The organism is uncultured Collinsella sp., assembly GCF_959026545.1.
Lineage (GTDB): Bacteria > Actinomycetota > Coriobacteriia > Coriobacteriales > Coriobacteriaceae > Collinsella.
On sequence record NZ_CAUFLV010000010.1, the window covers coordinates 1 to 57,671 of the forward strand.

Genomic DNA, 57,671 nt, shown 5'->3' on the forward strand with positions numbered 1-57,671 from the left:
TCGGAGCCTGGGACTTGCAGCGTAGGGAACGGTCCAACTTTTCCGCCGCAGCCCCGAATGGGCAGTAAAATCTGAGCAGGGCGCGCACGGAATGTGCGCACCATTTTTGAGCAGCCCGCCCTACATGAGTGCGTGGCGTACGCGGTACGACTCTCCTTTGAACTGCACGAGCCTGCCGTGATGCACGATGCGGTCGATGACCGCAGCCGCCATCTGGTCGTCCCCGAAGACCGATCCCCAGCGGGAGAACTCCAGGTTCGTCGTGATCACCACCGACTGGCGCTCGTAGGCGTCGGCGAAGACCTGGAACACGAGCCGCGCCCCGTCGGCATCGAGCGGCAGGAAGCCGAGTTCGTCGATGACGAGCAGGGCCGCGCGGCCGATCTGCGCGGCCTCGCGGTCGAGCCTTCCTTCGTCGCGGGCGCGGCGAAGGCGCATCACCAGCGACGACGCGGTGAAGAAACGGGGCTCCAGGCGCCTGTCGCAGGCCAGCTGGCACAGGGCGCTCGCCATGTGGGTCTTACCCGTGCCGACGTCTCCCATGAGCACGAGGTCCTCCCGGCGCTCGAGAAACGAGAGCGAAAGCAGGTCCTCTCGGCCGAGGCCGTCGGGCCACGACACCGCCGTCCAGTCGTAGCCGTCGAAGGTCTTGGGCGCCGGGAGCCCGCAGCGCCTGAGCAGCTGGGCGCGCCTGGAGGCGTCGCGGCTGTCGCGCTCCGCCTCGAGGTAGCCCGCCAGGTACTCGACCTGCTTGGGCGTGCCCCGTCGCGCCCATTCCTCGAGCACCGAGGTGGTGAGCGAGCAGCGCCTGCCCGCATCGACCACCCTGCGCGCGAGTCCGTCGCTAGCCGGCATGGCGCGCGCCTCCCCTCAGGAACCCGTCGTAGACGCCGAGGTCGGCGCCGCCCTCGGCTTCCGCGCCGCCGGCGGCGATCCTCCTGGCGAGCACGTTCACGGTCGCGTCGTCCGGCGCCCGGCCGCCCTCGACGACGCGCAGCGCCGCCCCGCAGGCGGCCTCGAAGCCGGATGCCTCCGCGGCGCGGGATATCGAGCGCAGCGTCTGGCGGCGCCCCGCCGCGTCCATGCGGTCGACGGCCTCGACGAGGCCCGAGGGCATGTCGCGCCTGATGGTCGACTTGAATCTGAATCTACCCCGATTCCATTTACACTTCCTCACGCCGCGACGGCGGCGCCTTTCCGGTTCCTCGCCTCGAACTCCTCGGGGCTGAGGTAGCCGAGCGCGGAGTGCGTCCGCACCCGGTCGTAGAGGCACTCTATGAACTCGAATGTCTCCGGCGCCGCCTGCTCGCGGCTCTCGACGGTGCGCGCGTGCGCGCTCCGCCTTGACGGGGCCCATCGGCGACTCCATCGCGGCGTCGTCCCACGGCGGGGAGATCGCCCCCGTCGAGGGCCTGATGCCGTTCTCCCTCATGGTGCGGCCGAGCCGCAGCGACGCGTACCGCGACCCGTGGTCCGAGTGGCGTGTGCAGCCGGCGGGCGGCCTCCTGCGGGCGATCGCCGTCTTGAGCGCGTCGTCGGCCGGCCCGGCGTCCATGCGGTCGGACATCGACCAGCCGACGGCCCTCCCGGGCCATATGTCCATCACGAGCGCCGGGCAGGGCCACCCGCGGCGGGTGCGCACGTAGGTGATGTCGGCGAACCGGGCCTTGTCGGGGCCGTCGGCGGTGAAGTCGCGCCCCACCAGGTCGGGGGCGGCCCCGGCCTGCGGCGCGGCTGCCTTCGGAGTCCCCTTCGGCCTCCTCGCGCAGCCGCGCGTGGTGCCGGGCCGGCCGTTGTCGCGCATGAGGCGCGCCACGCGCTTGCGCGACGTGCGCACCCCGCGGCGCAGCAGCTCCATGTGCACCTTCGGGGCGCCGTAGATGCCCCTGCTCGACTCGCAGGCCTCCGGGATCAGCCGCGCGGGCCCGGCGTCCCCGAGATCGCGGGCGCTCGGCCCCCTGCGCCTCCACGCGCAGTGGCCCTGCCCGGCCGCCCCGAGCGCCGGGCACATGTCCGAGACCCTCCGGGAGCCCTCGTTGGCCGATATGGACGCGAACCTGGCCCTCTTCGCGGCCGCGCCTACAGCTGACGGCTGGCGAAGAAGGCGCTGGCTTTTAAAAGTATCTCGTTCTCGGTCCCCAGGCGGTCGTTCTCGCGCCTCGGCCCGCGCGGCTCCTCGGCCATCTGGAAGGGGTTCCGGTCGGGGGCGGCCCCCGAGGCGTCGGCCCTCCTGACCCAGTCCGATATGCTGCCGGCGTCGCAGCCGAGCTCGCGGGCGAGCTCGGCGTACGTGCAGCCGCGCTCGCGGTAGAGCTCCACCGCCCGCTGCTTGAACTCGGCGGTGTACTTGGGTGACGGGTGTCCCATCTCTCCCTCCGTTCCCCGTTTGGCACATCATGCCGAAACGGAACTCGACGTGTCAACGGAAACGGGGGTGATTCACCGAGCTGCTGCCCGACGAGCGGAAGGGCACCTGCGCGGCGTTCATGCGGCGGGCCCTGCGCTTCTACGCAGGCCTCGGCCTGACGGTGGAGCGCGTCATGACCGACAACGGCCCGGGCTACCGCAGCGGCGAGTTCAACGAGCTGCTCGCCGCCGCCGGCGTCCGGCACGTCTACACGAGGCCCTACAGCCCGTGGCAGAACGGCAAGGTGGAGCGGATGAACCGCACTATCGCGCAGGAGTGGCAGTACGGAAGGGCATGGGAGAGCGAGGCCGGGAGGGCGGACGCCCTCCCGGCCTTCATCGAGCGCTACAATTGGGAGCGTCCGCACAGCGCGTGCGGGGGCCTGCCGCCCATGTCGCGCATTGTGGGTGTAAACAACCTATTGGCACACAACAGCTAAAGACGCTCGGCTCGCTGCCGGTATCGAAGACGAACTCGCCGGGCTCCAGCGCGACTTCGATGATCTTGCCGTTTTGCACCACGAGCATGCCCTGGCCGTCGTTGACGGCGATGACGGAGCCGTTGGAGATGACGTTGTCCTCGCCATGCGTGTTGGAGCTGCGGCCGCCGGTGCGCTTAACGCCCTTGCAGGCCAAGACGTCAGCGGGCACCGATTCGCAGTAGATAAATTCCTTCCACTGATCGGCCATGACGCCGCCGGCAGCTCCCAATCCAGCTTTCAAGAGTCCCATGGTGATCTTCCTTTCTCGTCAAAGTCCGGGTGGTATTGGTCGGATTGCTTAGTCGTCCTTGTCGTCCTTCATGACAACGGTGGTCTCGGTGTGGCTGAAGGTGTCGTGCTTTTCGACAAGGTCGAGCTCGCCGCAGTACTCGTCGGCGTGGGTCGCTTCGTTGGCTGTCTTGAGCTGGCCTACCAGCAGCACGTCTCCGATGATCACGATGATCAGCGGCGCGACAATGTTGATGAGGATGCCCTCGATATCAAAAGTGAGGTAATCCGGATCGAAGGCGTATTCGCCCATAAAGAGAATCTGGGAGAGGATAAATCCGATCACAAAGAACAGCAGCGAGGCGATGATGAGCTTGGGCTTGGAGCAGGGGAGCTCACCGACCATGCGGCCGGTCTGGCCGTTCATGGCAAACAGGTAGCTCTTGCCGTTCCACGAGGTGGAGAGCATCCAGACGGGGAACAAGGCGTAGTCGCTGTCTTCCCAGGTGTAGTCGAGCTGCTTGCTCTCGACTGAGGCATCGTCGTACTCATCGATAACGGTCTCGCGCAGGGCCGAGATCGTGCTCTCTTCCATGCGGCGCTCGGCACGGGCCTTGCAGGTTTCGCAGTCCTCGTCGTAGCGGTTGGCGATGTATCCGGGCATGTAGGCGACCGAGAACGGGCGCAGCGCGTCGTAGTCAAACGGCTCGATGGCATCCATGTGGCCGTCGGGCATCTTGGACGATCCGTCGACGGGCACGCGCTCAAACGAGATATTGCCTTTGCGGTAGGCATCGTAGTGGTCGGTGGTCGTGACGGTACGGTCGGATTCCTCGGTCACGGTCTCGTTGGTCGCGTCAAAGTACACTTCGCCGTCCACGCGGGCGCCGTAGAGCCAAAACGGCACGTAGACGCCTTGGACTTCGTCGATGTGGTTGCCGGTGACAAAGCTCTTGGGCAGCAGGATCTTGCCCTTGTAGTGCTCCTTGAGCGCGGCCAAGACATCGTCGCGCCCGAGCTTAAACGGAATCACCAGGTCGGGGGAGAAGTCGCCCGAGAGCTGACCGGGTGCCACGGCGGGGTTGCCACAGTACGGGCAGGTGGAGACGGCGACTGTGCCGTCCGAGATCAGCTCGGCGCCGCACGACGAGCAGATATAGCCGGCGTTTTGGGCCAGTTCCTGCACCGCATCGTCGGATGCGGGCTTGGATGTTGCGGCCGCCGTATCGGCTTTGGCATCTGCCTTGTCCTGGCGCTCGCGATAGAGAGCCTCGACTTCTTCGACTTCAAAGCGCGAGTCGCAGTAGTCGCAGACAAGCTTTTGCTCGGCGCTGGCAAAATGCAGCGGGCCGCCACACGCGGGGCACTGATAGTTAACGCTTTCGAAGGCCATGATCGGTCCTTTCCGTGCCGGGGGCTATGCGCCGATGGCGCCGCCGCAGTATTCGCAGCGCCCGCTGGCATCGGGGATGGTGGTGGCTCCGCAGAAGGGGCAGGTCACCACGGTCTTGGGGGCCTTGGCGGCAACAACGCTGTCGCGCGTCTCCTGACGCAGCTGCACCAGCGCGTCGCGGACTTCGGTTGCCTGACGCTTGGCCTCGCGGTACTCGATGGATCCGCGCTGCTCGATGGTGGAGTCGTTCACGCGCAGGTCGATCTCGGTAAAGTACGGCGTGTTGACGTGGATGGTCAGATTGAAGTCGTAATCCAGGTCGTAGCGCGGCGGGTCATAACTCTCACGCTCGCCGTCCTTGGTCTCGCGATAGATCTCGGTGCGGTGCTCGTCGATATCCATATCGCAGCCGAGCACCTGCGAAAACTCGATGATGTCGGGGTTGGCGTCGCGCCAGCGCGTCTGCGAGGTAATGATCAGCAGGCCCGCGTCCTCATCGAGCATAATATTGGTGCGCCCGGCCGAGAGCGTGCGCGTGGGGTTGAACGATGCCAGGCGCTCGGCATTGGCCTCGCGATAGGCGAGCTGCTCGCGAATGTCGTCCGCGGTGCTAGAGCGATAGCCTCCAAAGAAGGGAGAGAGCTTGACGACGCATTCTTTGCACAGGTAGCCTTCATTGATCTTGGTCTTACCTAGAAGTCCCAGCTCGGTACCGCAAATCGCGCACTCTTTCTTCTCGAACATCTTGTCAAAGAAGCCCATGATTGCCTCCCATCAACAGGTAGCGTGTGTCACTTTTGATGATGGGGGAGCGCGCGATCTTTCACGATACCCAGACGGCTCAAGAGGTCTCCACAACTGGGACACATGGCCCATTTTTCATTCCCAACTAAGTTGCGGTGAAATAGTTCCTAAATGGGGGCCTTAGAAGGCCAAACAGGAACTATTCCACCGCAACTTTTGGGTAGTCATTGGGGACGTACTTAAATGGGTAGCAGTTGGAGACACTCCATGCCGAATGTGGGGGCCGCCGCTTGCTACGCGATGGTGATGGCGACCTGGGCGTAGCGGGTGCAGGGGCGCTCGGCGCGGGTTTTAACGCTGAGGGTGAGCATGAAGCGGTCACCGGGCTGCGCGTCGGCGGGTACGGTGAACGTGGCGTCCGTCGCGCATTTCTGCCACAGCGACAGGTCTTGAGCGCCTGCATAGCGCGACGGCTCCACGGCGACATCCCAGTGCGCGTCGAAGCCCCTGCCATCGGGGTCGACGATGGTCGCTGCAAGAGCAACGCGCTCGCCGGCCGCGGCGCTCATGTCGCCCGTGACCTCGGCAACGTATGCCGGATGCGAACAGACCGCGGGCTCATGGGCACACCACTGCGCGCGGACTGCGAAGTCCTCCTGGTAGGCGCGCAGATAGGGATTAGGATTGCCATCGACGGGCGTACCTATGGCAGCAAAACCGGCAGGCGCATCTGAGTCGGGATGCCCGTCCAAAAACATACGGCCGAGCAACGTGTCAAAGTCGCGGTTATCGATGCCGCGCAGGCCAAACGGCAGCAGCGGAATATAGGTCATCGAGTCGCCCTCGGCCATAAAATCGCCGCGCTCAAATTGCATCGCGGGCATGCCTTCTAAGCCCCAATCCAAGCGGGCATGCTTGCCAAACTGGAACCTCTCGGGCTCGTTTTCGTACACCTTGCCATCGCCATAGAGCATATAGCGCGCCATAAGGGGACCGTTGCCCTGCGTGAGATTTTGCTCGGGCCAGGGAGCCTGGAACAGCGGCAGCGTATCGGGTTGAGCCATCTTGGCATCGACATAGCCGCCATACATATAGGGCACACACCAAAACGTGAGCTCGGGGAAGAGCTCATGCCCATGGTCGAGCCAAGAATTGTCCTGCCCCACGCCATCGGCAACGCCCATCACGCGCACCTTCTGATAGACACGCTGCTGCACGGAAGGCCGCTCGGGCGTATCGCGATAGCGCTCGGCAATACTCATGAGCGCACGAACAATGGTATTCATGCCGCCCCAGCTGAGCAGCCAAAGCGTACGCGGGTCATCATCCAAGATTGCCTGAGCAATCACGCGCGAACCCTCAGTCTCCTCACGCACGTCGCCCTCAAAGGCAACGTTGCCCACAAAGGTACGCTCAATCATCTGAGCCGGCGAAGGAAACGGCGGCTCACCGGCAGCGGCCGCATTAGCCTGCAGCTGAGGCCAAGCCTGGGCATATTCATTGCTCCAGAGGCTCTCGATCCAATGCTCAGGAAACGGTCGATACTCACGAAGCTCCCCAGCCGTGGGATCAGGTTCATGTGGCACAACATTCCACTCATAAGAGCGACGCCCTTTAGTCCGCCAATGCGGATTCACCTCGCCGAGCGTATGGACGCCATCCCCAAGAAAGTGATACTGCGAAGCCGTATACACCACAGCCTCAACATCAAGCAAATTAAGATACAGAGCCAAATGAACGAGCGAGTTCATATCGTCGACTTCCATATCGGTGGTAACAATCACCCGAGTCAACTTCTGGGACATAAGAACAGCTCCAATCAAGATCATTTCAGCCAGTTACGCGCAAGACAAGACGGGACCCACGCCCCCATCGCCCGCGACCCGGCGGCCCGCCGGAAGCGGCCGACTAGCGTTTCGAACAACGTTAACTTAGGGGGCCCTGACCTTTAGTTTTGTAAACATTCCGCAGCGCGGGTCCCGCTTATCCGATGCTCCGAAGGAGCAGGATAAGCGGGGCTCATGCGCGAGGACGTTTACAAAACTAAAGGTCAGGGCCCCCGATGGGATGGTTACCTCGAAACTCTGGCCGACCACTCCCAGCAGCCCACCGGCTCGCCGTCGATGAGTACGTTGCCCCCGTCGAAGTCTTGATAACACAGGTCGTTGAATTGGTGGATCCACACGCCATGGTTGAACGTCTTCTTGGGCGAGCCGTCGGCCTCGCGGTAGCGCCCGGTCAGGTCCTCGACATGGCTAAAGTACGTGAGGTGCACGTTGGCGCCGACAGCGCGCAGGCGAGCCGTGAGCGGCAGCACGGTCTCCTGCGGGATCACGAGCTCATCGCCCTTGGAGTGCGTAAACCACAGCGGCGTCTTGGCAAGGGCGGTCACGTCCTCGTCCGTGGCGTTGTACCACGGCGCGCAGCAGGGAAGGCCCGCCGCGAAGAAATCGGGGTAGTCGGCGCACAGGCGCAGCGTCATAAAGCCGCCGTTGGAAAGGCCAGCGACCACGATGCGGTCGGTGTCGATGCGGTCGGCATGCTCGGCGACAAACTCGTCGATGAGCGCCTTAATGACGGGGGAGTAGATGCTCTGGTTGGAGTGGCCGAGCTGCTCAGTGCCGTTGTCCATCCAAAACGTGGGCGACTGCGGCACGAGCACCCAGGCAAAGCCGCCAAAGTAGCGTTGGATCTGCGCCTGGCTGATGGCCGTCACGCGGTTGCCGATATAAGCGCGCGTGGCGCCCTCGCCTTGCGTAGCGCCCTTGCCCTCGCCAGCGCCGTGCAGGTACACCACGAGCGGGGCCTTCTGGGGCACGACTGTCGTCTCGGGCGCGAAGGGGTTGAAGCAGGCGGAGTCCTCGGCCTTAAAGCTGGGCTCAAAGAAGCCGTACTCGAGCGCGATGCCGTTGACGACGGTCTTTTGCGTGGCATTGCTCCAGCCCTTGAGCGCGGGGCAGATGTCGCCGCTGCAGGTGTCAAAGACCAGGCCGCAGGTGGGGTCATCGCCGTCGTTGCCGGGAAGGGCCTCGAGCTGCACGATGCGCAGCTGGTTATCGAGCAAGCGCGAGCCCATCACGCTGCTCTCGATCTTCTTGGTCAGGCGCTGCTCGGCGATCTCGAGCGCCACATGGGTGCCAAAGGCGAGCTTGCGTCCGCACTCATCGCACGGATAGGCGGCAAGTACCTCGACATAGCCTACGGAAGGTGCGGCGTGGTCGGCGCCGCGCTCTTTGCGCATGAGGACCTCGCCCGTGCGCTCGTGGCGCTCTACATATATATGGAAGGTGCGCGCATCGATATCGTTGGCGCGAACGGTGCACGGCAGGTCGAGCACAACCTTGCTAATCCAGGGGCCAAAGTCGCCCAAGGTGGTGACGGTTGCGTAGGTACACGATTTGAGTTCCATGAGCTATCTCCTTTGCGCCGAGAGTGGTAAACATCTGCGGCAATACAATCTAAACATGTTTAGTGTAATGCAGAATTACAGAACAAGCAGATGAACTCGGTAAACGGTCTAAATGAACACTCAACAAACTACTAAACAATCGTTTAACACTATCTATCAGGGCTTTTGTTGATGAGTAAACATAGTGCAGAGGCGTCAATCAAAGTAAAAGACCACGTAAATAGCCATATAGCGATAAAGCGACAAATAGGCAATCCCCTGCCATTCAATTTCGTTCACCCCCGATTTCCTACCGTTCACCGGACTATAGACGGCAAAATTGCCACAAATTAGGGTCTCCGTGTAAACTAAAGCCTGCAAACGTTTAGTAAACACATTGTTTACGACAGCGTATCCAAGGGTTCGGTGGCCGTAAGGGGTTATAGTCGCCGAGCCAAAGGCGTGCCTACGCCCAAACGAGTAGGCACACGATGATATGGGGAGGGGTCCCATGGCAGTAGATAACAAGCAGATTGCCACCGATGTCCTCGAGCTCGTGGGCGGTGCGGAGAATGTTTCCGTCGCCACCAACTGCATGACGCGTCTGCGTCTGACGCTCAAGGACAACAACAAGGCCGACGTGGAGAAGATCAAGAAGGTCAAGGGTGTTCTGGGTTGCCAGTTCGCCGGCAGCCAGCTCCAGGTCATCATCGGCCAGAACGTGCCCAAGGTGCTCGCCGAGTTCGTCGCCATGTCCGGCGTCAAGCAGGGTGCCGCGGTCGACGAGAACCTCGATGCTCCCAAGGAGAAGTTCGAGCTCAAGAATCTGCCGAACATCATCCTCGACTATCTGTCGGGCTCCATGACCCAGCTGATTCCGCTGCTCATGGCCGGCGGTCTGTTCCGCACCATCGCTGCGGTTCTCGGCCCCACCATGATCGGCGTCCTTTCCGACACCGATCCGACCTACACGTTCCTCTACACCACCCTGTACGAGGCTACGTTTACCTTTATCCCCATCTACCTGGGCTATGCCGCCGCTAAGAAGCTCGGCGCCTCCCCAGTTCTGGGTATGCTCCTCGGTGGCGCCCTCATGGCCCCGTCCGTCGTGAGCGTCGCGACCCAGGATGGCGGCGGAATCATCTCCGTCTACGGGATCCAGATCGCCGCTGCCAACTATCAGCAGTCCGTCCTGCCGATCATCCTTTCGGTGCCTGTCCTCTACTTCGTCGAGAAGTTCTTTAAGAAGGTCATGCCCGACGTGCTCTCCACGGTCTTCACGCCGTTCTGCACCATGATCGTCACCATCCCCATCGCCTTCATCGTCCTCGCCCCGCTCGGCAACGAGATCGGCAGCCTCATCGCCAATGCCCTCTTTGGTCTTGCTGACATGGGTGGCGTCGGCATCCTGCTCGTCATGGCCGTCCTCGGCGCCTTCTGGCAGCTCTTCGTGGTCTGCGGCATGCACATGCCCGTCATCCTGCTCGCTCAGGTTCAGATCATCGCCGCCGGCTACGATCCGTTCGTCTTCGTGTCCACCAACTGCGCCATGGCCGCCGTCTGGGGCTGCGCCTTCGGTGCCTTCCTCAAGATGAAGAACCCCGACGAGAAGGGTCTTGCCCTGGGCTACGTCATCTCCGCCATCGCCGGCGGCGTCACCGAGCCCGCACTCTTCGGTATCCTCATGCGCTTCCGTCGCACCATGTTCGGTATGTTCATCGGCGGTGCCATCGGCGCTGTGTTCTCCGGCCTCATGGGCGTTACCTATTACCTCGCTGGCGGTGCCTCCAACTTCCTGGTCTTCACCAACTACCTGCAGGGTGGCCAGATGAACACCGTCTGGGCTATCGTCGGTATGGCAATCTCCTTTGTCATCGCCGCTGCCGTCGTCTTCGTCGCCGGCTTCTCCAAGGAGGAGCTCGCCGAGATGGACGAGGAAGAGGCTCCGGCTCTCGCCTAGCGTGTAACGCGCATATCTGAGTAGGCTGAGATGGCCCCCACCGCTCGCCTACATTGACTCAGGGCCCCGCTCGGCATCCGCCCGGCGGGGCTTTCGTTATCGAATCTGCTATCCGATAATTCGACTACGGGTACGGGTGCGGGTACGGGTCGAGAAGAGAAGGGAATCGCATGGAACTTGGCAAGCTCGCGGTGAATGACCGCAAGGACGGATTCACGCTCGACGGGAAGCCATGGTTTTGGCTGGCGGATACGTGCTGGAGCGCCTTCACCAGCATCGAGCCGTCCGATTGGGAGTACTACCTCGCGCGTCGCGCTGAGCAGGGCATCAACGTGCTGCAGATCAATACGCTTCCGCAGTGGGATCGCTGCCGCCCGGACCTCGGCATCTACCCGTACTCCAGCGAGGACGGGACGGTGTTCGACTGGTCTGTCCCCAACGAGGCGTATTGGGAGCGCGCCCGAGAGATGTGCCGGATGGCGGTCGAGCATGGTATCCGCCCGGCGCTCGTCTTGCTGTGGTGCAACTACATCCCGGGTACGTGGGGGTCGATGATCGCGCAGAAGCTCGGCGCGCCCGTCATGCCGCTCGACGAGATCCGCCCCCATATCGAGTGCGTCGTGAGGCATCTTGGCGAGTTCGATCCCGTCTACGTGGTCACGGGAGACACGGATTTCAAGTCGGACGAGGCGATTCGCTATTACGAGGAGGGCCTTTCCGCCGTGTGCGAGCTGGCGCCGAACGCCCTTCGGTGCATGCACATCAACCGTGCCAACCGCACGATTCCCGAGCGGTTCATCGATCGTTTGGACTTCTACATGTATCAGCCCGGCCATAATTACGAGGGCCAGAACGAGGCATGGAAGCTTCCCGAGGATTTCCGTGCGACCTATCCCCAAAAGCCCCTGCTGAATTCAGAGCCCTGCTACGAGCAGATGGGCGCGAGCCGCAACGTGTACTGGCGCTTCACGGCCCAGGATTGTCGCGCAAGTGCCTGGTCGGGCATCCTCTCGGGCGCCGCGGCGGGTCTGACGTACGGCGCGCACGGCGTATGGAACTGGCAGACGGCACAGAGCAGAGGGTCGGTGCTGGGCGAGGGCTTCGACATGCCGTTCCGTTGGCAGGAGTGCCTGCAGTTCCCCGGCGTGTGGGACTATGGCATGGTGCCCCACGTGCTCAATTCCTTAACTGAGGGCGGCCGTCACGCGGTCGTGCCCGCCCAGGAGCTGCTGGACGATGCCCGCGAGGCCATCCGCGTTGCGCGCGTGGGCGATCGCGTGGTCGCCTACCTGCCGCGTACGACGGCGCTCAAGCTCCATGGGCCGTTTGCCGATATGGAGGCGATCGCATTCGATCTCGAGGACAAGCGCGTGGCGCATCTGCCCATGCGCGTGGACGCCCAGACGGGGACGACGCGCGTCGAGCAGCATCCCTTCGGCCACGACGCGCTGGTGATCCTCAAGCCGGCCGCGCATTAGGCGGTTTGCTTGTCTGACAGTTGTCTATGCCGCAACGAAGTAATGAAGCCCCAGTGCCAAGTGCGCTGGGGCTTCTTGCCGTGCGGGTCAATCATTTCGCGAACTGAGCGCGTTCGTGACTGACGTGCCTCGAAAATTCAGAAATAATGGCTCGATTTTTCAGAAAAATAGGCTCGAAAATTCGATAAAAGTCGCTCGAAAATTATTTATACTAAATTCATTGCCCGTTCACGCGGAGGTGATATGTATGGGTCTTAAGCCTTCCGGATATTTGCCTCGACTGACAGATTCGATTATCGAACGGAGGATGAAGGCATTCGGCGCCGTGGAGGTTGCCGGTCCGAAGTTCTGCGGGAAAACATGGTCGAGCATGGCACAGGCGGCGAGCATAGCTCATTTGGACGATGCGGGCACTCGTCGTATGGCGGAGCTTGACGTATCTCTAACACTCGAAGGGCAGCTCCCCCATGTGATTGATGAATGGCAGGACGTTCCGACAGTTTGGGACGCGGTGCGGCGAAGCGTAGACGAGCATGGCAACAAGCGTGGCATGTATCTGTTGACGGGTTCCTCGACGGTCGATAAGAGTAAAGTCTCGCACAGCGGTGCAGGGAGGATAGCGACGGTCCCCATGCGCACCATGAGTTTATTCGAGAGCGGGGAGTCAACGGGGGCGGTCTCTCTTCGTGGATTGTTCGAAGGCCAGTTTGTTGGCGGTGTGGCATCGACTGATGTACGCAAGCTTGCCTATGCGATTTGCCGAGGTGGATGGCCCGCGGCGCTCGAGGGCGATGATGAACTGGTCGGAGATATCGCGGCGCAATACCTGGATGCACTATTTTCTGTGAGCGCGGTAAAGGCCGGACTTGATTCGCGCATGGCTCGGAGATGCGCATCGTCGCTGGCGCGAAACATGGGGACGTCCCTGACGTATCGCACGATGTACGCCGATTTGCATGAGGGAGTTGTGCCATCGGGTGTCGCAGCATCGTATTTTCAAAGTGAGCTGGAACCCTACGTCTCGTTTTTCGAGGACCAGTATTTTATAGAAAACCAGGTTGGCTGGGACGCTCCTATCAAATCTAAGTCCAGGATTCGCTCAAAGCCAAAACGCACGTTTACGGATCCCTCACTGCCCGCTTCGTTGCTGGGAATGTCTCCCGAGCGCTTGTTACGCGAGACGCAGACATTCGGTACGTTATTCGAGGAGCTGTGCCTTCGTGACGTTCGCGTGTACAGCACCGCATTGGGCACAATGCCGAATCCCATCGTTTCCTATTACGGCGACGCTGACGGGCTTGAGGTGGATATTGTTGTCGAACTGCCTGATGGGAGGTGGGGGGCATTCGAGGTCAAGTTGAGCGAAGAAAAGGTGCCCGCAGCGGAGGCGAACTTGCTACGCTTGAGGGATAAAATCGCTCGCAACCCAGCGGCGCGCAATGCAGACCCTTCGTTTTTGGCGGTGCTCGTCGGCAAGGCATCATATACGTGGAAAATGCCGAGTGGCGTCTATGTCATACCCATCACGGAGCTTGGAGCGTAGAGTTAACTCAATTTCTGCCGATTTCGATGTTGCGAAAAGTTACCGCGCCGTTATCGATAACCCTCCCATAAGGGGAGGGGGAAGAGAACGTCCTCGAATTTGGCCCATTCTGCGGGATAGTCGATTTCATCCGGACGGGCAACCCAGCGCCCCTCAAGGCCGTACATCGCCGCCATGGCGCAGGAGAACGTGTCGTGCGCGTTGACCCCCTCCGGCACGCTCCATGCAATCTTCTGCTCCGGGTCGGTGATGTTCTTCGAGCGCTTATTGAAGTAGTCGTGCATTGGGCTCGCCGTGCTCATGCCCTCGGTGTTAAGCGTTTGGAACAGCATGACGAGTTCCGGCTGGTTGTTGTTCTCGGCAACGACGAGGCGGCAGTACTCGGGGATTTTCGGCTGCTGTCCCTCGAGGGCCCCGCCGGGTGCAAAGAGCGAAACATAGTCATCGGCCGATGAGCAGCGATCGTAGTAGTGTCGGATCACTTCTAGGAGCAGTCCGTGCTTGCTGCCCACGTAATGCAAGACGCCGGGCTGGCTAATGCCTACGGCATCGGCGACCGCCTGGAGGGACATGCCGGTGTAGCCGCGCTCGTTGATAAGGCGGACGGCAGCCTGGACGATTTGGTCGAGGCGTTCCTGTGCGGCGACGCTGCGCTTCGCTGCGGTGCGCACAGATTTTTTGGGGGATGCTTCGGTCATTCGTGGTTCTCCTCAAGTGGGCGCGGGTGGGAATATGCCCGCGCCCTCCCAATGCTAGCTGAAATTCGTGCGAATGGTTGACGCCGCACTCTGCTTTCGTGGAGAGCATATGCCGTTCACCTAGGGATTCATACCGCTTGCATAGATAAGTACTTACTGAGTATTAAGTAACCTTACTATGCAGATAGTAAGTTACTTAGTACTCAGTAAGTAACGTGCTGGCGCATCCCAGATCGCAACCTCTCTCCCGATCGTCCTCGAATCCAAGGCAGAACCCCTCCTTGTGGCTTCGAGGGTGCGCCTCCTTTTGCGCATCACCACTTCGAAGGGAGCCAATCTCATGGCCCAGCAGACAGCAACAGCGACGTTTGACGAGAATGTCATTGCCCCCGACACGGGAAAGCCCATGCCGAAAACGGAGACATGGCGCTTCATGATCGGTTTCATCATCTTCGGCGTCATGTGGATGATGTCCGGCACAATCGGCTCGAACGTATTGTTCCCCGAGCGCTTTAACGGTTTGGGAATCGGTCAGCCCGAGGCGATTCTGGCGACCATGAACTCCGTCGGTTCCGTGTTCGCGCTCGTGTCGAACCTCGTGTTCGGCGCCCTTTCCGACCACTGCCACTCTCGCTTTGGCAAGCGCACGCCGTTCATCGTGGTGGGCGGCTTCATCTGCGGTGCCGCGTTCTGGAGCACTTCGGTTGCCACCACACTTCCCATGATCGTCGCGTCGTGGTGCGTCCTCCAGATCGGTCTGAACTGCATGCTTGCGCCCGCCGTGGCGGTGCTGTCCGACCGCATCCCGCTCAATAAGCGCGGCACGCTCTCGGCGTTTTACGGCGGCGGTGCCACCGCCGGTCAGTCCGTCGGTACCATCATCGGCACGCAGTTCCTCTCCAACCCGGTCCCCGGTTTTGTGGTCGGCACGGTCTCCTGGTTGCTCACCGGCATCCTCGCCATCATCATCTGGCCTCGTGAGAAGTCTGCCGCGCTGGCGGATGGCGAGAAGAAGAAGGAGGAGCTGAACCTCGTCTCGCTCCTCAAGATGTTCGTTCCGCCCACCAAGAACTGCCGCAACTTCTACCTTGCCCTGGTCGGTCGTCTGCTCCTCATCTTTGGCTACTTCTGCGTCAATGGCTACCAGCTCTACATTCTCGAGAAGTACATCGGCTTGCCCGTTGCCGAGGCGGGAGCGGTCCTGTCTTCCATGTCCGTTGTGATCATGGTGGTCTCCCTCATCTCCTCACTGACATCGGGCGCCATATCCGACAAGATCGGCGCGCGTAAGCCCATCATCGCGGTCGCCACCTTGCTTATCGCCGTTGGCATCGCCGCGCCGTGGATCCTCAAGTCCGTCATGGGCATGTACGGTTTCGCACTGCTCGCCGGTCTGGGCTACGGCATCTACTCCTCCGTTGACCAAGCGCTGAACGTTGACGTTCTCCCAAGCAAGGAAGAAGCTGGCAAGGACCTCGGCATCCTGAACATCGCCAACACCATCGGCCAGATTCTTGGACCCATTGTCACATCGTCCATCGTGGTCGCCACCGGCTCCTACTTCATGGCCTTCCCCGTCGCGATCGTTCTTGTCGTGGTTGGCTTCGTCTTCATCGCGCTCATCAAGGGCGTCAAGTAAATCCTGGAGATACGCCCGGGGAGCTCAAGGTAGCCCCGGGCGCCTGTAGATTGATCATTCCAAAATGGGAGGAAACCATGAAGTCTGTAGAGCAATATAAGGTCTTCAGCGTGGAGCTTGAGGGCACCGCTGAAGGCAATCCATATGTCGACGTGACGTTTGGCGCTCGTTTCGAACGCGCTGACGGCGGGGATGCCGTGGACGTGCCCGGATTCTACAAGGGTGATGGCACTTATGGGGTCAATTTCATGCCCGGAAGCGCTGGCGCGTGGAACTACACCACGCATTCCAGCGACTCCGCCCTCAACGGAGTACAGGGCTCGTTCGAGGTGACGCCGGCGAGCGGGGACAACCATGGTCGCGTGCTTCGTGCCCGCGACGTCCTGCCGCGCGAGGCCCCGTTCAGCACGGAGAACGACTTCACCTTTGCCTATGAGGACGGTACGCGTTACCTGCCCTTTGGTACCACGTGCTACGCGTGGACCAATCAGGACGAGGAGTTTCAAGAGCAGACGCTCGAGACCTTGTCCCACGCCCCGTTCAACAAGATCCGCATGTGCATCTTCCCCAAGTTCTACGACTACAACGTGGAGGATCCGGCGATGTACGCGTTCGAGGGCTCCAAGGGGGCGTTCGACCATACCAAGTTCTACGAGCCGTTTTGGGAGAACCTGGAGAAGCGCATCTCCCAGCTCGACGAGCTTGGCATCCAGGCGGATATTATCCTGCTGCACCCGTATGACAAACCCGAGGACTGGGGCTTCTCCCGCATGACCAAGGATGAGGACGTCTTCTATCTCACGTATGCGGTGCGTCGCCTTGCCGCCTACAAGAACGTGTGGTGGAGCCTCGCGAACGAATGGGATCTCCTGCCCTGGAAGCCGGCGGAGGATTGGGACCTGTACGCTCGCATCGTCATGGCCAACGACCCGTACGGCCACCTGCGCTCAATCCACAACTGCCGCGAGATCTTCGACCATAGCCATCCCTGGATCACCCATGTGAGCTGGCAGCGCTGCGATTTGCAGCGCACCGCCGAGTGCGTGGTCGACTTGCGCGCCCAGTACGGTAAGCCGGTGATCGTTGACGAGGCTGGTTACGAGGGCAACATCAACTGGGGCTGGGGCAACCTCACCGCCGAGGAAGAGGTTCGTCGGTTCTGGGAGGGCTGCTTGCGCGGTGGCTATGTGACCCACGGCGAGACTTTTGTCGACCGCGGACCCAAGCTCTGGTGGGCGCATGGCGGCAAGCTGTACGGCGACTCCCCCGAGCGTATTGCGTTTTGCCGCTCCTACATGGAGTCGCTGCCGAGTGGAATGGATTGGGTTCCCGACGAGATCGGCGTGATTGACGGGACCTTCACCTGGGACGTGACGTGCATGGCCGATTCCATGGGCAAGGGCACCGATGACGTCCTCATGTACTTCGGCTTCTTCCGCCCGGCGTATCGTGAGTTCACCGGAGACGAGGGCAAGCGCTACCAGGTTGACGTTATCGACACGTGGAACATGACCGTCGAGACCCTGCCGCAGACGTTTGAGGGTGCGTTCCGAATCGATCTGCCCAGCCGTCAGTACATGATGTTGCGCGTGCGCACGGTCAAGGCGGAGTAGCCGTACTGCCTCGACTCGAGGTTGCCCCCGTTCGGCCGCATTGCGCGCTCGCACGGTGGCCGCACGTCTTACACGGGCGGCATGTAGATGAAGGAAAAGGGATGGACGAGTTTTTTGGTATTGATATCGGCGGGACGAGCGTTAAGTGGGCGGTCCTCGGAGAAGATTTCTCCATTCGCGAGCGTGGGTCTATCCCAACGGATTTCTCCACTGCGGAAGAGGCGGTCTCGACCCTCATGGAGATCGTCGAGCCGTACGCGGACCGTGTCCGGGCGATTGGCGTGAGCGCCCCCGGAGGCATTTACGAGGGGGATCCGGACGGCGTGATCCATCGGGGCGGTGCGCTCACCTATATGGACGGTTGCCCAGTGGGCAGACTGCTGCGCGAGCGCTTCGACATGCCGGTCGCCGTGGACAACGACGGCAAGTGCTGCGCTCTGGGCGAGTATGCCGCGGGCGCCCTGCGCGGCGCCTCCACGGGCGTTGTGCTCGCGATCGGCACGGGCATCGGCGGCGGCATCGTCGTGGACGGCAGGGTCCTGCGCGGCGCCAATGGATTCGCGGGCGAGTTCAGCTTCATCCGCAACGACGCGCAGGCGCCGGTCTCCATGGGGAACATCTTCGGCGGGACGGGTAGCTGGCGCACGCTGGTGGCCCTCATGCTCTCCGAAAAGGGCCTGGAGGACGACGGCACGGTGGACGGGCGCAGGGCGTTCGAGTGGGTCGCCGCGGGCGACGAGGCCGCACGGCGCGGGCTCGATCGCTACGCGCTCATGTTCGACAACATGCTGCTCAACCTCCAGGCCGTTCTTGATCCGAACGTGTTCGCCATCGCGGGCGGTATCAGCTGCCACCCCGAGCTCATGGAGGCACTCGAGAGGCAGATGGAAGTCGCGCTCTCGGGCTTCGCGGGTCCGCTCGCCGGGTTCCCGAGGCCCAACGTGGTCGCCGCTCAGCTCGGTAACGACGCCAACCTGTACGGTGCCGTTCAGGGCGCGATGCGTCTGGCGCAGTCTTAGCGTGCTGTTGGCTCAACGCGCGTCGAGCAGCATCCCTCTAGCCACGACGCGCTGGTGATCCTCGAACCGCTCGCGTAGGCTGGCGACCGTGCGGGGCGTGCGACCGACCGTTCAGTGGTAAAACCGTTGACCAAGTCGTGTATGTGCGGCAATATTGCAACGGGCGTCGGCATGTGCCGACGTCCGTCTTTTTTACGGGAGGGAATATGGCCGCCAAGGTGACACTCAAGGAAATCGCCCAAGAAGTGGGATTGTCCCCTTCGGCCGTGTCTTTGGTTCTCAACGACCGCCCGTGCCGCATTTCCGAAGAAAACCGCAAGCGGATCAAAGAGGTCGCGGCGCGCAAACGCTATGTCCCCAACCAAATCGCCCGTAGCTTGGTTATGCAGCAATCCAGGACGTTCGGCCTGATCGTCCCCAACATCGAGAGCCGGTTCTTCTCCTCGCTCGCCCGAAACTTGGAGGTCAGGTGCCGCGAGCGGGGGTATGCCCTCTTCATCATGAATTCCGATGTGTCCTCTGAACATGAGGAAGAGATCGTACGTCTGCTGGTCAATCGCGGCGTGGACGGCCTGATGTTGGTGACGGCGCATGAGATCGATGCCGATGAGCAGCTCGTCGAGAGCCTCGCATCGCTGCCGGTTCCCTTGGTGATGGTGGACCGTTTTATCGAGGGCGTGAGCTGCGATAGGGTTCGCTTCGACAGCGAGCTTGGCGGTTTTCTCGCCACCGATTGCCTGCTGCAACAGGGCCATACGCGCATCGCATGTCTAGTTAACACCTCTTCACACACCGGCAACGCGCGCCTTACGGGATATCGGCGTGCACTGGAGTCCCACGGTGTTTCCGTGGATGATTCCCTGGTGTTCGAGAGCGACTACTATATCGCCGACGGTGCGGCGGCAACGGAGCGGGTGCTCGGCACCGATGCGACGGCGGTCTTTGCGAGTTCGGACAACATTGCTCTTGGAGCGCTGAAGTGCCTGTATGCGCACGGCAAGCGCGTGCCGCGCGATTATTCGCTCGTGAGCTACGACAACTCCGCTGCGGACGCCCTATTCGAGCCGGCTTTGACGGCGATCGAGCAAAACGTCTCGAAGCTCGCCGACAACGCGATGGAACTGCTGCTCTCTCGAATCGGGGAGGGTGCCGACCGCGCATTCGAGGACCGCGTGCTGGCTCCGCGCTTGGTATGCCAGGCAAGTGTCGCACCCATTGCAAACTAGCCGCGACCCGTGCGTGCGGACATGCGGCGCGCTGCCGCATGCACCTGCGAGCCGTTCATCCGAACCATATCTAATCAAATTGCCAACAGGGTAAACAATAGCAAACAGAATTATAGATATTTAGAAAAAACGTTTTATCATTTCTGATAAAACGTTTTATCGTTTACACTCGGCTTAACGATATTCGAAAGGCGGAACGATGTCCCGCCTTTGCGTGGGAGGAATAAGCCATGACTCAACCCGTGATCGGCACCCCGTGGACCAAGCTCGACGGTCCGGTGAGCGCGGAGGCGCTTTCCGGCGTGGATAAGTACTGGCGTTGCGCCAACTACCTGTCCGTCGGCCAGATCTACCTTCGCTCCAATCCTCTCATGCGCCCCGATTGGACCGATACGAAAACGGGGGAGGAGCGCGATTTCGGCCGCGTCGACGTCAAGCATCGCCTGGTGGGCCATTGGGGCACCACCCCGGGCATCAACTTCCTGTTCGGCCATGTGAACCGCCTGATCGCCGATCACGGCCAGAGCACCGTCTTCCTCATGGGGCCCGGGCACGGCGGGCCCGCGGGCACCGCGCAGTCCCTGCTCGACGGCACCTACCGTGAGATCCGCCCCGACATCACGGATGATGAGGCGGGCCTCGAGAAGTTCTTCCGCCAGTTCTCGTACCCCGGCGGCATCCCGAGCCATTTCGCGCCCGAGACCCCCGGCTCCATCCACGAGGGCGGAGAGCTCGGGTACACGCTGAGCCACGCGTATGGCGCGGTGATGGACAACCCGAGCCTGCTCGCCGTGGCGGTGGTGGGCGATGGCGAGGCCGAGACCGCGGCGCTGGCGACCTCGTGGCAGTCGAACAAGCTCGTCAACCCCAAAACAGATGGCATCGTCTTACCCGTCTTGCACCTCAACGGTTACAAGATCGCGAACCCCACCATCCTCGCGCGCATCTCCGACGAGGAGCTCACCAAGTTCTTCGAGGGCATGGGGTACGAGCCCCACTTCTTCGTCGCCGGATTCGACAACGAGCCGCATGCTTCCATCCACGCGCGCTTCGCGGGCCTGCTTGAGGAGGTTTTCGGCAAGATCTGCGACATCAAGGCCAACGCCGAGATGGGCGACGAGACCCGCCCCGTGTACCCGATGATCGTCTTCCGCACGCCCAAGGGCTGGACATGCCCCAAGCACATCGACGGCAAGAAGACCGAGGACTCCTGGCGTGCGCATCAGGTCCCGCTGGCGGACGCCCGCGACACCCACGAGCATTTCCGCGTGCTGCGCTCTTGGCTGCGCTCCTATGAGCCGGAGGGCCTCTTCACGCCCGAGGGGCAGATTCGCGACGAGGTGACGGCGTTCATGCCCACTGGCGACCTGCGCATCGGCGCCAACCCCAACGCGAACGGCGGAACGGTCCGCCGCGAGCTCGTGCTGCCCGACATCCACGCCCATGAGGTCCCGGTGGCGGAGAAGGGTCACGGCTGGGGCGCGACCGAGGCGGCGCGCGTGTTTGGTGCCTACACCGCCGACGTTCTCGCCGCGAATGACGACTTCCGCATCTTCGGTCCCGACGAGACGGCGTCGAATCGTTTGCAGGACGCCTACGCCGCCACCAAGAAGCAGTGGCTCGCGGGTCATTACGCGGATGCCGACAACGACGACCTGCTCGCGCCCTCGGGTCGCGTGATCGAGCAGCTCTCCGAGCACCAGTGCGAGGGCTTCCTCGAGGCGTACGTGCTCACCGGCCGCCATGGCGTGTGGTCGAGCTACGAGAGCTTCGTCCATGTGGTCGACTCGATGGTGAACCAGCACTGCAAGTGGCTCGAGGCGTGTCGTCGCGGGATCCCGTGGCGCGCTCCGATCTCCGGTCTGAACATCCTGCTCTCCAGCCATGTGTGGCGCCAAGATCACAACGGATTCTCCCATCAGGACCCGGGCTTCATCGACGTCCTGCTCAACAAGGCGAACGACACGCACGTGGTGAACGCCTATTACCCCTGCGATGCGAACATGGCACTCGCGGTTGCGGAGCGCGTCTACCGGTCCACGGATTGCGTGAACGCGATCTTCTGCGGCAAGCAGCCCGCGCCGACCTTCGTGACCGTGGACGACGCGCGCGCCGAGCTCGCCGAGGGCTTGGCCGCCTGGGAGTGGGCGAGCACCGCGAAGAGCTTGGAAGACGCCGACATGGTCATCGCCACGTGCGGTGATGTGCCCACGCTCGAGGCGCTTGCCGCCGTGGACCTGCTGCGCGGCCATGGTGCCAAGGTGTGGTTCGTAAACGTGGTCGACCTGCTCAAGATCCAGAATGCCTGCGAGAACGACCAGGCCATTACCGATGAGCGATTTGCCGAGCTCTTTGGCACGGGCGACAAGCCGGTCCTGTTCTGCTTCCACGCCTACGCCGGCACGATCCGCCGTCTGGTGTGGGCGCGTCCCGGCCACGACGCCTGGTGCGTGCACGGCTACGAGGAGAAGGGCTCCACGACCACGCCGTTCGACATGCTGCGCCTGAACAACATGGACCGCTGGGCGCTGGCCGCCGAGGCGCTGCGCCTGATCGAGGGCGCTCGCGGGGAGTCCGTGCATGCCGAGCAGATCGAGGCATGGGAGGCGTTCCGCCTCGAGGCGTTCGAGTTCGCCGTCGATGAGGGCTACGACCACCCCGCGTTCACCGATTGGGTGTGGCCCGATGCCGCGACCAGCATGGAGGGCAGCCTGAGCGCCACGCAGATGACGGCGGGTGACAACGAGTAGCCGGCTTTCCCGAACGGTCATATATGAAAACGGTGCATCGCCTGTATGGGTGATGCACCGTTTGACGTTCGGTCGAGTTTTAAGTTCTCGCGAAGTATAAAGCGAACAACCGGGATGGGTATTTCTTGAGCAAACATTCCGCAGGAAAGCCACCCGAAGGTGGCTTTCCGAGGACGTTTGCGAAGGAATTACCCATCCCGGACGGTGGGGAGCGACTACTTCACGACGAGGATGTCGCAGTCGGTATTGCGCAACAGGAACGTGGAGATGGAGCCCAGCAGCGCGTACTTAATGGAAGAAAGACCGCGGGCACCGCAGAGCACGAGGTCGGGCTTGATCACGTCGAGCATCTCGTCCTTGAGCGTTTCGCGTATGCGCCCGGCGCGGATCATGACCTCGACGGAGGGAATCGCCTCGTTCGCCTTGGCCTCCTCGACCTGGGCCGCGATGGAGTTGGTAAAGGCATCCTGCAGGCCCTGGATCAGATCGGCGGGGTAGGATCCAGCGGATTCGAGCGCAGTCGAATCGATGACATGACCGATAACAAGAGCAGCGCCGTTGTTCGCGGCGACTTTGATGGCGCGTGCGAGCACGAAATCCTGCTGGTCGGTACCGTCAAGGGCAACAAATACCTTGGAATAACCTTCGTGCATGGTGACCTCCTTGGCCTGTGGCGGGCTTCCGTGTACCCACCGTTTGGTGCTTTACCATGCCACAGTTATACCCAATTGCCCGTTTCCGGTGCGTAACATGTCACGAACGGCGCGCTTTTTCGGTGCACTGGGCGAAGAGGGGCGATAATAGGCGGAAGAATGATTTGACTGCGCCACGCTTGCGGTCATGTTATACGGTTGAAACTGGGGGAGGTCCTTTGGACGTCATCGAACTGCTTAAATCCGCGTTTCTCGGTTTGGTCGAGGGCATCACGGAGTGGCTGCCTATCTCCTCGACGGGGCACATGATCTTGGTCGACGAGTTCATCAAGCTCAACGTCACCGAGGAATTCTGGAACATGTTCCTCGTCGTGATCCAGCTTGGCGCTATTCTCGCCGTTTGCGTGCTCTTCCTGCGCGACCTGCTGCCCTTTGGCTTTGGCAAGACGAAGCAGGAGCGCCGCGACACGTGGAGCCTGTGGGGCAAGATCATCGTGGGCTGCCTGCCTGCGGCGATCATTGGCATCCCGCTCGATGACTTCATGGAGGAGCACCTCTATAACGCGTGGGTCGTCGCTGCGGCGCTCATCGTCTATGGCGTCGCGTTCATCGTGATCGAGCGCTGGCGCGCCAAGAAGCTTGCGGCGCGCGTGGCCGAGGAAGCCGCGGCGAACGCCCGTCCCGGGGGAGCCCACTTTGCGGCTCCCGCCGTCGCTATCGAGCCCACGCAAGGCGGCGACTTTGGCTCCATCACCTCGCTCGAGGATCTCTCTTACAAGACCGCCCTTGGCATCGGCTGCTTCCAGGTGCTCTCGCTTATTCCCGGTACCTCGCGCTCCGGCTCCACCATCATCGGCGGCCTGCTGTTGGGCACCACGCGTTCCGTTGCCGCCAAGTTCACGTTCTTCTTGGCGATTCCCGTCATGTTCGGTGCGAGCTTCCTCAAGCTCGTCAAGTTCTTCCTCAAGGGCGGCGTGTTCGACGCGAGCGGTCTGGCCATCCTCGGTGTGGGTTGCGCCGTCGCTTTTGTGGTCTCGCTCATTGCGATCAAGTGGCTCATGGGATTTGTCCGCCGTCACGATTTCACAGCGTTCGGCATCTACCGCATTGTGCTCGGCATCGCGGTGCTGGGGTATTTTGCTCTACTTGCCTAAAGTACGTGCTACCATTTCGTAGACGGATAACGAAAACTGAAGGCGCGCTGTCCGAGGGGGCGGCGCGCCTCCTCATGTACGAGGAGGAGCCATGGGCAAGATGGGAACGACGGTGGCGCTGGCAGGTGCCGCAGTGGGCGCGGTGGCGGGTGTCACGGCAATTGCATGTGCGAAGCGCGCAGCGGGCCTGCGTCCGAGTGCGCCCGCGGGTACACCGCTCACAGCAGAGGGCTACCACGCGGGGGATGACGCGGTCGAGCGATTCCGGGCGCTCCTGCGGGTGCCCACCATCTCGCGCGACGATCCGGCACTCGTGGATCGCACGCCCTTCGAGGCCTGGGTGCCCACCCTGCGCGAGCAGTTCCCCCGCGTGTTCGAGGTGTGCGAACTCACCATGTTCGACGAGTTCGGCCTGCTCATGCGTTGGCCTGGTGCTGATTCCGCCCTCGACCCGATCGTGCTCATGGCACATCAGGACGTAGTGCCAACTGAGGGTCAGGCGTGGGACCACGACCCGTTTGCCGCCGAGATCCACGACGGCGAGATCTGGGCCCGTGGCTCGCTCGACACTAAGAACATCGCCGCGGCGATCTTCGAGTCGATGAACGTGTTGATTGGTGAGGGCTATGTGCCCCCGCGCGACGTCTGGTATTTCTCGTCGAACGGCGAGGAGGTTGCGGGTCCGGCTGCGCGGCAGGCGGTTGCGTGGATGCGCGAGCACGGCATCCACCCCTATATGGTGATGGATGAGGGCGGCGCGGTGGCGGCAGACGCCCCCTTGGGCGTGGAGGAGCCCGTGGCGATGGTCGGGGTCTCCGAGAAAGGGCATGTCGACCTCAAGGTCACGGCGCGCGCCGATGGCGGCCACGCATCGACGCCCGCCGAGAACGACGCCCCGCGCCTGCTCGCCCGCGTGTGCGAGCATATCGCCGCGAATCCCGGTAAGCCCGAGTTCACGCGCGCCCTCGACGCGACCCTCATGGAGCTTGCGAGCCGCAGTTCGGCCCTGTACCGCATGGTGTTCTCAAACCTGTGGCTGACGCGTCCACTCGTATCGAAGATCATGTCGTCGAGTCCCGAGATGGGTGCGATGATCCGCACCACCTACGCCCTCACCCAGTTGCAGGGCTCGCCGGCCCACAACGTGCTCCCCACGGTGGCAACGGCGAACTTCAACGTCCGTATCGCCCCGTTCGAGACGGTCACGGATGCTATCAACCGCGCCCGTGAGCGCGCGGAGGAGGCGTGCCGAGCGTGCGGCGTGAGCCCCGACCACGTCACCATCGAGATCGAGCAGGCCGTGCCCTACACTGAGCCCGCGCCCGTGAGCCCGTTCGAGGACGACCCCGCTTTCGATTACCTGCATCGCTGCGTCGCGGGAGTGTATCCCGAGGCGGGCTTTGCGCCGTACGTGCAGAACTCCTGCACGGATTCCCGGGAGTTCTGCGAGATTTGCGAGCGCGTGTACCGCTTTGGCGGCTTCATCTACTCGGGTGAGGCCCGCTCGCTGCTGCATACGGCGAATGAGCGCATCGGCGTGGACGTGTACAAGCGCGGGATCGAGTTCTACATGGCGTTCCTGCGCAATCTCGACGAGCTTCGATAGGGGATGAACATGGCTGGAGAGAACAAGGCCCGCACCTCCCGAGCGCCCAGGCTCGATTACGCGCATGTCGCGCTCGCCTCGCTGCCGTTCATGGGCATGATCAGCTTCTGGCAGGTCTTTGACGGCATCGTTCCCAAGATGCTCACGGGGACGTTCGGCTTGGACAATATGACTACCGGTGCCGTCATGGCGATCGACAACGTGTTCGGTCTCGTGTTGCTACCCCTGTTCGGTATCCTGTCCGACCGCTGTGCAAGCCGCCTCGGTCGCCGCACGCCGTTCATCCTGATCGGGTCGGTGATTGCCGCTTTCAGCGTGCCGCTTATCGCCGTCGCCAACGGGATGCGCAGCCTGCCGCTGCTCATCTTCGCAATCCTCCTCACGTTGTTCGCCATCTGCATGTACCGCACCATGACCGTCGCGATCGTGTGCGATATCACGCCACGCCCGCTGCGCACCAAGGCCGATTCGATCCAAAAGATGGTGGGCTACGCGGGCACGGGCGCGATGCTCGTGGCGATTGCGGTGATGGTGCCCTCCGGTGACATGCCCAACTACATTCCGCTGTTCATGCTGCAGGCGCTCGTCATCCTGGGTTCTGCTGTGGTGTACGCCATCCGTGTGCGCGAGCCACAGCTCGTGCAAAAAATGCATGACGAGAGCCTTAAGATGGGGATCGAGGAGTCCGAGATCATGGTCGACGACTCACCCGAGGCAGGCGGCCGCGCGAAGATCACCGACCGCTCCGTACTCTTTTCGATTGCGATGCTCTTGGCCGCAACTTTTTTCTATTACATGAGCTACAACGCCATGACCACGAATATCTCGCGTTATGCTGATATGTTTTACAACATGGAGGGCGGCAGCTACGCGATTATCAACATCGTGACAATAGTTGGCGCGCTCTCGGGATATGTGCCGCTTGCTAACCTCTCGCTCAAGGTGGGACGTAAGCGCGTTGCCGTGGCGTCGGCGCTCGTCATGGCTCTCGCACCGGTAGCCCTGTGGCTTATTCCCGGGTTCAGCCCCGTCTTCTACCTCGCGTTCCTCGCCATAGGCATCGCGCTGGGCGGCGTTGACATGTGCGTGTACACCATGCTGCTCGAGGTGGTGGACGCGAACAGCGTTGGTCGCTACTCGGGCTACTACTACACGGTCTCGATGGCGGCGCAGGTGGCGACCCCCATCCTGTCGGGCATCGTAATGGATGTCGCCCCCGGTTTGCTCTTCGCCTACATCGCGCTCATGGGCATCTTCATGCTGTTTGCTATCGCGGCAGCGCGCCATGGCGACACGGTCCTGATTGACGAGGTCGCGCGCCGCGAATCGGCCTCGGCGTAAACGTCGGAGCGCTTCCTGCGGGCGGACGGCGCTCCGGCCCCCGCTTGTCGTGCCGACGTTCTGGCATACTGTGCGCATGCGAGACCATGACCACGAGAGGCGGAGGCCCTATGAACATCCAGATCTTCGGCACCAAGAAGAGCTTCGACACCAAGAAGGCGCAGCGCTACTTCAAAGAGCGGCGCATCAAGTTCCAGTTCATCGACTTGCGCGAGAAGGAGATGAGCAAGGGCGAGCTCCAGAGCGTGATGCGCGCGGCCGGCGGCATCGACGCCGTGATCGACCAGGGCGCCAAGGACCAGGACACCGTCGCGTTGATCACCTACCTGGCGGAGAGCCAGAAGTTCGACAAGCTCCTCGAGAACCAGCAGGTCCTTCGCGAGCCCATCGTGCGCAACGGCGCCAAGGCGACCGTGGGGTATTGCCCCGAGGTCTGGAAGACCTGGGAGTAGGGGACGGTGGCCACGGAAGGGCTGCGTGGAAGGACCTACACGCGGGAGGCTCTGGAGCAGCCTAGAACGATAAAATGAACGAGAAAAAGTCCCAATTACGATAAACCGAATCACCTGCGGCTATGGTATCCTTGCAAGCGTGAATAAATCTTCGGCCAACGGTTGCTATTTTCACTCAAACGCGCGCGTTTTTTCGGCGAGTGGCGCATGGGGATGGCTGGCCGCTGTTCGGGGATGCCGGATATCGGGGCGAGAGCCGTCCCGACAGCACGACAAGGAGCGTGGTCAGGTAATGCAGGAGGCATGGGAAGGCTTCGAGGACGGTAATTGGACCAAAGAGGTCGACGTCCGCGACTTCATCCAGAAGAACTATACCCCCTACGAGGGCGACGAGTCGTTCCTGGTGGGCCCCACCGAGCGCACCACCAAGCTGTGGGACGACGTCATGGCCCTTATGCTCAAGGAGCGTGAGCAGGGCGGCGTTCTCGACATGGACACCAAGGTCGTGACCGGTATCCTGTCGCACCCGGCCGGCTACATCGACGCCGAGCATCCCGAGCGCGAGACCATTGTCGGTCTCCAGACCGACAAGCCGCTCAAGCGCGCCTTGCACGTCAACGGCGGTATCCGCATCGCCTGCCAGGCCGCTTCCCAGCACGGCTATGAGGTCGACCCCGAGATCGTCGACTTCTACACCAACAAGCGCAAGACGCACAACGCCGGCGTGTTCGACGTGTACAAGCCCGAGATGCGCGCTTGCCGCTCCGCCCACATCATCACCGGCCTGCCGGATGGCTACGGCCGTGGCCGCATCATCGGCGACTACCGTCGCGTGGCCCTGTACGGCGTTGACGCCCTGATCAAGGACAAGCAGGCTCAGAAGTCCTCCACCCCCTCCGTCATGAACGAGGACAACATTCGCCTGCGCGAGGAGCTCTCCGAGCAGGTTCGCTCGCTGCAGCAGCTTATCGAGCTCGGTAAGCTCTACGGCTTCGACATCGCCCGCCCGGCTGCCAACACCCAGGAGGCCATCCAGTGGATGTACCTCGCCTATCTGGCTGCCGTGAAGGATCAAAACGGCGCCGCCATGTCCATTGGCCGCACCTCCACCTTCATCGACATCTACGCCGAGCGCGACCTCAAGAATGGCACTTTCACCGAGGAGCAGATCCAGGAGTTCGTCGACCACTTCATCATGAAGCTCCGCATGGTCAAGTTCGCTCGTACCCCCGAGTACCAGAACCTCTTCTCGGGCGACCCGCAGTGGGTCACCGAGTCTATTGGCGGCATGGGTGTTGACGGCCGTACCCTCGTCACCAAGATGAGCTACCGCTACCTCCATACGCTCGAGACGATGGGCACCTCCCCGGAGCCGAACCTGACCGTCCTGTGGTCCACGCACCTGCCGCAGGCCTTCAAGGAGTTCTGCGCCAAGACCTCCATCGCCTCCTCGTCCATCCAGTACGAGAACGACGACGTCATGCGCGTGTACCACGGCGACGACTACGCCATCGCCTGCTGCGTGTCCTCCATGCGCGTCGGTAAGGAGATGCAGTTCTTCGGCGCTCGCGCCAACCTCGCCAAGTGCCTTCTGTACGCACTCAACGGCGGTGTGGACGAGGTCTCCCACAAGCAGATCGGCCCTAAGTACCGTCCGGTCGAGGGCGACACGCTCGACTTCGATGACGTCATGAGCAAGTACAAGGACATGATGAAGTGGCTTGCCGGCGTGTACGTGAACACGCTGAACATCATCCACTATATGCACGACAAGTACTGCTACGAGGCCATTCAGATGGCCCTGCACGACAAGGACGTCCATCGCTGGTTCGCAACGGGCATCGCCGGCCTCTCCGTCGTGGCCGACTCCCTGTCTGCCATTAAGTACGCCAAGGTTCACCCCGTCCGCGACGAGCAGGGTGTCATCGTCGACTTCAACATCGAGGGCGACTTCCCCAAGTACGGCAACGATGACGACCGCGTCGACACTCTTGCCCACGACATCGTGCATGAGTTCATGGAGTGCATCCGTCGTCACGAGACCTACCGCAACTCCGTGCCCACCACCTCTGTCCTCACCATCACCTCCAATGTGGTGTATGGCAAGAACACCGGCGCCACGCCCGATGGCCGTAAGGCCGGCGTGCCGTTCGCCCCGGGCGCCAACCCGATGCACCAGCGCGACAGCCATGGCGCCATTGCGTCTCTGAGCTCGGTTTCCAAGCTTCCGTTCCGCGACGCGCAGGACGGCATTTCCAACACCTTCTCCATCGTGCCGGGCGCGCTGGGCAAGGAGGACGAGGTCTTCTTTGGCGACATCGACCTCGGTGACATCGAGTTCGAGAACCCGGTTGCTTGCTGCGATTGCACCGACTCCTCCGCTCCTGAGGGCTCTGAGGATCGCTAAGATCGCGGGCCACGTGGTCCGTCTGTAATGTTTCCGCGCCGGTCGTAATTCTGGCGTACCGGCGCGGCATCTACTGATATACTTTCAGTAACAATTCCTATTCTGGCGCGTTGGGGCGTCAAACAAGAAAAGGAGAACACCATGAAGGTCGCTGATATCCCGCAGGCGCAGGCCGACAATCTCGTGAGCATGATCGACGCGTACGCCGAGAAGGGTGGCCACCACCTGAACGTCAACGTGTTCAACCGTGACACGCTTCTCGACGCCCAGGCCCATCCGGAGAAGTACCCGCAGCTCACCGTGCGTGTTTCCGGCTATGCCGTTAACTTCCACAACCTCACGAAGGATCAGCAGGACGAGGTCATCTCCCGTACCTTCCACGAGGGCTTCTAATTCGCGATAGCAGAGCGAATGTGACGAGACGGGCGCCAGGATAACCTGGCGCCCGTCTTTGCGCATGGGGGCTTCCAATGACCCATTGAAGATATGAGTTTACAACAATCGACAATGTGTACCGCCGGGTAGCGTGTCTATCCCAAAGCGTGTTCGTTTCAGCGCGTATCCGCGTACAATTGCGCGAAATGTGGGATCAACGCCGGCATGCGAGCAGATCTGATCGTTAAACAGGGCGCAAATGCGCAAGGGCACCGATCTGGCATCGCCAAATCGCCATTAAGACGCGAAATTTGGTACACATTGTCGTTTTTTGTATGTCAAAGCTGATGGCTTAGGCGATCTTCATTGCGGCTGCGAGGAAGATTTCGCTGAAGGCGTTGGGGCAATGGATGTCCAACAGGGTATGATACCTAGCGGTTAAATGTGACTGCGTTGGATACCACAGATGAAGGGGGAGATGGCTCATGGCGCGTGTGCAGTTGGACGGCTTGCAGGACCAGGTATCGAGCTACGCGCTCGGGCGTGTGCACTCGATTGAAAGCATGGGTACGGTCGACGGGCCCGGTGTGCGATTCGTGGTGTTCACCCAGGGATGCCCCATGCGCTGCGCATATTGCCACAATCCCGACACGTGGGCCGTGGGCGAGGGTGTGGGCACCCCGGTGACGGTCGAACGCATCATGAGCGAATTCGAGAGCAACCGCCCGTTTTACCGCACGGGCGGGATCACAGTCACGGGTGGAGAGCCCTTGCTGCAGCCGGAGTTCGTGGGCGATCTTTTCAAGGCGATGCACGACAACCCCAACGGGCGCGTCCACACGTGCCTGGACAGCTGCGGTTATGCGTACAATCCCAAGCGTCCGGAGCGGTTCGAGAACGTGCTCTCGGAGACCGATCTCGTCCTACTCGATATCAAGCACAGCGATCCGCAGGGGCATAAGGACCTGACCCGCTGCGCACCGGACAACATCATCGCGTTCGGTGACGAGCTCGCGCGACGCGGGATCAAGGTCGTCATTCGCCATGTGGTTGTCCCCGGGATCACCGACACGGTCGAGGAATGCGAGGCACTCGGAAGGCTGATCGCGCCCTGGCGCAATGTGGTGGGGCTGGAACTCCTGCCGTATCACACCATGGGCATCGTGAAGTACGAGCAGCTTGGGATCGAGTATCCGCTCAAGGATGTGCCGGCTATGGACAAGGGTCGCATTCCCGAGTTGCGCGAAGCGGTCCTGCATGGGCTGCGTATGGGCAGGGCAGCGGAACACAACTGCCAGGGTTAGCCGGGTTGCCCGACGGACCGGAAGCCCCCCGCGCGGGCGAATGATCCGACGGCGGGGAAGGCATAACGGGAGCTTCAGTGCAAACAAAAAGGCGGCGCCGGTGGAGAGACCTGGCGCCGCCTTTTGTGAGGGGTGGAGTACTAGTGATGTACCCGCATGCTCCCCATCGAAAACGGTTTTCAACTCGTTCATGATGTCAGCACCGTTTGTGCACGTCACGAACACATTTTCCGTCTTATGGCAGGTCGTTACCCGCGGCGATATAAAGGTCGTACCATTCCTGGCGAGTAAGCTCGACATCGGCACCGGGGGCGATGGCGCGAATGCGCTCGGGATCCATTGAACCCGAGATAACCTGCATGCGGGCGGGATGACGCAAGATCCAGGCGATTGCAACGGCTTCTTTGGAGACGCCCCGCTCCTCGGCGATCTGAGCCAAGACGCCGTTGAGCTCGGCGAACTGCTCGTTATCGATGAAGGTTCCTGCGAACATGCCGTACTGAAGAGGGCTCCAGGCCTGGATGGTCATGCCTGTGAGCTGCGCGTAGGAGAGCGCACCGCCATCACGGTCGGCCGCGGCGTCGTCCTCCATGTTCTCGTGCATCTGCATGCGCACCATGCCGGCATGGCACAGGCCGAACTGGAGCTGGTTGACCTCGAGCTTCTGATCGAGATTGGCCTGGAGCATCTCGCAGCTCCAGGGGCCCATGTTGCTCACGCCGATGTGGCGCGCCATGCCGGAGTCGACGATGTGGGCCATGGTGTCGCCGAGCTCGTCGAGGTCGCAGAGGGCGTCGAGGCGATGCAGGAGCACGAAGTCGACGTGGTCGGTCTGCAGGCGCTCGAGTTCGGCCTCGAGCGAGGAGAGCAGGTGGTCGCGCGAGAAGTCGTAGATGCCGTTGCGCTTCCCGGTGAAGTCGGGAGCGATGCCGAATTTGGTCTGGAGGATGACATCGTCGCGGGCGACCCCGAGGTCGTGCAGGGCCTGCCCCAGGACGCGTGAGCTTTCGCCCGCACCGTAGATGTCGGCGGAATCGAAGAAGTTCATCCCGCAGTTGAGTGCCGTCTGGACGATGTCGCGGGCCTCATCGCGCGTTTTTCCAGCCATGCGCATGACGCCCATTGCGATGCGGCTCGCCTCGTACTCAGTCGATCCGATTGTTTGGTAGTTCATGGGGTTCCCTTCGAGGTATGGGCGAATGCCGGAAACAAGCATCATAGCCATGATAGAACTTGAGTAAGGGATCGTGACAGCTGACGAAAGCCTGCTGTCAATACCAAATCGCAAGTTTTGCAGAACGACTACGTCCCCAGTTGGAAATTAGAGGTACTCGATCTGCGCGCCTTCGGTGTCGCAGGTGAGGATGTGGGTTTCGCAGTCGGGGAAGGCCTCGCGGAGGCGCACCTGCAGGAACTTGGCGACGATAGTATCGTCAGTCACAGCCATGAGGGTCGATCCGGAGCCGGAGATCCACAGCGTTCCCGCCCCGCCGTCCAGGCACGTGGCGCGGATGGCATCGTAGTCGGGGATGAGTGCCCGGCGATAGGGCTCCTGCAGGCGATCGTCGTTCGCGTCGGCGATGAGCGCGAGGTCGCCCGTCTCCAGACCGCGCGTCATGCCGGCGATACGGCCCATCTGCCACACCGCGTTCGAGAGCGGCACCTCCTGCGGAACCACCTTGCGCGCCTCGCTCGTATGGACCTCGTAGGGCGGGATGATGGTGATGAAGCGCAAGCGATCGCTCACGTCATAGCGAAGGCAGCGCGGCAGGCCGCCCTCGGGCGTGAAGGAACACACGGCACCGCCCAAGATCGCGGGGGCCACATTGTCGGGATGCCCCTCGACGGACGTGGCGATGCGGACGAGCTCAGCGCGGTCGACGGTATGGCCGGTGAGGGCGGCTGCTGCCATGATGCCAGCGACCACGCAGGTGGAGCTGCTGCCGAGACCGCGCGCCACGGGCACCTCGGTATGGATGTCGAGCTTGACCGGGAAGGGCTCCTCACCCCACTCCCGCAGGGCGTCGACGAAAGAGACGTACACGAGGTTGTTCTCGCTTTGGAACTCCACAGGGCAACCCGTGATTTCGAGTTCGTCCGAGCGTTCGAAGGTGAAATGCGAGTACAGCGACACGGCCATACCGAGCGTGTCATAGCCGATGCCGAGGTTCGCACTCGTAGCGGGAACAGTGATCTTGATCATGGGGCTCTCCTTCTTGAGGATGAAACTCACCTTACTATCCTATCAGGGGCTGTTCTTAAGGCATGAGCGCGCGGGTACAATAAAGTTACTTTTCACGCCGTTGAAATGAGTGCCTATGCCGGTTATTGCATTGTTTTTGGGAAGATGAATTGATGCAAAATTGGGAATTGGCGGCTGCGGGCAAGCCTCTCAATTCAATTGATCCTTTGATGTAGGAGGTGCCACATGGAGTATTTGCCCCGCGTTGTCCAGGCGCTTGCAGGCGACGATTATACCGTGTATGCGTATTTCTCTGACGGGTCGGTGCGCCGTGCAGACATCAAGTCCCTCATCGAGCGGGGCGGTGTATTTGCCCGCCTATCAGATGAAGATTTCTTTTCAAACAGGTTGACAGTTATGAATGACGCCGTTGCGTGGGACGTTGCCGGAAACCATGATGAAGCTGCTTGTATTGATTTGGACCCTTGGAGCATGTACGAGACGAGCGAGTGCGTTGCCGATCCGCTCGCCGAAGAGGCGGCCTAACTCTCACTATCACGGCGACTTAAGCATGGGTAGTATGCTCAAGTTCCGGCGTGTTTCGTCCGCCGCGAGTTCCGCATGAGCCGAAGGCCACCTTAAGTGGCCTTCGTGCGAGTCGGGATTGTTCGAGCGCCGGATGAAACACGCCGGAACCCATATACGTATCTTCTACAGCGCTGTGGCAGCGTTCTCCACGTACGTGGGCATATCGTCGATATCGACCACGTCGGTGTGGAGGACGGGCTTGTCCTGGAGCGTGGAAAGCTGCTCGGGCGCGGTGGTATCGGTCGCCTTGGCGAGGACGTCCATGCAGGCGAAGTCGCTCGGAGGACAGAACAGGCCGAGCGCCCCGGCGACGGCGCGGGGGAACTTGTAGGGGCTCGCCGTGGAGAGCAGGATGCGCGCCTTGGCATCCGGGGCGGCGGGTTGCTCAGCCAGGACGTGGAAGCCGCATGCAGTGTGCGGGTCGATCACGTAGCCGTTCGCGTCCCAGCACTCCTTGATGGCGTTCGCGACCTGGTCCTCGTCGGCCCAACCGCATCCGAAGACCTCCTGGATGCGGGCGAGCAAGTCGGCGGGCAGGGTGTAGGAACCCTCGCCGCTGAGGCTTTCCATGAGCTGCGCGACCAGTTCGCAGTTGCCGTCGCTCAGGTAGTAGAGCATGCGCTCGAGGTTGGACGAGATGAGGATATCCATGCTCGGCGACGTCGTGGTGTAGAAGGGGCGCTGACGGTCGTAGGTACCGGTGGTGAGGAAATCGTAGAGCACGTTGTTCTTATCGCTTGCCACGACGAGCTTGGCCACGGGCAGACCCATGCGCTTGGCGTAGTAGCCGGCGAGGATGTCGCCGAAGTTGCCGGTGGGCACGCAGAACTCGACCGCATCGCCCGGCTCGATGGCGCCTGCGCGCAGGAGCTGAGCATAGGCAGCGAAGTAATACACGACCTGCGGCACCAGGCGGCCGACGTTGATGGAGTTGGCACTGGAGAGCATCACGCCCTGCTCTGCCAGGTGCTCGGCGAGCTCGATGTCGCCGAAGATGCGCTTGACGGCGCTCTGAGCGTCATCGAAGTTGCCGCGCACCCCGCAGACGGTGACGTTGCCGCCCTCTTGCGTACTCATCTGGAGTTCCTGCACGCGGGAGACCTTGCCCTCTGGATAGAAGACGGTGATGCCCACACCGGGCGCGTCGGCAAAGCCGGCAAGCGCCGCCTTTCCGGTGTCACCCGAGGTCGCGGTGACGATTTGGATCTTGGCGGGCGCATCCTCAGCGGCGGAGTCAGCCGTGCGGGCCATGAGGCGGGGGAGCATCTGCAGGGCAACGTCCTTGAACGCACTGGTGGGGCCGTGCCAGAGCTCGAGGACGTAGGAGGGCACGCCATCGGCGTTGGGGGCCTGCGCGAGCGGCACCACGGGGGTGACTTCGTCGCTGGCAAAGGTGCCCTCGTAGGCCTCGCAAACGCAGGCGGCGATCTCGTCGGCGCTGTAGTCGGGCAGGAGCGCGCCGAGCACCTCGCGTGCGAGCTCGAAGTAGTCCTTGGAGGCGAGGCTGGCGAGGTTGATGGTGGCCTCGCCCAGCGCGTCGCTCACGTACAGACCGCCGTCCGGCGCGATGCCGCGTCGAATCGCCTGCTTGGAGCTGAGCTCAGATGTACGTGAACGCGTGCTGTGGTACGTCGCCATACTGCGATCTCCTCACAATTGGGTGCATAGATGGAGCTCATGGTACCAGAGCGTCCCGCTCCGGCTGGCTAAAGTGAACGCAGGCGCGGGCCTTTACAGCGCCATTCCACATGACGTTCTTTATTTGGAAACAATGGTGACACCTTTGAGCTGCCCTACTAGCTCATGGTAAAGTGGCAGCCTACGTGTCATGTCGCGCTGCCCGTTTGCGGCACGCGCTGGGGAGGGGTTTCTGCGCACCATGATCAAGATCACCAAATTTGGCGGTTCGTCCGTCGCCGACGCCGAGCATTTCCGCAAGATCAAGGCGATTATCGACGCCGACCCGGCACGCCGCTTCGTGGTGGTGAGTGCGTGCGGACGCCGTTCCAAGGCCGACACCAAGGTCACCGACCTGCTGTATCTCGTAGACGCTCACGTGAACTACCACGTTTCCTGCGAGGACCTGCTTACCGACATCGGCCAGCGCTATTTCGACATCGCCGACGAGTTGAACCTCGACTATCCGATCCGCGATGAGTTCGCGGCGTTTGCCGAGCGCGCTCGTACCGGCGGGTACACCACCGAGGAGCTTGTGAGCCGCGGTGAGTACTTCACTGCGCGCCTCATGGCCGAGTACCTGGGGCTGCCGTTCATCGACGCTGCGGATATGGTCGCCTTCCACCACGACGGCACGCTCTCAATGAAGCGCACGGCGGAGCTCGTCAAGGAAAACGCCCGCGAAGGCGGATTCGTCATGCCCGGCTTCTACGGTGCCACCAAGGAGGGTAAGATCCGCCTGCTCGACCGCGGCGGCGGAGACATCTCCGGCTCCATCCTCGCCCAGTGCCTGGAGGCTGATCTCTACGAGAACTGGACGGACGTCTCGGGCTTCCTCTCCGCCGATCCTCGCATCGTGCCGGGCGCGCAGCCCATTCCCCGCATCACCTACGAGGAGCTTCGCGAACTCTCCTACATGGGCGCGAGCGTCCTGCATGAGGAGGCCGTCTTCCCCGTGCGCGATGCCGGCATCCCGCTCGTGATCAAAAACACCAATGCGCCCGAGGATCCGGGCACCATCATTTCCGAGACCGCCAAAGAGGGCGATTCCGAGCCCATCATCACCGGCATCGCCGGCAAGCGCGGGTTCCTCGCCATCAACGTCTCGCGTGACCGCACCAAGAGCCGCATTGGCTTCATGCGTCGTGCCCTGTCCGTCTTCGAGCGCTATGGCGTCTCGGTCGAGCACATGCCCACGGGTGTGGACCAGTTTGCCGCAGTCGTTCAGGCCGCCGACGTCAAGGACTCCCTGTATTCGCTCATCTCCGATATCCAGGAGGAAGTCGAGCCGCTGGAGATTGAGGTTGTCGAGAACCTGGCGCTCATTGCGACGGTTGGCCGCAACCTGCGCGGGCGCGCCGGTATCTCGGGGCACCTGTTCGGCAAGCTGGGCGAGGCGGGCGTGAGCGTCCGCATGATCACCCAGGGCTGCGACGAGATCAACATCATCGTCGGCGTCGAAGAGCGCGATTTTGACCGCGCCATCAAGACCATTTACGAGGCGTTCTCCGATGAGAACGGCATTGTTACCACGGCCGATCTCGAGCCGACGCCGAGCCCGTTTTAAGCAGAGCATGCGCCCGCTCGTCACGTCATGTGAGGGTGGCATTCGACATATCCTTTTGAGAAGGGGGACAACATGAAGACATATTCCGTCGCCATCGTGGGCGCCACCGGAGCGGTGGGCGCGCAGATGCTTCAATGCCTGGAGGAGCAGGAGTTCCCGGTTGGCTCCCTCAAGTTGCTGGCGAGCCCCCGCTCGGCCGGCAAGGTTGTCGAGACTCCGTGGGGCGAGGTCACGGTCGAGGCCGCGGCACCCGAGGCGTTCGACGGGGTCGACATCGTGCTCGGCGCGGCGGAGGACGACATCGCGCTCGCGCTCTACCCCGAGGCCGTCAAGCGCGGTGCGGTGGTTGTGGACAACTCGCACGCCTTCCGCCTCGATGCGGACGTGCCGCTGGTCGTTCCCGAGATCAACGCCGCCGATGCCCTCAACCACAAGGGCATCATCGCCAACCCCAACTGCGCCACCATCATCGGCCTCGTTCCCACCTGGCCGCTTCACCAAATCGCCGGTGTCAAGCGCATGATCGTCTCGACGTACCAGGCCGCGAGTGGTGCCGGCGTCCCGGGCATGCGAGAGCTCGAGGAGCAGATCGGCTGCATGGGGCGCGGCGAGGAGATTCCCGCACCGAGCGCATTCGCCGCGCAGCTCGCCAGCAACCTCATCCCGCAGATCGGCGGCGAGAAGTTCGAGGGCTTCACCTCCGAGGAGATGAAGATGCAAAACGAGGGGCGCAAGATCATGCATCTGCCCGAGCTCCGCGTTAATTGCACCTGCGTGCGCGTACCGGTGGTTCGTTCGCATTCCGAGAGCATCACGCTCGAGTTCGAGCGCGACATCACACTTGAGCAGGCGCGCGAGGCCCTTGCCGCTGCACCTGGCGTGAAGCTTGTGGACGACCTGAACGCAGAGAGCGCGCACGACCGTTGGCCCATGCCGCTGGACACGACCGACCAAGACCTCATCTGGGTCGGCCGCATCCGCCGCGACATCTCCAATCCGGAGGCGCTGCGCGGCATCACGTTTTGGTGCTGCGGCGATCAGATTCGCAAGGGCGCGGCGACAAATGCGGTCCAGATTGCAAAGCTGCTCTGCGAGTAGGCCGCGTACGTTGCGTGCAGCTGCTCAACGGCAATCGAAACCGTCCACGAGTAAAGCAACACTACTAAGTAAAGTGTGTACAATCTAGTCGAAGCACGGAATGACAGCGGAGGGCGTCGTCTGCACGGATGTGCGGGCGGCGCCTTTCGCGTCTGAATACGATAAGAATGGTCGTGGTCTGTATGAGCAAGTATGTCATCGTGGTCGAATCCGGCGCAGATGTCACGCCGGAGCTGCGTGAGCGCTATGGAATCGTGAGTGTTCCCATGCACGTGACGATGGGGGACGAGACGGTGGACGACGGCTCGATCGATCCGCTTGAGATCTACTCGCGCTGCAATGAGATGGGTCAGATGCCAAAGACGAGCGGCTGTTCTCCTGCGGACTTCAATGAGGTTTACGATCGCATCCACGCCGAGCAGCCCGAAGCCACCATCCTGCACCTTGCGTATTCCGAGGTGACCACCTGCTCGCATCAGTCCTCTAAGATCGCCGCCGAGGGCCGCGACTACGTGTACTCGATGGATACACGCTTCGTCTCTGTGGGTCAGTCGCTCATTGCCGTCGAGGCCGCCAAGTATATCGAGGCGAACCCCGATGCGACGGTCGAGGAAATATTCTCCTTCGTCGAGAGCGTGATGGATCGCGTGCTTTTGGGCTTCGTCCCCACCGACCTCGCCTTCCTCAAGGTGGGCGGTCGCCTCTCCAACGTGGCGTTCCTTGGTGCGCATCTGCTCAAGATCAAGCCGTGCATCGAGGTCACGGGCGGCAAGTTCGTCGCCACCAAGAAATTCCGTGGCTCCATGCTCAAGTGTGCCCGTGCGTTCCTCGACCACATGGTCGAGAAGGGCGATATCGATTTTTCGCATATTGGTCTCGCGTATTCCGTGGGCCTGTCCGAGGAACTGCGCGGCGACATGGAGGTATATGCCCGCGAGCTCGGTTTCGAGGACATCACGTGGACGCAGGTTGGTGGCGTGATCTCCAGCCACTGCGGCCCCACCGCCTTCGGCGCGGTCCTGCTGCAAAAGTAACCACGTTCTCTTGCGAGCGCAGGCACCGCAACGTCCGCCAGCGCAAAGAGCGCGATCGGTATTCTCCAAGCTGTCGGGTCGATGTGGTTCGATATTCGCACATGCTGCCCACGTATTTGCCTGATGCCTATACTTGTGGGTATATCAATTCATAATGGGAACCCACGCAACGGGAGCGCCGCGTATGGCATATATCGAGTTCAGCGATGTGACGAAGGTTTATGGCTCGGGTGATGCCGAAGTCCACGCGCTGGATGGGGCGTCGTTTGAGGTCGATCGCGGCGAGCTCGCTGTGATCCTCGGCGCCTCCGGCGCGGGCAAGACCACCGCGCTCAACATCCTCGGCGGCATGGACACCGCCACGAGTGGACGCGTTGTCGTCGACGGGCGCGACGTGAGCTCCGCCTCCGAAGACGACCTCGTGGAGTACCGCCGCGCCGACGTGGGCTTTGTGTTCCAGTTCTACAACCTCGTGCCCAACCTCACCGCGCTTGAGAATGTCGAGCTCGCTTCCCAGATTTGCCCCGACTCCCTTGACGCCGCCGAGTGCCTGCGCAAGGTGGGCCTGGGCGAGCGCATGGCGAACTTCCCCTCGCAGCTTTCCGGTGGCGAGCAGCAGCGCGTATCCATCGCCCGAGCGCTGGCCAAGAACCCCAAGCTCCTGCTGTGCGACGAGCCCACGGGCGCCCTCGATTACCAGACGGGCAAGCAAGTGCTGCAGTTGCTGCAGGACACGTGCCGTCGCGATGGCATCACGGTCCTCATCATCACGCATAACTCCGCGCTCGCCCCCATGGCCGACCGCCTCATCCGTTTCAAGAGCGGCCGCGTGACCGACATGCGCGTGAACGCCACACCCACACCCATCGCCGATATCGAGTGGTAGGCGACGGTGTCTATGAAGGGGAGAAAGACGGACCGTCGTTCCGGTAACCGGCGTCCAAACGCGTTCAGAACGGACATCGCCCGCACCATCACGGGCAATCTCAAGCGGTTCATCTCGTTGTTCGTCATCACCGCGCTGGGCGCCACGATGCTCGTCGGCCTCAAGGCCGCCTGCGACGACCTGCGCTTCACCGCCGACAGCTACTACGACAGCCAGCGGCTGTTCGACATCTCGATTCAGTCCACGTTGGGTCTGGACGAGGGCGATATAGAGGCCCTGGCCAAGATAGACGGTGTCGATGTGGTAGAGGGCGGGTATTCCGAAACGGCATACACTCAGGTCAAAGGTGCAAGCGCGAAGGTTGACCTCAAGGCGCTCTTGCCGGCGGGGATGAATGAACCCCAGGTGATCGAGGGGCGCCTGCCGCGCGATGTCAACGAGGTCGCCGTGACGCAGAAGTACCTCGATGTGAGCGGCAAGAAGATCGGTGATACCGTGACCTTCGAGGGCGAAGGCGAGGAGCCCAGCGCCGCAGGGGCCACCGACGACGCTGGCGAAGCGGGCGACGACGCGGGAGCCGCCGGCGCTGCGGTGACCGCCGATGCCACGGGGACCGCCGACGCCGCTGACGATACGGCCCTGGCAGCGGGAGGCTCCTCCGCCATCTTCAAGCGCGGCGAGTACACGATCACAGCTTCCGTGCTCGACCCCATGGACGTGAACGCGGGTAGCAAAACTATGAGCTTTCGCAGCTCGGGAGGATCGCAGTACGCATTTTTCCTCACACCCGGCGCCGTATTGGACCGTGGCACGTTCACCGTTGCCTACCTCACGGTAAAAGGCGCGGCAGATCTCATGACCTACTCCGATGAGTACAAGGATATGGTCGATGAGGTGAAAGAGCGCGTTGAGGACATTCGCGAGCAGCGCGAGGAGGCACGGAGCGAGGGCCTCAAAGCCGATGCACGCAAAGAGGTCGACGACGCGCAGGCGGAGGCGGACAAGCAGTTCGAAGATGCGGAGGCCCAGATTGATGATGCACTTGCTCAGATAGCCGAGGGCGAGGCCGCGCTCGCGGCGCAAGGGGCGGATGCGCGCCGCCAGCTTGCGGACGCCCAGACCAAGCTCGATGCATCTCGCACGCAGTTGACTTACGGCATGGCCGTCATTGACGCCAGGCAGACCGAGCTCGACGCTGGACGCGTTCAAGCTGAGTCGGCTCTCGCGCAGATAGCTCAGGCTGAGTCGGGAGCCGCAACGCTCAAGGCGATCATGAACAGCGGGCTCACCGGCCATACGTGGCCGGAGGCCGCTTGGCAGCGGTTGCTGGAGGGTGACGCCACGGCAAAGGCGGAATTCACCACGGCCATCACGGCGTATATTGACGAGGCGTCTGGCCAATTGCAGCAGGCCGAGGAGCTTTGCGACGGGATCATTGCCGCGCTCGACCGGTTGCCCGTCGGCGATCCCGCGGCGAAGGAGGAGGCGCTCGCCGCGCTCGACCGGCTTGCCGTCATTCGCCCCGATCTCTCAGGTCAGATCGAGCAGATCAAGGCACTCGTCTCCGCATATCCAGAAAACGAGTCTGATATCCAAGAGGCCAAGAACCGGGTCCTCACCATCAAGAACACGCTGACGACGCTCTCGGGCCAGCTTTCCGACATGTCATCGCAAGCCGACGACATCGCGGACGCGGTGCTCAGCAAGCCCACGGTGCAGGCGGCGCTCGGCAAGATCGAGGCTGGTCAGGTGCAACTTGACGCGGCCCGCGCCAAGGCGAACCAGGGCCTAGGGCAACTCGAGGCGGCGCGGGCAACCCTCGACCAACAGCGCGCCAGCACCGAGGCGCAGCTTGAGGGCGGTCGCGCCGAGCTTGCCGAGGGCTCTGCCGACGCCGCCGAGGGCCAAGCGGAGCTCGATGAGCAAAAGGCCAGCGCGAATGCCAAGTTTGCCGATGCACGTTCCGAGGTGGATGGCATCGAGCGTGCCACCTGGTACATCCAGGATCGCAGCTCGCTTGCCAGCTATGCGAGCATCGAGTCGGACGCGAGTTCCATCGAGTCCATCGCCACGGTGTTCCCCCTCATTTTCTTCACGGTGGCGGTGCTCATCAGCCTCACCACGGTTACGCGCATGGTCGAGGAAGACCGCGGACTCATCGGTGTGTACAAAGCGCTCGGGTATAGCCGCGGCCGCATCCTCTCCAAGTACCTCATCTACTCGTTCGCCGCATGCGTGGCCGGCGGCATTGCAGGCGACGCCCTTGGCTTCATCGTGCTGCCCGAGATCATCTTCACCATCTTCACCACCATGTACGCGCTGCCGCCGTTCCAGCTGCACTTCAACGCGTTCACGGCGGCACTCGGCATCACCCTGTTCGCCGTCGGAATCGTGGGCGCAACGTTTCTCGCGTGCCGCCACGTGCTCAGGGAAACGCCTGCCTCACTCATGCGCCCCAAGGCCCCGCGCGCGGGCAAGCGCATCCTGCTCGAGCGCATCACGCCCGTGTGGCGGCGCCTCTCCTTCCTCAACAAGGTGAGCGCGCGCAACCTCTTCCGCTACAAAAAGCGCTTCCTCATGACGGTTTTCGGTATTGCCGGGTGCACCGCGCTCATGATCTGCGGCCTGGGCATTCGCGACACGGTGATCTCGCTCAAGCCGCGCCAGTACGGCTCGGAGGGCATCGTGCGCTACGACCTGCTGGCCGTGACGGCCGACGCGGACTTCTCCCAGGGTGAGGACGAACTGCGCGCCACGGGTGCCATCGACACGATGCTCGAGGCGCGCGTCGATACGGTCACCGCCGAGTTTGGCGGCGTGAAGGAGAACATCCAGCTCATCGTTGTCCCCGACAACGCGGACCTGTCTGCCTACATGAAGACCGAGGACGGCTCCCATACCTCGTTCCTTGCTCCGGCGATGGGCGGCGAGGAGCTTGGACTCCCGCGTGAGGATAACGGAGCGCTCATCACGAAGAACGCCGAGCAGGTGTTGGGATTTGGCCTGGGCGACGAGCTCGCGCTGCAGGGCACCGCCTTGCAAACCGGCAGCGCCCGTGTGGACGGCATAACCGTTAACTTCCTGGGAAATTTCATCTTCATGACGGAGAGTGCCTACCAAGAGGCCTTTGGCGAGCCGTGCATACCCAACGCGTTCCTGGTCAGTCTCGAGGGCACGGATGCCGAAAAGATCGCCCTTGCTGATGAGCTCTCTGCTGGGAACACGTTCGTGAGTGTGTCGAGCTCCACCAAGATCGCCAATGATTTCTCAGAGAGCTTCAAGATCATCGACGTGGTGGTGTACGTGGTGACGGTCATGGCGGCTGCGTTGGCGTTCGCCGTGGTCTTCACGCTGTCCAACACCAACATCTCCGAGCGCGAACGCGAGCTCGCCACCATCAAGGTGCTGGGCTTCCGCCGGCGCGAGGTGTATCGCTACATCAACAAGGAGACGATTGTCCTCACGCTCATCGGCATCGTGGCGGGATGGCCCCTCGGGTACCTCATCACGCGGTTCCTTACGTACGTGTTGCGCATGCCGTCGCTGTTCTTCGACACGATCGTCGAGCCCCAGACGTATGTGTTCGCCTCGATCATGGCGCTCGTGTTCACGCTCATCATCAACCAGATGACCAATCGCAGCCTCGACAAGATCGATATGGTGGGAGCCCTCAAGAGCGCCGAGTAGCTGCACCTGATTCGTGGCGGGCCTTATATACGCTCCGGAGCGTGGTTCCGCTTCGCTCCACAAAAACGCTCCTACGGTATATAAGGCCCGCCACGCCTCGTGCTCGGCTAAATCGGCGATTGAGTGCTTTTGAACTCATTTACCTATGCAGGCGGGATAAAGAGGTTGAAGCGCTGCAGGTGCGGAAGGGGGAGCGCTGGGATATATACCGTAGCGGTGTTTTTATGGAGTGAAGCGAAGCCACACTGCGTACCGTATATATCCCAACGTGCCAGGCAAGGTGACCTTGCGGCGGCGGTACAATGAATCGACTGTGCTGTAAGGGGGACCGCATGATAACCACCACCTACCACTCGCCGCTGGGCGACATCACGCTTGCCGCCGACGCGCGTGGGCTCACGGGTTTGTGGTTTGCCGACCAAGCGCATTACGGCTCCACGCTTGAGGGCGATGAGCCCTCCTTTGACATGGAGCGAGGTGTATTCGAGGACGCGGTGAACGCTGCCGTGCATGCCGAGCCGCATGCCGAGGCCGCACCTGCCGTCACGTGCGAGAAGATTGAGGGCTGCGATGCCGTATCCGGGTGCAGCCCCCTGAACGCCGAGGACCCGCGGAATACCGCTGCGGTGGGCGTGCTCGAGCGTGCATGGGCGTGGCTGAACGCGTATTTCGCCGGTCAAGCGCCGCGTTGGACCCCACCTCTGCACATCGAGGGCACCGAGTTCCAACATGCGATTTGGGTCGCGTTGCTTGAGATCCCTTATGGCGAGACGGTCACCTATGGCGAATTGGCCCATCGGGTGGCGCGTCGTCGCGGGTTCACGGAAGCGGGGCTGGAAGGCGATGCCGCAAAGACGCCCTCTCCGCGTGCCGTTGGTGCGGCAGTGGGCCGAAATCCCATCTCGATCATCGTGCCCTGCCATCGCGTGGTGGGTGCGGACGGATCGCTCACCGGATACGCCGGTGGCGTGGAGCGCAAACGCGCCCTGCTCGAGCTCGAGGCGGCGCGGTAACCGAGGCCTTCGACAACCTCGCATACGCGTGCAGACAACCTCCTCACGTGTCCACAACATCCGCGAGAGTGTACTTTCGCGGAGGATTTTCGGCATATTCGTGCCGAGAATGCCGCGAGAGTTACCTTTCGCGGCAGCCTTGGTTTTGGCATGAAGTGACGAGATGTGCATGGAGGTTCGCGCCGTTCCATGCAAAAATAGCGCAACCGAACCGACGCGGGTTCTCAGCTCATGCTGCTATGAGGTGGGAACCCGCTTTTATGTGGAAAGGGCGCGCATGAGTCAAACGACCGATGCGGCAAAGAAGCCGAACAAATGGGCCATCCTGTTCACGGTGCTCATCATGACCTTTATGGCTACGCTCGATTCGAGCATCGTCAACGTGGCCCTCCCCGTGATGCAGAAGGCCCTGGAAGCCGGCCTTGGTCAGATCCAATGGGTCTCATCGGTTTACCTGCTTACCATGTGCGCGTTCCTGCTCGTGTTCGGGCGCCTGGGCGACCTGCACGGCAAGGTTCGTTTCTTCGAGTTCGGCGTGGTGATCTTCACCATCGGTTCACTCATGTGCGGCCTTTCCACCACGCTGCCCGCACTTGTGGTGTCCCGTGCGGTGCAAGGCATCGGCGGGGCATCGGCCATGGCGAACAACATGGGCATCATCACCGAGGCGTTTCCCGCTCGTGAGCGCGGTCGCGCGTTGGGGCTGTTGGCGAGCTTTGTCGCGCTCGGCATGATGTGCGGGCCCGTGCTCGGCGGTTTCATCGTGGCGGTGATGCCTTGGGAGTACATCTTCCTCATCAACGTTCCCGTGGGTGTGCTCTCGCTCGTGCTGGGCCGATTTACTCTGCCGCGCACAGGGTCCACAGTCGAGGGTGGGACCATGGACGTCTTTGGCGCGGTTCTACTCGTCCCCGGCATGTTGCTCACATTCCTGTCCGTCACCATGCTGCAGAGCAACCCCGGGCTGCTTGTTGCCGGTTCGTTTGCGGTGGGCGTTATACTGCTCGTTCTGTTCGTCCGTCACGAGCGTGCGGTCGAACAGCCTTTGGTGGCGTTTGGCATCTTCTGCGATAAGCATTTCGTGGTGAACCTTATCTGCCTGTTCATCAGCTTTGTGGCGATTGGCGTCTACGAACTCATGACGCCGTTCTATCTCCAGGACGCTCGAGGGTTCGATCCAGGTCTCTCCGGTCTCATCTTCTGCGTTATCCCCCTGGCCAACGCACTTGTCGGTCCTATTTCCGGTGCGGTGTCCGATCGCATTGGCTGCGAGGTGCCCACGTGCGTGGGGTTGGCGTCGTTCAGCGTCGGCTTGTATCTCATTGGGACGCTGGGGATGGACGCCTCCATTCCCTGGATCCTGTTCTGCCTGGGCCTGGCGTCGTGTGGCACGTCGATTTTCCAGTCGCCCAACAATTCGCTCATCATGGGGTCGGTGCCCATTGAGATGCTCGGCTTCGCCGGTAGCGCCAGCGCGCTCGCTCGGTACCTGGGCATGGCGATCGGCATCTCCGGTTCCACCTCCATCCTCTACGGGCAGATGGGCGCAGCCGCGGGGCACCCGGTCACGGCGTTCGTTGAAGGCCGGCCCGACATCTTCCTCTCCGGCTATCGCGTGGTGTACATGATCACGGCCGTTTTGGTTGCCGTGGGGTTCGCCCTGACCGTCGCCCGCGCCCTTAAACGCCACAAGCGGATCTGAGGAAGTTCTCCTCGCTGGGCGTGCCTGATTAGTTGCGGGCGGATGGAGCAGCTGGGGAGCAGCTGGAGACGGGCGCTGGCGGTCGCAAGTCACGCGGCCACGGCGCACTTCGTGCTTGCCGTTCGGCGGATGACGCACATCTTCATCACCGGAGTGTGGGAAACTGGTACTCTGAAACAATACGTTGCTACTTTTCGGCGTCCAGGGAGGTTCGTCGCACGCATGCTGCTGGAACGCATTTCATCGCCGCAAGACGTCAAGGACCTCGAGCCCTGTGACCTGCCGATTCTTTGCGAGGAGATCCGTCGCGCCATTCTGGTGAGCTCCGCTTCGGTGGGAGGTCACATTGGGTCCAATTTGGGCGTCGTCGAGTTGACGGTGGCTCTGCACCGTGTATTCGATTCCCCGCACGACAAGATCGTCTTCGATGTTTCGCATCAGACCTATGCTCATAAGATGCTCACGGGTCGCGCGAGCAACTATCTCGATCCATCGGAATTCGGCGGGCTTTCGGGTTTCTCCAATCCCGATGAATCCGAACATGACCTGTTCTCCATGGGGCACACCTCCACGTCGGTAAGCCTTGCTTGCGGCATGGCGAAGGCTCGCGACCTTAAAGACGAGGATTATCGCGTAGTCGCCGTGATTGGCGACGGATCGCTCTCGGGCGGGCTCGCGTTCGAGGGCTTTGACGCCCTGGCCGAGCTGGGCTCCGGGGTCATCGTTATCGTGAACGACAACGGCTGGTCCATCGCCGAGAACCACGGCGGCCTCTACCGCAACCTCGCGGAGCTTCGCGAGACCGGTGGCGAGGCCCCCAACAATTTCTTCCGCACCCTGGGGCTCGATTATCGTTTTGTTGCCAAGGGCAATGACGAGGCCGAGCTTGAGCGCGTCCTTCGCGATGTCCGCGACGTCGACCATCCTATTGTGGTGCACGTGTGCACCACCAAGGGAGCCGGCTACGAGCCTGCGGCGGCGGATTCGGAAAGTTGGCACCACGTGGGGCCGTTCGATATCGAGTCGGGCAGCTATGACGTGTTCCCCCGCAACCGCTGCGAGGATTCCGAGACCTACGCCGGCATCACCGGCGCCTATCTGCTGAACGCCATGCAGCTAGATTCGCGCGTGGTGGGAATCTCGGCGGCAACGCCCTACATCATGGGTTTCACCCCCTGGCGTCGTGCACGCGCCGGCAGGCAATTCGTGGACGTGGGCATTGCCGAGGAGCACGCCGTGACGTATGCGGCGGGCCTTGCTCGCGCGGGCGCTAAGCCGGTCCTGGGTCTGTACGGCGTATTCATGCAGCGCGCCTACGACCAGTTCTGGCACGACGTGTGCCTCAACTGCCTGCCCGTGGTGTTCCTGGACTTTGGCTCCTCGGTGTTCGGCACCTCCGACGCCACCCACCTGAGCTTCTTCGACCTCGCCCTCATGGGGGGCATGCCCAACCTGCGTTGCCTTGCCCCTGCGTGCCGCGAGGAATACGAGGCCATGCTCGATTGGGCGATGGCGCAGGATGCACGGCCCGTGGTGATTCGCGTTCCCGGCAACGGGGTCGAGAGTCGGCCTGGGCTCGTTTCCGGTGATGATCGGCTATCGTTCGACACGCCGCATTACCAAGTGGTCCGCGAGGGCGAGGATGTGGCCGTGTTGGCGCTCGGCAGTTTCTTTGGCCTTGGCGAGCGGGTGTGCGATGCGCTGATGGGCGAGGGGCTTTCTCCAACGCTCGTGAATCCGCGTTTTGCCACGGAGCTTGACGAGGATACGCTGAACGAGATCGCTGCAGCGCATACGGTGGTCGTGACGCTTGAGGACGGAGTGCTCGAGGGGGGCTGGGGCGAGAAGGTCGCGCGGTATCTGGGTGGCACGGACTCCCGCGTGCTGTGCTATGGCGTGTCCAAGGGTTTCCCCGACCGTTACGATGTCGATGAGCTGCTTGCCGAGAACGGCGTGACAGTTGAGGGCGTCGTTGCCGATGTACGGTGCCTGCTGTCCGAGGATGCGGGGCGTAGCGCCAGATAGACCGGATGTCGCGCGCGCAAGCGTAACGACCCGGCAAAAAAGAAACCATCATGGTGTTTGTTACAACTTAGGGTATTTGGGGCATAACACCTTACAAGTGTTTTTGGACGCCTGTAATCTAACCTTGTAATTTGGTAGGTTAACGTATCGCCTCTAATGGAAGGGGATTTTCCATGAGTAGTACGACCCGCGAGTTCATGCTCAACCGTCGCCAGGTGCTCGGCGCTGCCGCCGCCGGCGTCGCCACGCTCGGGCTTGCCGCCTGCGGCGAGGCGCCCGCGTCCACGCCCGCCGGCTCTGCCTCCACCGATGATGTTGCCGAGGACCAGGAGCCCGTGGCGCTCGACGCCGATGCATATGACAAGCTGATCGCCGCCGGTTCCGTTGCCGATGACGCCACCGTCGCCGCGAGCGAGTGGGCGAGCAAAATCAAGGAGGCCGGTACCATGCGCCTGGGCGTCGTCCAGACCTCCATGCTCTTCAGCCTCCTCAACGAGAAGGACGGCAAGCTCCGCGGCTTCGACGCCGGCCTGTCCCAGCTGCTCGTCCGCTACATCCTGGGCGACGAGTCCAAGTTCGAGACCACTCAGGTCACGTCCGACACGCGCGAGTCCGTCCTGCAGAACGATCAGGTCGACGCCGTCTTCGCCACCTACTCCATCACCGAGGACCGCAAGAAGCTCATCTCCTTCGCCGGCCCGTACTACAGCACGCAGCAGTCCATCCTCGTCCTCGCCGACAACGACGACATCGCGAGCGTGGACGACCTCGCTGGCAAGAACGTCGCCGCCCAGTCCGGGTCCACCGGCCCGAGCATCATGGAGGAGGTCTGCCCCGACGCCAAGCTGCAGGAGTTCAAGACCGACGAGGAGGCCCGCAGCGCTCTCGCCCAGGGTCGCGTTGACGCCTACGTGATCGACCGCAACATGCTGTTCTCCGACATGATGAAGCAGCCTGGCAAGTACAAGATGGCCGGCGACCCGTTCGGCCCCGAGGACCTCTACGGCATCGGCCTGCCGCTCGACTCCGACGGCGTCGAGTTCGTGAATGCCTTCCTCTCCCAGATCGAGGAGGATGGCACGTGGGAGGAGCTGTGGAAGCTCTGCATCGGCGACCGTGCCGAGATCGACGAGGTTCCGCAGCCTCCGGCGATCGGCGCGTAAGTTCGCCATGCGCTCGGCGGCGGTCCTGCGAGGACGGGCCCTCCGCCGCGTGATGTCTGGGATATGCGGGGCGCCCGCGTCCGCTTGGGACAGATCTTGTGCCGGGCGGGCGGGGCGCCCTTCGCATACCATGTATGGAATCGGGCGGCCGTCCCGCTGCGTGCAGTCGGGACGGGCCGCTGTGGATGAGAAGTCGGGGAAGGGGAGCTCATGGGGCTGTCTGAGCTGCTTGCCACCTATGGGCGGAACTATTGGGAGGCGCTGCTGTCCACGTGGGGCATGACGGCGCTGTGCTTCGCGCTGGTGATGCTGGTCGCCATCGCCGTCACGGTGATGCGCGTGTCGCCCTTTAAGCCGCTGCGCGTTTTGGGCGACGGCTACGTCCAGGTGTTCCGCAACATCCCGGGCGTGTCGCTGCTCATCATCATCGTGTACGCGCTGCCGAGCCTGAACCTGGTGCTGCCCTACCGTACCTGCGTGATCCTCACGGTGATCCTCGTCGCCTCCGCCTTCGGCTCCGAGAACTTCATGAGCGGCATCAACACCATCGGCGTTGGTCAGATCGAGGCCGCCCGCTCGCTGGGCCTCTCCTTTGGGAAGATGCTCCGCCGGATCGTGATCCCCCAGGCGCTGCGCACCACCGTCCTGCCCATGACCAACCTGCTCATCGCCGTGCTGCTCACCACCTCCCTCGGTTCGCAGGTCCCGCTCGACCCGCCGGAGCTCACGGGCGTGGTGTCCTACATCAACACCCGCTCCACCGGCGGCATCCTGGCCTTCGGCATCGCCGCGGCGGGCTACGCCCTCACCGCGGTCGCCATAGCCTTCGTGGGTAACCGCATCGACAAGAAGGTGAGGATCGTCCGATGAGCGCGCAGGCAACTTCGGGCGCCGTCAGCATCCGCGACGCCCTGTACGAGACCCCCGGCCCCAAGACGCGGGTCAAGATCCGCATCGGAACGGCGGTCAGCGCCGTGGCCGTGGCGATGCTGCTCGCGTTCGTGGTGCACCAGTTCTGGGCGACCGGCCAGCTCGATCCCAGGTACTGGATGTTCTTCACGCAGATGAGCACCTGGTCGTACCTGTTTGCCGGCCTGCGGGGGACCCTCGCGGTGGCGCTGACCGCCGGCGCTATCGCGCTCGTGCTGGGGCTCGCGCTCATGCTGGGGCGCACGAGCGGCATCCGACCGCTCGCCGCGCTCTGCCGCGTGGTCACCGACTTCTTCCGCGGCGTGCCGAGCCTGCTTTTGATCTACTTCTTCTTCCTGGTGGTCCCGCAGTACGGCATCAAGATGTCGTCGTTTTGGATGATCACGCTGCCCGTGGCACTCGCCGCCTCGGGCGTCCTCGCCGAGGTCTTTCGCGCGGGCGTCAACGCCGTGCCGCGCGGGCAGACCGAGGCGGCGCTCGCGCTCGGCATGAGGCCCTTCCGCGTCAAGCTCAAGATCGTGCTGCCCCAGGCGATCCGCTACGTGATCCCCTCGCTCATCTCGCAGCTGGTGGTCGTGGTCAAGGACACCACCGTGGCGTACGTGGTGAGCTATCCGGACATGCTGCAGAACGCCCGCGTACTCATCACCAACTACGACGCCCTGGTGAGCACCTATCTGGTGGTGGCGGTCATCTACATCCTGCTCAACTACGCCATCAACCAGCTTTCCGTGTACGTGGCGCGCCGCAGTGGCACCCGCGTGGTGAGCCGCTACAGCACCAACCCCGCGTAAGGCCACGCCCCTCGCGGCTCCGGCGGGCACGTGGGCGCCCCGCCCTCCCGCGGGGGTGGCCCGCATTGCCCCGTAGGATGGTTTTCCGGCGCTCCCCGCGCCGCTCAAAGATTGGACGAGACATGTCAGAACAGACCCCGATCATCGAGCTCCGCCATGTGGACAAGCACTTCGGAGAGCTCCATGTGCTCAAGGACGTGAGCCTTTCCGTTGGAAAGGGCGAGGTCGTCGTGGTGATCGGCCCCTCGGGCTCCGGCAAATCGACGCTCTGCCGCGCCATCAACCGCCTCGAGACGATCGATTCCGGCGAGATCCTCATCGAGGGCCAGCCCCTTCCCGAGGAGGGGCGGGAGCTCGCCGCCATGCGCGCCGAGCTCGGCATGGTGTTCCAGAGCTTCAACCTGTTCGCGCACATGAGCATCTTGCAGAACGTGACGATCGGCCCTATCGAGGTGCTGGGCCTGCCCAAGGCCGAGGCGGAGGAGCGCGCGATGGAGCTGCTCGAGCGCGTGGGCGTCGCGTCCCAGGCGCACAAGGTCCCCGCCCAGCTCTCCGGCGGTCAGCAGCAGCGTGTCGCCATCGCCCGCTCGCTCGCCATGCGCCCCAAGGCGATGCTCTTCGACGAGCCCACCTCCGCCTTGGACCCCGAGATGATCAACGAGGTCCTCGACGTCATGGTCGATTTGGCGCGCCGGGGCATGACCATGATCGTGGTGACGCACGAGATGAATTTCGCTCGTCGCGTCGCCGACCGCGTGGTCTTCATGGCGGATGGCGCCATCGTCGAGGAGGGCGCCCCCGACGAGTTTTTCGACCACCCGACCACGCAGCGCGCCCGTGACTTTCTCGACTCCATCAAGGGACACTAAGCATGACCTCAGCAGACGACCGACCGATAATCCTGATCGCCCCGCGCCTGGAGCAGCCCAAGCCCTGCCTTCAGATGCCCGAGCGCCTGGCGCCCGAGGAGACCGGGGCCACCGTGTTCCTCGAGGCGATCCTCGCCGCAGGCGGACTGCCGCTCATCATGACACTCACCGAGGACGAGGACGTCATCGCACGCTATATAGAGATGGCGGACGGCGTCGCCATCCCGGGCGGACACGACGTCGACCCGGCGCTGTGGGGCGTCGAGGAGCCGTATGACGAGCGCCTGCTCTGCCATGAGCGCGACGCCTTCGAGCTGAAGCTCATCAAGGCTGCGCTCGCCGCGCACAAGCCCCTCTTCGCTACGTGCCGCGGCATGCAGATCCTGAACGTCGCGCTGGGCGGCACCCTGTGCATGGACGTTCCGAGCCTGCCCGTCCCCAAGGGCAAGGTGCACTGGCGCCATCTGCCCATCCTGCACGACCCCGCGCATCCCATCGCGGTCGAGGACGGCTCTCTGCTGTCGCGCGTGCTCGACTGGCAGGGCGAGGTGCAGGTCAACTCGAGCCACCACTGCTGCGTCGACAAGCTCGGCAAGGGCGTGCGGCTCACGGGAGTCGCCACCGACGGCGTGCCGGAGGCGATCGAGGTCGAGGGCCAGCCCTTCTGCCTGGGCGTGCAGTGGCACCCCGAGTACACCTGGCGCAGGCTCGAGACCGACTTCAAGCTGTGGCGTGCCTTCGTCGACGCCGCCCGCGGCTGACGCGCTTCGACGACATCGGCTCATGTTCGGAGAAGACGGTACTGGAATACGCACCCGTTTGCCAAACGGAAACAATTGCATGGCATGATACAGCGGAGCACTCCACTCAAGTAAAGAGGTACGCCATGCAGATGATACGCCCCTGGGCTTCGGAATACGACGAGTATCGTCGCGACGAATCGCGCAGCACCGGCGAGGCGGAGTCGATCTCCTTCCCCACGTGCGAAGACGAGCTTCGCTCGATTCTTTCCGAGCTCGATCCCGCGACGCCCATCACCGTGCAGGGTGCACGCACGGGCCTGGCGGGTGGCGCGGTGCCGCATGGGGGACATGTGGTGAGCCTCGTCCGCATGAATGCATACAAGGGGCTGCGTCGGGCGGCCGATGGCGCGTTCTTCTTGCGGGTCGAGCCGGGCGTGGTCCTATCGGAACTGCGTCGTCACCTGCATGCGAAGAGCCTGCCCGCCCATGGCTGGGATGACGCTTCTCGCGCGGCGCTTGAGGCGCTCTACGCCGGCCCCGAGCAGTTCTTCCCCACGGATCCCACGGAGACGTCCGCCTGTCTGGGCGGCATGGCCGCATGCAATGCATCCGGTGCGCGTAGTTACCGGTACGGTCCCATGCGTCCGCACGTGAGCGGACTGCGCGTGGTGCTCGTGAGCGGGGAGACGCTGGCGCTGCGCCGAGGCGACGTGTGCGCGCAGGGCCGCGCGCTGGAGCTCGTCACGGAGCAGGGGACCACGATGCGCATGGAGCTCCCTACCTACGACATGCCGCGCGCAAAGAACGCGTCGGGCTATTTCATCGCGGACGACATGGACGCCGTGGACTTGTTCATCGGATCCGACGGCACTCTCGGCATCATCACGGAGCTTGAGCTCGCGTTGATGCCCGCTCCGCAGGTGACCTGGGGTGTTAATTGCTTTTTCGAGGATGAGGGCCAGGCGCTCGATTTCGTCGTGCGAGTTCGCCCCGCGCTCGATTGCGCGAGCGCGTTTGAGTATTTCGACGGGGCGGCTCTCGACATCCTGCGCACCACGCGCGAGGATGGGGCTGCCTTCGCGTCGTTGCCCGAGGTTCCGGATGCGTACCGCGCGTGCGTGTTCGTGGAGCTGGAATGCAATGGCGAAACGCAGGCGATGGAGGCGCTGTGCGAGCTTGGGTCCCTGCTCGAAGAAGTGGGCGGGAGCGAGCGGGACACGTGGGTCGCCCGCACGGACGTGGACCGCGAGCGTCAACGCCTGTTCCGTCATGCTGTGCCCGAGTGCGTGAACATGCTCATCGATCGCAGACGACGCGTGACCCCCTCTATCACCAAACTTGGCTCAGACATGTCTGTGCCAGACGAGCGCCTGCACGATGTCGTAGACCTGTACCGGCGCACATTGGCCGAGGCCGGGCTGGAATCGGCCGCGTGGGGGCACATTGGGAACAACCATCTGCACGTGAACATTCTGCCTCGGGACGAGGCCGATTTTGCCGCTGGCAAGGACCTGTTCCGCGCGTGGGCGCGTGAGGTTACCGCCATGGGCGGTGCGGTGTCCGCCGAGCACGGCGTGGGTAAGATCAAGCGCGATTTCCTGCTCACCATGTACGGCGAGATGCATGTGGACGAGATGGCGCACCTCAAGGCGGCGTTCGACCCCACGGGGCGCTTAAACCGCGGGAACCTGTTCGACGAGGCGCGCCTCGATGCAGCCGTGGGGGAGCTGGACGGTATCGAGGAGGCTGCACGATGAACATCGTCGTTTGCGTCAAGGCGGTGCCCGGCAGCACCGAGGTCAAGATGGACACCAAAACCCATACCATCATCCGCGATGGTGGCGAGGCGGTCGTCAACCCGTTCGATGCCGCTGCGCTTGAGGTGGCTCTGCGCATCAAAGACGAGCACCGCGCGGCGGGCGAAGCCTGCACGGTGACCGTCCTATCTATGGGGATTCCCGCAACGGAAAAGCTGCTGCGCGACTGCATCGCGCGTGGAGCGGATGCGGGTCTGCTGCTTTCGGACCGCGCGTTCGCCGGCGCGGACACCCTTGCCACCACCTACGCACTCTCGTGCGGGATTGCGCGCCTTGGCGCGCCCGATCTGGTGTTGTGCGGGAAGATGGCGGTCGACGGCGACACGGCGCAGATCGGCCCCGAGCTCGCGGGCGCGCTCAACGTGCCGTGCGCGGTGGGCGTTGCGGGGTTGCCGGCCGTCACCGACGGGACCGTGACGGTGCAGCGTGAGTTCGATGCGGGTGTGGCGACGGCTGCATTTCCTCTGCCCGCGGTTCTCACCGTGGCCAAGGATGTCGCGGAGCTCCGCATGGCGAGTATCGCCGGTATCCTCGCGGCGGAGGACGCGGAGATCTCCGTGCTCTCTGCGGAGGCGGCCGGCGCCGAGACCGCCCGTACGGGGCTGGCCGGGTCTCCCACGCAGGTGGTGCGCTCGTTCGTGCCCGAGCGTGATGAGCGCGGCGTTGAGATTACGGGCGATGCCGCGGAACAGGCGGTGCAGATCGCCGAGGTGTTGAAGGGAATGGCGCTGTGAGCGGGTTGGTAGTCGATTTCGAAAAGTGCATCGGCTGCGCGCGGTGCGTACGGGCCTGCGGCAACGCCGGTATCGAGGTGGAGGGTCCGCGCGGCGCCCGCAAGGCGCGCGTGACGGATGACTGCATCCTGTGCGGCGCGTGCGTGGACGCGTGCCCGGTGGACGCGCTCTCCATAGAGCGCGGGGACGCCCCTTGCGCCCAGGACCTCGGAGCATACCGCGATTACTGGGTTTTCGTGCAGGTGGATGAGGATGGGCGTCCGCTTGATGTCGCGTTCGAGCTCGTGGGCAAGGCGCGCGGGCTCGCCGATGAGCGTGGGTGCCGCGTCGTGGCGCTGCTTGCCGAGAGCGCGTCCGAGGACGAGGCGACCGAAGCTGGATCTTTGCCAGCGGGCATCGCGGGCGTCGAGGGGCGTCGGGATACCGCTGAGCTCCTTATCGCTGCGGGTGCGGATGAGGTCATTCGCTGCCGCGACGCGCGTTTCGCCGGCCTCGACGCCGAGGTCCATGCCGAATGGATCTGCGCGTTGGTACGTGAGCGCAAGCCCGAGGCGCTGCTCTATGGCGCGACCGTCTTCGGTCGCGAGCTGGCGCCCGCCGTGGCGGTTCGTCTCCAGACGGGCCTTACCGCAGATTGCACGGTGCTCGAGGTCGATCCCAAGACGGGCCTTCTTCAGCAGACGCGCCCCGCCTTTGGTGGCAATCTCATGGCCACGATCGTGTGTCCTGCGCACCGTCCGCAGATGGCGACGGTGCGTCCGGGCATCTTTGCCGCTCCCGAGCCCGATAGCACGCGCTCCGGTTCGGTCTCAGACGTTTCGCTCGACCCCTCCGTACGTCCGCGTGTGCGCCTGCTCGGCGTCGAGCGCTCCTCGGCGGCCGACTCGATAACGGATGCGGACGTGCTTGTGGTCGTGGGTCGCGGCATGGGATCGAAGAAGAACCTCGGCATCGCGCGTGAGCTGGCAGAGGCGCTAGGTGGCAAGCTCGGCTGCACACGCCCGATCGTGGAGGCGGGTTGGTGCGAGCCGTGGCAGCAGGTGGGGCAGACGGGCGTGTCGGTTGCGCCACGCCTGCTGATCAGCCTGGGGGTCTCGGGGGCCATCCAGCATGTCGCAGGTATATCCGGCGCCCAGACCATCATCGCCGTCAACGAGGACCCCGATGCGCCCATTTTCGCGTCGGCTCAGTACAAGGTCGTGGGCGATTGCGTCAAGGTCGCCGAGGAGCTGTTGGCCAGGTTGTAGGATCCAGGCTGCATCCGCATAGGAAATCGGGTGCTGGTTGGCCATAACGTGGTCAT

47 protein-coding genes and 2 pseudogenes (1 of these 49 running past the window's edge) are annotated in these 57,671 nt (G+C 62.6%); 34 read left to right on the forward strand and 15 right to left on the reverse strand.

Going from position 1 to position 57,671, the window contains the following annotated elements:
* Nucleotides 1-120 precede the first annotated feature (120 nt).
* The 5 genes and pseudogenes from istB to Q5Q88_RS05915 all read right to left on the reverse strand — a co-directional run bounded on the left by istB (nucleotide 121) and on the right by Q5Q88_RS05915 (nucleotide 2,367).
* Nucleotides 121-855, reverse strand: a complete 735-nt coding sequence (istB, locus tag Q5Q88_RS05905) for an IS21-like element helper ATPase IstB (protein WP_302742272.1) — start codon at nucleotides 853-855, stop codon at nucleotides 121-123.
* Nucleotides 845-1,177, reverse strand: a complete 333-nt coding sequence (locus Q5Q88_RS05910) for a hypothetical protein (protein WP_302742273.1) — start codon at nucleotides 1,175-1,177, stop codon at nucleotides 845-847. The genes istB and Q5Q88_RS05910 overlap by 11 nt, the downstream gene beginning before the upstream one ends.
* A pseudogene (locus Q5Q88_RS09270) lies at nucleotides 1,174-1,317 on the reverse strand (IS3 family transposase); the annotation flags it as partial. The gene Q5Q88_RS05910 and the pseudogene Q5Q88_RS09270, both read right to left, overlap by 4 nt.
* Nucleotides 1,318-1,381: 64 nt before the next feature.
* Nucleotides 1,382-2,071 (reverse strand): annotated as a pseudogene (locus Q5Q88_RS09275) (IS3 family transposase); the annotation flags it as partial.
* A gap of 8 nt (nucleotides 2,072-2,079) precedes the next feature.
* Nucleotides 2,080-2,367: a transposase gene (locus tag Q5Q88_RS05915; protein ID WP_302742274.1), complete on the reverse strand. Its 288-nt coding sequence runs from the start codon at nucleotides 2,365-2,367 to the stop codon at nucleotides 2,080-2,082.
* An 83-nt stretch (nucleotides 2,368-2,450) separates the two neighbouring features.
* Between Q5Q88_RS05915 and Q5Q88_RS09280 the strand changes: the two genes are divergently transcribed.
* Nucleotides 2,451-2,846, forward strand: a complete 396-nt coding sequence (locus tag Q5Q88_RS09280; RefSeq protein WP_368076133.1) for an integrase core domain-containing protein — start codon at nucleotides 2,451-2,453, stop codon at nucleotides 2,844-2,846.
* Here the strand turns inward: Q5Q88_RS09280 and Q5Q88_RS05920 are convergent.
* From Q5Q88_RS05920 to Q5Q88_RS05940, 5 genes are all read right to left on the reverse strand, one after another.
* The gene (locus tag Q5Q88_RS05920) at nucleotides 2,743-3,138 is read right to left on the reverse strand and encodes a hypothetical protein (RefSeq protein WP_302742275.1); all 396 of its coding nucleotides are present in this window, start codon (nucleotides 3,136-3,138) and stop codon (nucleotides 2,743-2,745) included. The two genes, Q5Q88_RS09280 and Q5Q88_RS05920, sit on opposite strands and share 104 nt — an antisense overlap.
* A gap of 48 nt (nucleotides 3,139-3,186) precedes the next feature.
* Nucleotides 3,187-4,509: a hypothetical protein gene (locus Q5Q88_RS05925; protein ID WP_276674045.1), complete on the reverse strand. Its 1,323-nt coding sequence runs from the start codon at nucleotides 4,507-4,509 to the stop codon at nucleotides 3,187-3,189.
* A 24-nt stretch (nucleotides 4,510-4,533) separates the two neighbouring features.
* Nucleotides 4,534-5,271: a DUF4428 domain-containing protein gene (locus tag Q5Q88_RS05930; protein WP_302742276.1), complete on the reverse strand. Its 738-nt coding sequence runs from the start codon at nucleotides 5,269-5,271 to the stop codon at nucleotides 4,534-4,536.
* A 275-nt stretch (nucleotides 5,272-5,546) separates the two neighbouring features.
* Entirely contained in the window at nucleotides 5,547-7,058 is a 1,512-nt protein-coding gene (locus Q5Q88_RS05935; protein ID WP_302742277.1) for a nucleoside hydrolase-like domain-containing protein, read from the reverse strand.
* 266 nt (nucleotides 7,059-7,324) lie between these two features.
* Nucleotides 7,325-8,662: a prolyl oligopeptidase family serine peptidase gene (locus tag Q5Q88_RS05940; RefSeq protein ID WP_302742286.1), complete on the reverse strand. Its 1,338-nt coding sequence runs from the start codon at nucleotides 8,660-8,662 to the stop codon at nucleotides 7,325-7,327.
* Between the two features lie 490 nt (nucleotides 8,663-9,152).
* Between Q5Q88_RS05940 and Q5Q88_RS05945 the strand changes: the two genes are divergently transcribed.
* The 3 genes from Q5Q88_RS05945 to Q5Q88_RS05955 all read left to right on the forward strand — a co-directional run bounded on the left by Q5Q88_RS05945 (nucleotide 9,153) and on the right by Q5Q88_RS05955 (nucleotide 13,622).
* Nucleotides 9,153-10,601 (forward strand): PTS transporter subunit EIIC, encoded by a 1,449-nt coding sequence (locus tag Q5Q88_RS05945; RefSeq protein ID WP_276674049.1) that lies wholly within the window; start codon nucleotides 9,153-9,155, stop codon nucleotides 10,599-10,601.
* A gap of 170 nt (nucleotides 10,602-10,771) precedes the next feature.
* Nucleotides 10,772-12,079, forward strand: a complete 1,308-nt coding sequence (locus tag Q5Q88_RS05950) for a DUF4038 domain-containing protein (protein WP_302742287.1) — start codon at nucleotides 10,772-10,774, stop codon at nucleotides 12,077-12,079.
* A 247-nt stretch (nucleotides 12,080-12,326) separates the two neighbouring features.
* Complete coding sequence (locus tag Q5Q88_RS05955; RefSeq protein WP_294123616.1) at nucleotides 12,327-13,622, forward strand: ATP-binding protein; 1,296 nt, start codon at nucleotides 12,327-12,329, stop codon at nucleotides 13,620-13,622.
* Nucleotides 13,623-13,672: 50 nt separating this feature from the next.
* Here Q5Q88_RS05955 and Q5Q88_RS05960 read toward each other — a convergent pair whose 3' ends face one another.
* Nucleotides 13,673-14,320 (reverse strand): TetR/AcrR family transcriptional regulator, encoded by a 648-nt coding sequence (locus Q5Q88_RS05960; RefSeq protein WP_118652451.1) that lies wholly within the window; start codon nucleotides 14,318-14,320, stop codon nucleotides 13,673-13,675.
* A 340-nt stretch (nucleotides 14,321-14,660) separates the two neighbouring features.
* Here Q5Q88_RS05960 and Q5Q88_RS05965 point away from each other — a divergent pair, with 340 nt between their 5' ends.
* From Q5Q88_RS05965 to Q5Q88_RS05985, 5 genes are all read left to right on the forward strand, one after another.
* Nucleotides 14,661-15,959 (forward strand): MFS transporter, encoded by a 1,299-nt coding sequence (locus Q5Q88_RS05965; protein WP_302742288.1) that lies wholly within the window; start codon nucleotides 14,661-14,663, stop codon nucleotides 15,957-15,959.
* A gap of 77 nt (nucleotides 15,960-16,036) precedes the next feature.
* A complete protein-coding gene (locus Q5Q88_RS05970) occupies nucleotides 16,037-17,572 on the forward strand; it encodes a DUF5605 domain-containing protein (protein WP_294123620.1) in 1,536 nt (511 codons plus the stop codon).
* A gap of 101 nt (nucleotides 17,573-17,673) precedes the next feature.
* Complete coding sequence (locus Q5Q88_RS05975) at nucleotides 17,674-18,591, forward strand: ROK family protein (RefSeq protein ID WP_294123622.1); 918 nt, start codon at nucleotides 17,674-17,676, stop codon at nucleotides 18,589-18,591.
* A gap of 206 nt (nucleotides 18,592-18,797) precedes the next feature.
* Nucleotides 18,798-19,817 (forward strand): LacI family DNA-binding transcriptional regulator, encoded by a 1,020-nt coding sequence (locus Q5Q88_RS05980; RefSeq protein WP_294123624.1) that lies wholly within the window; start codon nucleotides 18,798-18,800, stop codon nucleotides 19,815-19,817.
* 230 nt (nucleotides 19,818-20,047) lie between these two features.
* Entirely contained in the window at nucleotides 20,048-22,567 is a 2,520-nt protein-coding gene (locus Q5Q88_RS05985; RefSeq protein WP_302742289.1) for a phosphoketolase, read from the forward strand.
* A gap of 215 nt (nucleotides 22,568-22,782) precedes the next feature.
* Here the strand turns inward: Q5Q88_RS05985 and Q5Q88_RS05990 are convergent, their stop codons facing one another.
* Nucleotides 22,783-23,220: a universal stress protein gene (locus Q5Q88_RS05990; protein WP_294123628.1), complete on the reverse strand. Its 438-nt coding sequence runs from the start codon at nucleotides 23,218-23,220 to the stop codon at nucleotides 22,783-22,785.
* A gap of 218 nt (nucleotides 23,221-23,438) precedes the next feature.
* Here Q5Q88_RS05990 and Q5Q88_RS05995 point away from each other — a divergent pair, with 218 nt between their 5' ends.
* From Q5Q88_RS05995 to pflA, 7 genes are all read left to right on the forward strand, one after another.
* The gene (locus tag Q5Q88_RS05995) at nucleotides 23,439-24,374 is read left to right on the forward strand and encodes an undecaprenyl-diphosphate phosphatase (protein WP_118652463.1); all 936 of its coding nucleotides are present in this window, start codon (nucleotides 23,439-23,441) and stop codon (nucleotides 24,372-24,374) included.
* A 91-nt stretch (nucleotides 24,375-24,465) separates the two neighbouring features.
* Nucleotides 24,466-25,980, forward strand: coding sequence for a M20/M25/M40 family metallo-hydrolase (locus Q5Q88_RS06000; RefSeq protein WP_302742290.1), 1,515 nt, complete (start codon nucleotides 24,466-24,468; stop codon nucleotides 25,978-25,980).
* 9 nt (nucleotides 25,981-25,989) lie between these two features.
* Nucleotides 25,990-27,321, forward strand: a complete 1,332-nt coding sequence (locus Q5Q88_RS06005; RefSeq protein ID WP_302742291.1) for an MFS transporter — start codon at nucleotides 25,990-25,992, stop codon at nucleotides 27,319-27,321.
* 110 nt (nucleotides 27,322-27,431) lie between these two features.
* Nucleotides 27,432-27,773, forward strand: coding sequence for an arsenate reductase family protein (locus Q5Q88_RS06010; protein ID WP_294123632.1), 342 nt, complete (start codon nucleotides 27,432-27,434; stop codon nucleotides 27,771-27,773).
* Nucleotides 27,774-28,065: 292 nt separating this feature from the next.
* Nucleotides 28,066-30,180, forward strand: a complete 2,115-nt coding sequence (pflB, locus tag Q5Q88_RS06015) for a formate C-acetyltransferase (protein ID WP_302742292.1) — start codon at nucleotides 28,066-28,068, stop codon at nucleotides 30,178-30,180.
* A gap of 141 nt (nucleotides 30,181-30,321) precedes the next feature.
* Nucleotides 30,322-30,573 carry an autonomous glycyl radical cofactor GrcA3 gene (gene grcA3, locus Q5Q88_RS06020; RefSeq protein ID WP_040360482.1) on the forward strand — a complete coding sequence of 84 codons (252 nt, stop codon included), beginning with the start codon at nucleotides 30,322-30,324 and terminating at the stop codon, nucleotides 30,571-30,573.
* Between the two features lie 467 nt (nucleotides 30,574-31,040).
* Entirely contained in the window at nucleotides 31,041-31,859 is an 819-nt protein-coding gene (pflA, locus tag Q5Q88_RS06025; RefSeq protein WP_118652471.1) for a pyruvate formate-lyase-activating protein, read from the forward strand.
* Nucleotides 31,860-32,094: 235 nt separating this feature from the next.
* Here pflA and Q5Q88_RS06030 read toward each other — a convergent pair whose 3' ends face one another.
* Nucleotides 32,095-33,033 carry an aldo/keto reductase family oxidoreductase gene (locus Q5Q88_RS06030; RefSeq protein ID WP_118652473.1) on the reverse strand — a complete coding sequence of 313 codons (939 nt, stop codon included), beginning with the start codon at nucleotides 33,031-33,033 and terminating at the stop codon, nucleotides 32,095-32,097.
* A 147-nt stretch (nucleotides 33,034-33,180) separates the two neighbouring features.
* The gene (gene thrB, locus Q5Q88_RS06035) at nucleotides 33,181-34,062 is read right to left on the reverse strand and encodes a homoserine kinase (protein ID WP_302742293.1); all 882 of its coding nucleotides are present in this window, start codon (nucleotides 34,060-34,062) and stop codon (nucleotides 33,181-33,183) included.
* 225 nt (nucleotides 34,063-34,287) lie between these two features.
* On the opposite strand from thrB, the gene Q5Q88_RS06040 reads away from it, so the two are divergent.
* Nucleotides 34,288-34,587, forward strand: a complete 300-nt coding sequence (locus Q5Q88_RS06040) for a DUF2442 domain-containing protein (RefSeq protein ID WP_302742294.1) — start codon at nucleotides 34,288-34,290, stop codon at nucleotides 34,585-34,587.
* Between the two features lie 165 nt (nucleotides 34,588-34,752).
* On the opposite strand, the gene thrC is transcribed toward Q5Q88_RS06040, so the two are convergent.
* Nucleotides 34,753-36,267 carry a threonine synthase gene (gene thrC, locus Q5Q88_RS06045; RefSeq protein WP_118652479.1) on the reverse strand — a complete coding sequence of 505 codons (1,515 nt, stop codon included), beginning with the start codon at nucleotides 36,265-36,267 and terminating at the stop codon, nucleotides 34,753-34,755.
* Nucleotides 36,268-36,508: 241 nt separating this feature from the next.
* On the opposite strand from thrC, the gene Q5Q88_RS06050 reads away from it, so the two are divergent.
* From Q5Q88_RS06050 to Q5Q88_RS06130, 17 genes are all read left to right on the forward strand, one after another.
* Complete coding sequence (locus Q5Q88_RS06050) at nucleotides 36,509-37,873, forward strand: aspartate kinase (RefSeq protein WP_302742295.1); 1,365 nt, start codon at nucleotides 36,509-36,511, stop codon at nucleotides 37,871-37,873.
* Nucleotides 37,874-37,945: 72 nt separating this feature from the next.
* Nucleotides 37,946-38,971: an aspartate-semialdehyde dehydrogenase gene (locus tag Q5Q88_RS06055; protein WP_302742297.1), complete on the forward strand. Its 1,026-nt coding sequence runs from the start codon at nucleotides 37,946-37,948 to the stop codon at nucleotides 38,969-38,971.
* 182 nt (nucleotides 38,972-39,153) lie between these two features.
* Complete coding sequence (locus tag Q5Q88_RS06060; RefSeq protein WP_302742299.1) at nucleotides 39,154-40,005, forward strand: DegV family protein; 852 nt, start codon at nucleotides 39,154-39,156, stop codon at nucleotides 40,003-40,005.
* A gap of 184 nt (nucleotides 40,006-40,189) precedes the next feature.
* Entirely contained in the window at nucleotides 40,190-40,891 is a 702-nt protein-coding gene (locus Q5Q88_RS06065) for an ABC transporter ATP-binding protein (protein ID WP_302742301.1), read from the forward strand.
* Between the two features lie 12 nt (nucleotides 40,892-40,903).
* On the forward strand, nucleotides 40,904-44,578 hold the full coding sequence (locus Q5Q88_RS06070) for an FtsX-like permease family protein (protein WP_302742303.1): 3,675 nt from the start codon (nucleotides 40,904-40,906) through the stop codon (nucleotides 44,576-44,578).
* Nucleotides 44,579-44,910: 332 nt separating this feature from the next.
* Nucleotides 44,911-45,591 carry a methylated-DNA--[protein]-cysteine S-methyltransferase gene (locus Q5Q88_RS06075; protein ID WP_294122588.1) on the forward strand — a complete coding sequence of 227 codons (681 nt, stop codon included), beginning with the start codon at nucleotides 44,911-44,913 and terminating at the stop codon, nucleotides 45,589-45,591.
* A gap of 277 nt (nucleotides 45,592-45,868) precedes the next feature.
* Nucleotides 45,869-47,293 (forward strand): MFS transporter, encoded by a 1,425-nt coding sequence (locus Q5Q88_RS06080; protein WP_302742306.1) that lies wholly within the window; start codon nucleotides 45,869-45,871, stop codon nucleotides 47,291-47,293.
* Nucleotides 47,294-47,515: 222 nt separating this feature from the next.
* A complete protein-coding gene (locus tag Q5Q88_RS06085; RefSeq protein ID WP_302742307.1) occupies nucleotides 47,516-49,318 on the forward strand; it encodes a 1-deoxy-D-xylulose-5-phosphate synthase in 1,803 nt (600 codons plus the stop codon).
* A 173-nt stretch (nucleotides 49,319-49,491) separates the two neighbouring features.
* Complete coding sequence (locus Q5Q88_RS06090) at nucleotides 49,492-50,481, forward strand: glutamate ABC transporter substrate-binding protein (protein ID WP_118652493.1); 990 nt, start codon at nucleotides 49,492-49,494, stop codon at nucleotides 50,479-50,481.
* A gap of 210 nt (nucleotides 50,482-50,691) precedes the next feature.
* Nucleotides 50,692-51,351, forward strand: coding sequence for an amino acid ABC transporter permease (locus tag Q5Q88_RS06095; protein WP_118652495.1), 660 nt, complete (start codon nucleotides 50,692-50,694; stop codon nucleotides 51,349-51,351).
* Nucleotides 51,348-52,205: an amino acid ABC transporter permease gene (locus Q5Q88_RS06100; protein ID WP_118652497.1), complete on the forward strand. Its 858-nt coding sequence runs from the start codon at nucleotides 51,348-51,350 to the stop codon at nucleotides 52,203-52,205. Before Q5Q88_RS06095 ends, Q5Q88_RS06100 begins: the two co-directional genes overlap by 4 nt.
* Nucleotides 52,206-52,327: 122 nt before the next feature.
* Entirely contained in the window at nucleotides 52,328-53,074 is a 747-nt protein-coding gene (locus Q5Q88_RS06105; RefSeq protein ID WP_302742310.1) for an amino acid ABC transporter ATP-binding protein, read from the forward strand.
* Nucleotides 53,075-53,076: 2 nt separating this feature from the next.
* The gene (locus Q5Q88_RS06110) at nucleotides 53,077-53,835 is read left to right on the forward strand and encodes a gamma-glutamyl-gamma-aminobutyrate hydrolase family protein (protein ID WP_294159562.1); all 759 of its coding nucleotides are present in this window, start codon (nucleotides 53,077-53,079) and stop codon (nucleotides 53,833-53,835) included.
* 125 nt (nucleotides 53,836-53,960) lie between these two features.
* Nucleotides 53,961-55,574 (forward strand): FAD-binding oxidoreductase, encoded by a 1,614-nt coding sequence (locus tag Q5Q88_RS06115; protein WP_302742312.1) that lies wholly within the window; start codon nucleotides 53,961-53,963, stop codon nucleotides 55,572-55,574.
* Entirely contained in the window at nucleotides 55,571-56,368 is a 798-nt protein-coding gene (locus Q5Q88_RS06120) for an electron transfer flavoprotein subunit beta/FixA family protein (protein WP_302742314.1), read from the forward strand. The genes Q5Q88_RS06115 and Q5Q88_RS06120 overlap by 4 nt, the downstream gene beginning before the upstream one ends.
* Nucleotides 56,365-57,615, forward strand: a complete 1,251-nt coding sequence (locus Q5Q88_RS06125; protein WP_302742316.1) for an electron transfer flavoprotein subunit alpha — start codon at nucleotides 56,365-56,367, stop codon at nucleotides 57,613-57,615. Before Q5Q88_RS06120 ends, Q5Q88_RS06125 begins: the two co-directional genes overlap by 4 nt.
* A gap of 30 nt (nucleotides 57,616-57,645) precedes the next feature.
* Nucleotides 57,646-57,671 carry the 5' end (the start) of a DapH/DapD/GlmU-related protein gene (locus Q5Q88_RS06130; protein ID WP_368076132.1) on the forward strand. Its footprint extends 223 nt past the window's final position, so the window shows 26 of its 249 coding nt (coding positions 1-26); it begins with the start codon at nucleotides 57,646-57,648; its stop codon lies off the right edge, out of view.

What these genes read in the sequence shown, in the direction of transcription:
- Q5Q88_RS05925 (WP_276674045.1), bottom strand. Translation starts at nt 4,509, where the DNA reads ATGGCCTTCGAAAGCGTTAACTATCAGTGCCCCGCGTGTGGCGGCCCG.
- Q5Q88_RS05990 (WP_294123628.1), bottom strand. Translation starts at nt 23,220, where the DNA reads ATGCACGAAGGTTATTCCAAGGTATTTGTTGCCCTTGACGGTACCGAC.
- thrC (WP_118652479.1), bottom strand. Translation starts at nt 36,267, where the DNA reads ATGGCGACGTACCACAGCACGCGTTCACGTACATCTGAGCTCAGCTCC.
- Q5Q88_RS06100 (WP_118652497.1), top strand. Translation starts at nt 51,348, where the DNA reads ATGAGCGCGCAGGCAACTTCGGGCGCCGTCAGCATCCGCGACGCCCTG.
- Q5Q88_RS05985 (WP_302742289.1), top strand. Translation starts at nt 20,048, where the DNA reads ATGACTCAACCCGTGATCGGCACCCCGTGGACCAAGCTCGACGGTCCG.
- Q5Q88_RS05930 (WP_302742276.1), bottom strand. Translation starts at nt 5,271, where the DNA reads ATGGGCTTCTTTGACAAGATGTTCGAGAAGAAAGAGTGCGCGATTTGC.
- Q5Q88_RS06085 (WP_302742307.1), top strand. Translation starts at nt 47,516, where the DNA reads ATGCTGCTGGAACGCATTTCATCGCCGCAAGACGTCAAGGACCTCGAG.
- Q5Q88_RS06055 (WP_302742297.1), top strand. Translation starts at nt 37,946, where the DNA reads ATGAAGACATATTCCGTCGCCATCGTGGGCGCCACCGGAGCGGTGGGC.
- Q5Q88_RS06105 (WP_302742310.1), top strand. Translation starts at nt 52,328, where the DNA reads ATGTCAGAACAGACCCCGATCATCGAGCTCCGCCATGTGGACAAGCAC.
- Q5Q88_RS05920 (WP_302742275.1), bottom strand. Translation starts at nt 3,138, where the DNA reads ATGGGACTCTTGAAAGCTGGATTGGGAGCTGCCGGCGGCGTCATGGCC.
- Q5Q88_RS05915 (WP_302742274.1), bottom strand. Translation starts at nt 2,367, where the DNA reads ATGGGACACCCGTCACCCAAGTACACCGCCGAGTTCAAGCAGCGGGCG.
- Q5Q88_RS06050 (WP_302742295.1), top strand. Translation starts at nt 36,509, where the DNA reads ATGATCAAGATCACCAAATTTGGCGGTTCGTCCGTCGCCGACGCCGAG.
- Q5Q88_RS05960 (WP_118652451.1), bottom strand. Translation starts at nt 14,320, where the DNA reads ATGACCGAAGCATCCCCCAAAAAATCTGTGCGCACCGCAGCGAAGCGC.
- Q5Q88_RS05955 (WP_294123616.1), top strand. Translation starts at nt 12,327, where the DNA reads ATGGGTCTTAAGCCTTCCGGATATTTGCCTCGACTGACAGATTCGATT.
- Q5Q88_RS06065 (WP_302742301.1), top strand. Translation starts at nt 40,190, where the DNA reads ATGGCATATATCGAGTTCAGCGATGTGACGAAGGTTTATGGCTCGGGT.
- Q5Q88_RS06080 (WP_302742306.1), top strand. Translation starts at nt 45,869, where the DNA reads ATGAGTCAAACGACCGATGCGGCAAAGAAGCCGAACAAATGGGCCATC.
- Q5Q88_RS06075 (WP_294122588.1), top strand. Translation starts at nt 44,911, where the DNA reads ATGATAACCACCACCTACCACTCGCCGCTGGGCGACATCACGCTTGCC.
- Q5Q88_RS06040 (WP_302742294.1), top strand. Translation starts at nt 34,288, where the DNA reads ATGGAGTATTTGCCCCGCGTTGTCCAGGCGCTTGCAGGCGACGATTAT.
- Q5Q88_RS06060 (WP_302742299.1), top strand. Translation starts at nt 39,154, where the DNA reads ATGAGCAAGTATGTCATCGTGGTCGAATCCGGCGCAGATGTCACGCCG.
- Q5Q88_RS05950 (WP_302742287.1), top strand. Translation starts at nt 10,772, where the DNA reads ATGGAACTTGGCAAGCTCGCGGTGAATGACCGCAAGGACGGATTCACG.
- Q5Q88_RS06095 (WP_118652495.1), top strand. Translation starts at nt 50,692, where the DNA reads ATGGGGCTGTCTGAGCTGCTTGCCACCTATGGGCGGAACTATTGGGAG.
- grcA3 (WP_040360482.1), top strand. Translation starts at nt 30,322, where the DNA reads ATGAAGGTCGCTGATATCCCGCAGGCGCAGGCCGACAATCTCGTGAGC.
- Q5Q88_RS06115 (WP_302742312.1), top strand. Translation starts at nt 53,961, where the DNA reads ATGCAGATGATACGCCCCTGGGCTTCGGAATACGACGAGTATCGTCGC.
- Q5Q88_RS06070 (WP_302742303.1), top strand. Translation starts at nt 40,904, where the DNA reads ATGAAGGGGAGAAAGACGGACCGTCGTTCCGGTAACCGGCGTCCAAAC.
- Q5Q88_RS05980 (WP_294123624.1), top strand. Translation starts at nt 18,798, where the DNA reads ATGGCCGCCAAGGTGACACTCAAGGAAATCGCCCAAGAAGTGGGATTG.
- Q5Q88_RS05965 (WP_302742288.1), top strand. Translation starts at nt 14,661, where the DNA reads ATGGCCCAGCAGACAGCAACAGCGACGTTTGACGAGAATGTCATTGCC.
- Q5Q88_RS06110 (WP_294159562.1), top strand. Translation starts at nt 53,077, where the DNA reads ATGACCTCAGCAGACGACCGACCGATAATCCTGATCGCCCCGCGCCTG.
- Q5Q88_RS06000 (WP_302742290.1), top strand. Translation starts at nt 24,466, where the DNA reads ATGGGCAAGATGGGAACGACGGTGGCGCTGGCAGGTGCCGCAGTGGGC.
- Q5Q88_RS06010 (WP_294123632.1), top strand. Translation starts at nt 27,432, where the DNA reads ATGAACATCCAGATCTTCGGCACCAAGAAGAGCTTCGACACCAAGAAG.
- pflB (WP_302742292.1), top strand. Translation starts at nt 28,066, where the DNA reads ATGCAGGAGGCATGGGAAGGCTTCGAGGACGGTAATTGGACCAAAGAG.
- Q5Q88_RS06030 (WP_118652473.1), bottom strand. Translation starts at nt 33,033, where the DNA reads ATGAACTACCAAACAATCGGATCGACTGAGTACGAGGCGAGCCGCATC.
- pflA (WP_118652471.1), top strand. Translation starts at nt 31,041, where the DNA reads ATGGCGCGTGTGCAGTTGGACGGCTTGCAGGACCAGGTATCGAGCTAC.
- Q5Q88_RS06090 (WP_118652493.1), top strand. Translation starts at nt 49,492, where the DNA reads ATGAGTAGTACGACCCGCGAGTTCATGCTCAACCGTCGCCAGGTGCTC.
- Q5Q88_RS06005 (WP_302742291.1), top strand. Translation starts at nt 25,990, where the DNA reads ATGGCTGGAGAGAACAAGGCCCGCACCTCCCGAGCGCCCAGGCTCGAT.
- Q5Q88_RS05940 (WP_302742286.1), bottom strand. Translation starts at nt 8,662, where the DNA reads ATGGAACTCAAATCGTGTACCTACGCAACCGTCACCACCTTGGGCGAC.
- Q5Q88_RS05945 (WP_276674049.1), top strand. Translation starts at nt 9,153, where the DNA reads ATGGCAGTAGATAACAAGCAGATTGCCACCGATGTCCTCGAGCTCGTG.
- thrB (WP_302742293.1), bottom strand. Translation starts at nt 34,062, where the DNA reads ATGATCAAGATCACTGTTCCCGCTACGAGTGCGAACCTCGGCATCGGC.
- Q5Q88_RS05935 (WP_302742277.1), bottom strand. Translation starts at nt 7,058, where the DNA reads ATGTCCCAGAAGTTGACTCGGGTGATTGTTACCACCGATATGGAAGTC.
- Q5Q88_RS05970 (WP_294123620.1), top strand. Translation starts at nt 16,037, where the DNA reads ATGAAGTCTGTAGAGCAATATAAGGTCTTCAGCGTGGAGCTTGAGGGC.
- istB (WP_302742272.1), bottom strand. Translation starts at nt 855, where the DNA reads ATGCCGGCTAGCGACGGACTCGCGCGCAGGGTGGTCGATGCGGGCAGG.
- Q5Q88_RS06120 (WP_302742314.1), top strand. Translation starts at nt 55,571, where the DNA reads ATGAACATCGTCGTTTGCGTCAAGGCGGTGCCCGGCAGCACCGAGGTC.
- Q5Q88_RS05975 (WP_294123622.1), top strand. Translation starts at nt 17,674, where the DNA reads ATGGACGAGTTTTTTGGTATTGATATCGGCGGGACGAGCGTTAAGTGG.